General features: G+C 71.3%; 57 protein-coding genes and 4 pseudogenes (2 of these 61 only partly in view). 25 read left to right on the top strand and 36 right to left on the bottom strand.

The features are described from left to right. On the top strand, positions 1–232 hold the 3' end of the coding sequence (locus AB0M93_RS15200) for a DUF222 domain-containing protein (RefSeq protein WP_364273327.1). Its footprint begins 1043 nt before the window's first position; the window shows 232 of its 1275 coding nt (coding positions 1044–1275); the start codon falls outside the window, past its left edge; it ends in the stop codon at positions 230–232. Between the two features lie 7 nt (positions 233–239). Here AB0M93_RS15200 and mnmA read toward each other — a convergent pair whose 3' ends face one another. The 4 genes and pseudogenes from mnmA to AB0M93_RS15180 all read right to left on the bottom strand — a co-directional run. Next, positions 240–1331: a tRNA 2-thiouridine(34) synthase MnmA gene (gene mnmA / locus AB0M93_RS15195; RefSeq protein ID WP_364273324.1), complete on the bottom strand. Its 1092-nt coding sequence runs from the start codon at positions 1329–1331 to the stop codon at positions 240–242. A gap of 4 nt (positions 1332–1335) precedes the next feature. Next, positions 1336–2532, bottom strand: a complete 1197-nt coding sequence (locus AB0M93_RS15190) for a cysteine desulfurase family protein (protein ID WP_364273321.1) — start codon at positions 2530–2532, stop codon at positions 1336–1338. A gap of 64 nt (positions 2533–2596) precedes the next feature. Further along, positions 2597–3964: an MFS transporter gene (locus tag AB0M93_RS15185; RefSeq protein ID WP_364273318.1), complete on the bottom strand. Its 1368-nt coding sequence runs from the start codon at positions 3962–3964 to the stop codon at positions 2597–2599. 44 nt (positions 3965–4008) lie between these two features. Further along, positions 4009–4173: pseudogene (locus AB0M93_RS15180) on the bottom strand (LuxR C-terminal-related transcriptional regulator); the annotation flags it as partial. Positions 4174–4223: 50 nt separating this feature from the next. Between AB0M93_RS15180 and AB0M93_RS15175 the strand changes: the two are divergent. Continuing rightward, positions 4224–5103 (top strand): annotated as a pseudogene (locus AB0M93_RS15175) (IS5 family transposase). Here AB0M93_RS15175 and AB0M93_RS15170 read toward each other — a convergent pair. Then, a pseudogene (locus AB0M93_RS15170) lies at positions 5098–6231 on the bottom strand (helix-turn-helix transcriptional regulator); the annotation flags it as partial. The pseudogenes AB0M93_RS15175 and AB0M93_RS15170 overlap by 6 nt on opposite strands. 154 nt (positions 6232–6385) lie before the next feature. On the opposite strand from AB0M93_RS15170, the gene AB0M93_RS15165 reads away from it, so the two are divergent. Continuing rightward, a complete protein-coding gene (locus AB0M93_RS15165) occupies positions 6386–7288 on the top strand; it encodes an NADP-dependent oxidoreductase (protein ID WP_364273315.1) in 903 nt (300 codons plus the stop codon). Positions 7289–7393: 105 nt separating this feature from the next. On the opposite strand, the gene AB0M93_RS15160 is transcribed toward AB0M93_RS15165, so the two are convergent. From AB0M93_RS15160 to AB0M93_RS15145, 4 genes are all read right to left on the bottom strand, one after another. Beyond that, a complete protein-coding gene (locus tag AB0M93_RS15160; protein WP_364273313.1) occupies positions 7394–8278 on the bottom strand; it encodes a lysophospholipid acyltransferase family protein in 885 nt (294 codons plus the stop codon). Beyond that, complete coding sequence (locus AB0M93_RS15155) at positions 8275–9057, bottom strand: GNAT family N-acyltransferase (RefSeq protein ID WP_364273311.1); 783 nt, start codon at positions 9055–9057, stop codon at positions 8275–8277. The genes AB0M93_RS15160 and AB0M93_RS15155 overlap by 4 nt, the downstream gene beginning before the upstream one ends. A gap of 158 nt (positions 9058–9215) precedes the next feature. Then, positions 9216–10175, bottom strand: coding sequence for an electron transfer flavoprotein subunit alpha/FixB family protein (locus AB0M93_RS15150; RefSeq protein WP_364273309.1), 960 nt, complete (start codon positions 10173–10175; stop codon positions 9216–9218). A gap of 28 nt (positions 10176–10203) precedes the next feature. Then, positions 10204–10989, bottom strand: a complete 786-nt coding sequence (locus AB0M93_RS15145; RefSeq protein ID WP_364273307.1) for an electron transfer flavoprotein subunit beta/FixA family protein — start codon at positions 10987–10989, stop codon at positions 10204–10206. 243 nt (positions 10990–11232) lie between these two features. Between AB0M93_RS15145 and AB0M93_RS15140 the strand changes: the two genes are divergently transcribed. Then, complete coding sequence (locus AB0M93_RS15140; RefSeq protein WP_364273305.1) at positions 11233–12078, top strand: DegV family protein; 846 nt, start codon at positions 11233–11235, stop codon at positions 12076–12078. Here AB0M93_RS15140 and AB0M93_RS15135 read toward each other — a convergent pair. Further along, on the bottom strand, positions 12056–12481 hold the full coding sequence (locus tag AB0M93_RS15135; protein ID WP_364273302.1) for a hypothetical protein: 426 nt from the start codon (positions 12479–12481) through the stop codon (positions 12056–12058). The genes AB0M93_RS15140 and AB0M93_RS15135 overlap by 23 nt on opposite strands. 53 nt (positions 12482–12534) lie before the next feature. On the opposite strand from AB0M93_RS15135, the gene AB0M93_RS15130 reads away from it, so the two are divergent. Genes AB0M93_RS15130 through AB0M93_RS15120 form a run of 3 tightly spaced genes read left to right on the top strand, consistent with a single transcriptional unit; the run spans position 12535 to position 15309 of the window. Further along, positions 12535–13308, top strand: coding sequence for a methyltransferase domain-containing protein (locus AB0M93_RS15130; RefSeq protein ID WP_364273299.1), 774 nt, complete (start codon positions 12535–12537; stop codon positions 13306–13308). Continuing rightward, complete coding sequence (locus AB0M93_RS15125; protein WP_364273296.1) at positions 13305–14810, top strand: glycoside hydrolase family 57 protein; 1506 nt, start codon at positions 13305–13307, stop codon at positions 14808–14810. The genes AB0M93_RS15130 and AB0M93_RS15125 overlap by 4 nt, the downstream gene beginning before the upstream one ends. 10 nt (positions 14811–14820) lie before the next feature. Beyond that, on the top strand, positions 14821–15309 hold the full coding sequence (locus AB0M93_RS15120; RefSeq protein WP_364273293.1) for a glutathione peroxidase: 489 nt from the start codon (positions 14821–14823) through the stop codon (positions 15307–15309). 42 nt (positions 15310–15351) lie between these two features. Here the strand turns inward: AB0M93_RS15120 and AB0M93_RS15115 are convergent, their stop codons facing one another. Then, entirely contained in the window at positions 15352–16581 is a 1230-nt protein-coding gene (locus AB0M93_RS15115) for a YbiU family protein (protein WP_364273291.1), read from the bottom strand. Positions 16582–16666: 85 nt separating this feature from the next. On the opposite strand from AB0M93_RS15115, the gene AB0M93_RS15110 reads away from it, so the two are divergent. Continuing rightward, a complete protein-coding gene (locus tag AB0M93_RS15110) occupies positions 16667–17785 on the top strand; it encodes an ROK family transcriptional regulator (protein WP_364273288.1) in 1119 nt (372 codons plus the stop codon). Between the two features lie 90 nt (positions 17786–17875). Here the strand turns inward: AB0M93_RS15110 and AB0M93_RS15105 are convergent. Continuing rightward, a pseudogene (locus AB0M93_RS15105) lies at positions 17876–18065 on the bottom strand (glycoside hydrolase family 2); the annotation flags it as partial. Between the two features lie 104 nt (positions 18066–18169). On the opposite strand from AB0M93_RS15105, the gene AB0M93_RS15100 reads away from it, so the two are divergent. Continuing rightward, positions 18170–19447, top strand: coding sequence for a glycosyltransferase family 4 protein (locus tag AB0M93_RS15100; protein WP_364273285.1), 1278 nt, complete (start codon positions 18170–18172; stop codon positions 19445–19447). A 12-nt stretch (positions 19448–19459) separates the two neighbouring features. On the opposite strand, the gene AB0M93_RS15095 is transcribed toward AB0M93_RS15100, so the two are convergent. From AB0M93_RS15095 to AB0M93_RS15085, 3 genes are all read right to left on the bottom strand, one after another. Further along, positions 19460–19588, bottom strand: coding sequence for a hypothetical protein (locus AB0M93_RS15095; protein WP_364273283.1), 129 nt, complete (start codon positions 19586–19588; stop codon positions 19460–19462). 118 nt (positions 19589–19706) lie between these two features. Beyond that, positions 19707–20486, bottom strand: coding sequence for a class I SAM-dependent methyltransferase (locus tag AB0M93_RS15090; protein ID WP_364273280.1), 780 nt, complete (start codon positions 20484–20486; stop codon positions 19707–19709). Between the two features lie 56 nt (positions 20487–20542). After that, entirely contained in the window at positions 20543–21001 is a 459-nt protein-coding gene (locus AB0M93_RS15085) for a nuclear transport factor 2 family protein (RefSeq protein WP_364273277.1), read from the bottom strand. Positions 21002–21090: 89 nt separating this feature from the next. Here AB0M93_RS15085 and AB0M93_RS15080 point away from each other — a divergent pair, with 89 nt between their 5' ends. Continuing rightward, positions 21091–21642 (top strand): helix-turn-helix domain-containing protein, encoded by a 552-nt coding sequence (locus tag AB0M93_RS15080; RefSeq protein WP_364273274.1) that lies wholly within the window; start codon positions 21091–21093, stop codon positions 21640–21642. Positions 21643–21752: 110 nt separating this feature from the next. On the opposite strand, the gene aceB is transcribed toward AB0M93_RS15080, so the two are convergent. Both aceB and aceA read right to left on the bottom strand, forming a co-directional pair. Continuing rightward, positions 21753–23360, bottom strand: a complete 1608-nt coding sequence (aceB, locus tag AB0M93_RS15075) for a malate synthase A (RefSeq protein WP_364273271.1) — start codon at positions 23358–23360, stop codon at positions 21753–21755. Between the two features lie 95 nt (positions 23361–23455). After that, positions 23456–24736 (bottom strand): isocitrate lyase, encoded by a 1281-nt coding sequence (gene aceA / locus AB0M93_RS15070; protein ID WP_310974720.1) that lies wholly within the window; start codon positions 24734–24736, stop codon positions 23456–23458. 229 nt (positions 24737–24965) lie between these two features. On the opposite strand from aceA, the gene AB0M93_RS15065 reads away from it, so the two are divergent. Beyond that, on the top strand, positions 24966–26390 hold the full coding sequence (locus AB0M93_RS15065; protein ID WP_364273268.1) for a short-chain fatty acyl-CoA regulator family protein: 1425 nt from the start codon (positions 24966–24968) through the stop codon (positions 26388–26390). On the opposite strand, the gene AB0M93_RS15060 is transcribed toward AB0M93_RS15065, so the two are convergent. Beyond that, positions 26391–27377 carry a hypothetical protein gene (locus AB0M93_RS15060; RefSeq protein ID WP_364273265.1) on the bottom strand — a complete coding sequence of 329 codons (987 nt, stop codon included), beginning with the start codon at positions 27375–27377 and terminating at the stop codon, positions 26391–26393. Beyond that, positions 27374–27862, bottom strand: coding sequence for a SigE family RNA polymerase sigma factor (locus AB0M93_RS15055; RefSeq protein WP_364273262.1), 489 nt, complete (start codon positions 27860–27862; stop codon positions 27374–27376). The genes AB0M93_RS15060 and AB0M93_RS15055 overlap by 4 nt, the downstream gene beginning before the upstream one ends. Before the next feature lie 90 nt (positions 27863–27952). Here AB0M93_RS15055 and ilvA point away from each other — a divergent pair, with 90 nt between their 5' ends. Further along, the gene (gene ilvA / locus AB0M93_RS15050; protein ID WP_364273260.1) at positions 27953–29209 is read left to right on the top strand and encodes a threonine ammonia-lyase IlvA; all 1257 of its coding nucleotides are present in this window, start codon (positions 27953–27955) and stop codon (positions 29207–29209) included. A 20-nt stretch (positions 29210–29229) separates the two neighbouring features. Then, a complete protein-coding gene (locus tag AB0M93_RS15045) occupies positions 29230–29799 on the top strand; it encodes an NADAR family protein (protein WP_364273257.1) in 570 nt (189 codons plus the stop codon). Between the two features lie 7 nt (positions 29800–29806). Here AB0M93_RS15045 and AB0M93_RS15040 read toward each other — a convergent pair whose 3' ends face one another. Further along, on the bottom strand, positions 29807–29998 hold the full coding sequence (locus tag AB0M93_RS15040; protein ID WP_364273254.1) for a hypothetical protein: 192 nt from the start codon (positions 29996–29998) through the stop codon (positions 29807–29809). Positions 29999–30238: 240 nt separating this feature from the next. After that, positions 30239–30994, bottom strand: a complete 756-nt coding sequence (locus AB0M93_RS15035; protein ID WP_003058890.1) for an acyltransferase — start codon at positions 30992–30994, stop codon at positions 30239–30241. A 52-nt stretch (positions 30995–31046) separates the two neighbouring features. On the opposite strand from AB0M93_RS15035, the gene AB0M93_RS15030 reads away from it, so the two are divergent. From AB0M93_RS15030 to AB0M93_RS15020, 3 genes are all read left to right on the top strand, one after another. Then, on the top strand, positions 31047–32009 hold the full coding sequence (locus tag AB0M93_RS15030) for a nucleoside hydrolase (RefSeq protein ID WP_364273251.1): 963 nt from the start codon (positions 31047–31049) through the stop codon (positions 32007–32009). A gap of 62 nt (positions 32010–32071) precedes the next feature. Further along, positions 32072–33160 carry a C40 family peptidase gene (locus AB0M93_RS15025; RefSeq protein WP_364274337.1) on the top strand — a complete coding sequence of 363 codons (1089 nt, stop codon included), beginning with the start codon at positions 32072–32074 and terminating at the stop codon, positions 33158–33160. Between the two features lie 183 nt (positions 33161–33343). Then, positions 33344–34768, top strand: a complete 1425-nt coding sequence (locus tag AB0M93_RS15020) for an FAD-dependent monooxygenase (protein ID WP_364273249.1) — start codon at positions 33344–33346, stop codon at positions 34766–34768. On the opposite strand, the gene AB0M93_RS15015 is transcribed toward AB0M93_RS15020, so the two are convergent. Further along, on the bottom strand, positions 34737–35648 hold the full coding sequence (locus AB0M93_RS15015; protein WP_364273246.1) for an oxidoreductase: 912 nt from the start codon (positions 35646–35648) through the stop codon (positions 34737–34739). The genes AB0M93_RS15020 and AB0M93_RS15015 overlap by 32 nt on opposite strands. A 37-nt stretch (positions 35649–35685) precedes the next feature. Between AB0M93_RS15015 and AB0M93_RS15010 the strand changes: the two genes are divergently transcribed. Continuing rightward, positions 35686–36213 (top strand): hypothetical protein, encoded by a 528-nt coding sequence (locus AB0M93_RS15010; protein WP_364273243.1) that lies wholly within the window; start codon positions 35686–35688, stop codon positions 36211–36213. Between the two features lie 3 nt (positions 36214–36216). Here AB0M93_RS15010 and AB0M93_RS15005 read toward each other — a convergent pair whose 3' ends face one another. Further along, positions 36217–36861, bottom strand: coding sequence for a UvrB/UvrC motif-containing protein (locus tag AB0M93_RS15005; protein ID WP_364273240.1), 645 nt, complete (start codon positions 36859–36861; stop codon positions 36217–36219). A 10-nt stretch (positions 36862–36871) separates the two neighbouring features. Continuing rightward, positions 36872–38032 carry an MFS transporter gene (locus tag AB0M93_RS15000; protein WP_364273237.1) on the bottom strand — a complete coding sequence of 387 codons (1161 nt, stop codon included), beginning with the start codon at positions 38030–38032 and terminating at the stop codon, positions 36872–36874. An 84-nt stretch (positions 38033–38116) separates the two neighbouring features. Here AB0M93_RS15000 and AB0M93_RS14995 point away from each other — a divergent pair, with 84 nt between their 5' ends. Both AB0M93_RS14995 and AB0M93_RS14990 read left to right on the top strand, forming a co-directional pair. Continuing rightward, a complete protein-coding gene (locus AB0M93_RS14995) occupies positions 38117–38689 on the top strand; it encodes a PadR family transcriptional regulator (protein ID WP_364273234.1) in 573 nt (190 codons plus the stop codon). Between the two features lie 10 nt (positions 38690–38699). Then, positions 38700–40148 (top strand): FAD-dependent monooxygenase, encoded by a 1449-nt coding sequence (locus AB0M93_RS14990; protein ID WP_364273231.1) that lies wholly within the window; start codon positions 38700–38702, stop codon positions 40146–40148. 7 nt (positions 40149–40155) lie between these two features. On the opposite strand, the gene AB0M93_RS14985 is transcribed toward AB0M93_RS14990, so the two are convergent. After that, positions 40156–40674: a GNAT family N-acetyltransferase gene (locus AB0M93_RS14985; protein WP_364273229.1), complete on the bottom strand. Its 519-nt coding sequence runs from the start codon at positions 40672–40674 to the stop codon at positions 40156–40158. A gap of 10 nt (positions 40675–40684) precedes the next feature. Beyond that, the gene (locus AB0M93_RS14980) at positions 40685–41572 is read right to left on the bottom strand and encodes a TetR/AcrR family transcriptional regulator C-terminal domain-containing protein (RefSeq protein WP_364273227.1); all 888 of its coding nucleotides are present in this window, start codon (positions 41570–41572) and stop codon (positions 40685–40687) included. Between the two features lie 143 nt (positions 41573–41715). Between AB0M93_RS14980 and AB0M93_RS14975 the strand changes: the two genes are divergently transcribed. After that, positions 41716–42423 (top strand): DUF2306 domain-containing protein, encoded by a 708-nt coding sequence (locus tag AB0M93_RS14975; RefSeq protein WP_364273224.1) that lies wholly within the window; start codon positions 41716–41718, stop codon positions 42421–42423. 93 nt (positions 42424–42516) lie between these two features. Further along, complete coding sequence (locus AB0M93_RS14970; RefSeq protein ID WP_364273221.1) at positions 42517–43482, top strand: chitinase; 966 nt, start codon at positions 42517–42519, stop codon at positions 43480–43482. 1 nt (position 43483) lies between these two features. On the opposite strand, the gene AB0M93_RS14965 is transcribed toward AB0M93_RS14970, so the two are convergent. From AB0M93_RS14965 to AB0M93_RS14935, 7 genes are all read right to left on the bottom strand, one after another. Further along, a complete protein-coding gene (locus AB0M93_RS14965; protein WP_364274334.1) occupies positions 43484–44314 on the bottom strand; it encodes a LysR family transcriptional regulator in 831 nt (276 codons plus the stop codon). A 16-nt stretch (positions 44315–44330) separates the two neighbouring features. Continuing rightward, positions 44331–44708, bottom strand: coding sequence for a DUF427 domain-containing protein (locus AB0M93_RS14960; RefSeq protein ID WP_364273218.1), 378 nt, complete (start codon positions 44706–44708; stop codon positions 44331–44333). 63 nt (positions 44709–44771) lie between these two features. Then, positions 44772–45536 (bottom strand): HAD family acid phosphatase, encoded by a 765-nt coding sequence (locus AB0M93_RS14955; RefSeq protein ID WP_364273215.1) that lies wholly within the window; start codon positions 45534–45536, stop codon positions 44772–44774. A 35-nt stretch (positions 45537–45571) separates the two neighbouring features. Then, positions 45572–46738, bottom strand: coding sequence for a class I SAM-dependent methyltransferase (locus AB0M93_RS14950; RefSeq protein WP_364273212.1), 1167 nt, complete (start codon positions 46736–46738; stop codon positions 45572–45574). Position 46739: 1 nt separating this feature from the next. Beyond that, positions 46740–47705 carry a class I SAM-dependent methyltransferase gene (locus AB0M93_RS14945; protein ID WP_364273210.1) on the bottom strand — a complete coding sequence of 322 codons (966 nt, stop codon included), beginning with the start codon at positions 47703–47705 and terminating at the stop codon, positions 46740–46742. A gap of 4 nt (positions 47706–47709) precedes the next feature. Continuing rightward, positions 47710–48489 (bottom strand): enoyl-CoA hydratase-related protein, encoded by a 780-nt coding sequence (locus AB0M93_RS14940; protein WP_206790589.1) that lies wholly within the window; start codon positions 48487–48489, stop codon positions 47710–47712. 54 nt (positions 48490–48543) lie between these two features. Beyond that, positions 48544–49365, bottom strand: coding sequence for an ABC transporter ATP-binding protein (locus AB0M93_RS14935; RefSeq protein WP_364273207.1), 822 nt, complete (start codon positions 49363–49365; stop codon positions 48544–48546). 326 nt (positions 49366–49691) lie between these two features. On the opposite strand from AB0M93_RS14935, the gene AB0M93_RS14930 reads away from it, so the two are divergent. Together AB0M93_RS14930 and AB0M93_RS14925 are read left to right on the top strand one after the other, a co-directional pair. After that, the gene (locus AB0M93_RS14930) at positions 49692–50237 is read left to right on the top strand and encodes a cysteine dioxygenase family protein (RefSeq protein WP_364273204.1); all 546 of its coding nucleotides are present in this window, start codon (positions 49692–49694) and stop codon (positions 50235–50237) included. After that, complete coding sequence (locus AB0M93_RS14925; protein ID WP_364273201.1) at positions 50234–50629, top strand: rhodanese-like domain-containing protein; 396 nt, start codon at positions 50234–50236, stop codon at positions 50627–50629. Before AB0M93_RS14930 ends, AB0M93_RS14925 begins: the two co-directional genes overlap by 4 nt. A 102-nt stretch (positions 50630–50731) precedes the next feature. Here AB0M93_RS14925 and AB0M93_RS14920 read toward each other — a convergent pair whose 3' ends face one another. Then, positions 50732–51721, bottom strand: a complete 990-nt coding sequence (locus tag AB0M93_RS14920; protein WP_364273198.1) for an LLM class F420-dependent oxidoreductase — start codon at positions 51719–51721, stop codon at positions 50732–50734. A 37-nt stretch (positions 51722–51758) separates the two neighbouring features. Then, positions 51759–52019, bottom strand: coding sequence for a hypothetical protein (locus tag AB0M93_RS14915; RefSeq protein ID WP_364273195.1), 261 nt, complete (start codon positions 52017–52019; stop codon positions 51759–51761). A gap of 126 nt (positions 52020–52145) precedes the next feature. Here AB0M93_RS14915 and AB0M93_RS14910 point away from each other — a divergent pair, with 126 nt between their 5' ends. Both AB0M93_RS14910 and AB0M93_RS14905 read left to right on the top strand, forming a co-directional pair. After that, entirely contained in the window at positions 52146–53006 is an 861-nt protein-coding gene (locus AB0M93_RS14910) for a helix-turn-helix transcriptional regulator (protein WP_364273193.1), read from the top strand. Positions 53007–53025: 19 nt separating this feature from the next. After that, on the top strand, positions 53026–53211 hold the full coding sequence (locus AB0M93_RS14905; RefSeq protein WP_364273190.1) for a DUF397 domain-containing protein: 186 nt from the start codon (positions 53026–53028) through the stop codon (positions 53209–53211). On the opposite strand, the gene glgP is transcribed toward AB0M93_RS14905, so the two are convergent. Beyond that, a protein-coding gene (gene glgP / locus AB0M93_RS14900) for an alpha-glucan family phosphorylase (RefSeq protein ID WP_364273186.1) crosses the window boundary here: on the bottom strand, positions 53208–54422 show its end. Its footprint extends 1314 nt past the window's final position; the window shows 1215 of its 2529 coding nt (coding positions 1315–2529); the start codon falls outside the window, past its right edge; its stop codon occupies positions 53208–53210. The genes AB0M93_RS14905 and glgP overlap by 4 nt on opposite strands.

Raw genomic sequence — 54422 nt, 5'->3', positions numbered from 1 at the left:
TATCGAAGCGACTCGCACAAAGGGCGAAGCCGAAGGAACTGCCGACCAGCCGATCACCTACTGCGCACGTCACCGCAGGCTCAAGGGACAGCCCGGCTGGAACTACGAAGTCACCTCGGACGGCACGGTCAACGTCGCAACTCCCGCTGGACAGGTCCATTCGACCACGCCGCCGTCGGTGCACCCGACCCGCCGACGGGTGCACCGATTTTGGAAGAGGCCAGGAACGTGACCGCTACTCAGCGGGTACCGGAGATCTTCGCGCTGCCGAGGACGATGTCTCCGCCGTCGGGATCGGGACGGTAGAGAACGACGACCTGGCCGGGAGCAACTCCCCGCAGCGGCTCGCGCAAGTGCACTGTCATGGTGTCGGCATCCACGTCGGCAACCGCGTCCACGATGCCTCCGTGAGCCCGCACCTGGATCACGCACTCGGTAGGTTCGGTCAGTGGCCGGCCGCTGGGCCAGATCGCCCGGTCGGCTTCGATCACCTTGACACCGAGCCCCGCCACGGAGCCGACCTTGACGGACCCGGACACCGGTTCGAGCGAAAGGACATACCGAGGGCGGCCATCGGGCGCCGGAGCGTCGATCCCGAGGCCCTTGCGCTGGCCGATCGTGAAGCCGTGCACGCCGGTGTGCTGGCCGAGAACCGCACCCGTCTCGGCGTCCACGAGCTCGCCGGGCCGCTGCCCCAGCCGGTTCTCCAGGAATTTCTTGGTGTCGCCGTCCGGGATGAAGCAAATGTCGTGACTGTCCGGCTTGTTGGCAACGGACAAACCCCGTCGCTCGGCTTCCGCCCGCACGTCCGTCTTCCAAGAATCGCCGAGGGGGAACATGGCGTGGCTGAGCTGTTCCGCGGTCAGCGAGGCGAGAACGTACGACTGGTCCTTGCCACTGTCTGCACTACGGCGCAACTCGGGCACACCGTCTTCCACGGAGAGGCGCGCGTAGTGGCCGGTTGCGACCGCGTCGAACCCGAGTGCCATCGCCTTTTCGAGAAGCGCCTCGAACTTGATTTTCTCGTTGCAGGTGACACACGGATTTGGGGTACGCCCGGCAGCGTATTCGCCGACGAAGGTCTCGACGACCTCTTCGGTGAAGCGTTCGGCAAAATCCCAGATGTAGAAAGGAATTCCGAGGATGTCCGCGGCCCGCCGGGCGTCGTGGGAATCTTCGATCGTGCAGCAACCGCGTGAGCCGGTCCGCAGCGTTCCTGGTTTGGCAGACAGCGCCAGGTGCACACCGACGACATCGTGCCCGGCGTCGACCGCGCGCGCCGCGGCGACCGCCGAATCCACTCCTCCGCTCATCGCGGCCAAAACCCGCATTGCCTTACACCTCTTGCTTCTGAGTCTGCTTGCGCATTCCGGCGAGGCCGGCTTGCCGGGCGCGCATGACGACGCCACCGATCTCCGCGGCGACCGCCTCGACGTCCGCGGCAGTGGTTGTGTGGCCAAGAGAGAAACGAAGCGAACCGCGAGCGGCTGCCGGATCGGCTCCCATGGCGAGCAGTACGTGGCTGGGCTGGGCGACGCCTGCCGTGCATGCCGAGCCCGTCGAACATTCGATGCCCTTGGCGTCCAGCAGCATGAGAAGACTGTCGCCGGCGCACCCCGGGAATGTGAAGTGGGCGTGGCTGGGCAGCCTCGCGCCATCTCCACCGTTGAGGAGGGCGTCCGGGACCTCGCGCTGAACGGCTTCTACGAGCCCATCTCGGAGTTCCTCGACGCGCTTCGCGTATTCGGCTCGAGTCGCGACGCTGGTTCGGACAGCAGCCGCGAATCCCGCAATCGCCGGGACGTCCAGGGTGCCGGAGCGGACATTGCGTTCCTGGCCGCCGCCGTGCAGCAGGGGCACACACGGTACGTCGCGGCCAAGGAGAAGGGCTCCCACTCCGAAAGGACCACCGAGCTTGTGGCCGGTCAGGGTGAGCGCAGCAGCGCCACTGGCCGCGAAGTCGACCGGGACGGCACCGACGGCCTGGACGGCGTCGGTGTGGAAGGGGACTCCAAATTCGGCGCAGACCGCCGCGAGCTCGGCGATCGGGTTGACCGTGCCGACCTCGTTGTTCGCCCACATCACGGTGGCCAGCGCCACCGTTTCCGGGTCCTCGGCGATGGCTGCGCGGAGGACGTCTGGCAAGACCCGCCCTTGGCTGTCCACGTCCAGCAGAACGACCTCAGCGTCGCTGCGGGCTTCGAGCCATTCGACGGTGTCGAGCACCGCGTGGTGCTCCGCTGCGCCGCACAGGATGCGACGGCGCTGCTCATGCTCGTCGTGGCGAGCCCAGTACATGCCCTTGATCGCCAGGTTGTCGCTCTCGGTGCCGCCGCCCGTGAAGATTACCTCGGAAGGGCGAGCGCCCAGGGCTTCCGCGATGGTCTCGCGGGCTTCCTCGACCATGCGCCGGGCCCGGCGGCCCGACGAGTGCAGCGCCGAGGCGTTGCCCACGGTGGACAGCGCCTCGGTCATCGCCGCTATGGCTTCGGGCAACATCGGAGTGGTTGCCGCGTGGTCGAGATAGGTCATCGCTCCTTCAGGGTAGTCCGCTCCAGCGCGTGACGAAGCCCACCCTGGCTCTCGAAGTGGCCTGTCACACCTTTGACGGCCACCGCCCGGTCAAGCGGACGCCCACCAGCGCGAGCACCACCAAGGCCACTGTGAGCAGGGCCATCGCAGGCGACGGGTTGAGCACCGAGCCGACCACGCCGAGCAGGACGCCGCCCAGGCCGATGAGCAGCGCCGAGCCGACCCAGTCCGCCAGCTGCATCGCCGACGTGTTGAATCCCCGCTCACCTTCGGGTGAGTAGCGGAGCAGGAGGACAGAGATGGCGGGCATTGCGATCCCCATGCCGGCGCCGCCGACCGCGCACGCCGCGAACGCCGACCACTCGGGGCACCACGGCTGCGAAACCAGGCCGAAGCCGACGAGGCCGGCCGCGACCAGCCAGAACCCTGTGCGCAGTGATGCCTCCCTCGACCAGGTGAGATAGCGGCCCTGGGCTGCTGATGCCGCGGACCAGCCCAGCGCCGTGATCGTCAGGGGCAGCCCGGCGAGGGCTGGGCTGTAGCCGTGGATCGCGCTCATCGTCAGGGGCAAGTACGCCTCCATTCCCGCATACGCGCCGGCGATCAGGGCGCGGGAGGCGACGACCGTCGGTAGACCGGGGCGAGAGGTCAGCGTCCCGACCGGCAGCAGTGTCCGGAGCGCGTAGGCCAGCGCGATGAGGCCGACCGTGCCGTAGCCCAGCGCGACGAACGACTGGTGCTGGACGGCCCACGTCAACGCCGCGACGCCGAGTGCGGCGATGATCGCCTGGGGCACGCTTGCCCGTCGTCCGCCTGTTGCTGGTGCGTGCGCCGGCAAGCGCCGGACGACCACCGCCAGCATGACGACCCCGATGGCGACCAGCGGGACCAGACCGAGGAACACCCAGCGCCAACCGACGCTGACCGTCACGACTCCGGCCACCGAGGGGCCGATGACCGCCGGCAGGACCCAGGCCGCCGCGTTCGCGGCGTAGATCACCGGGCGTTCGTGGTCGGTGAACGTCAGGGCTATCAGGAGTGAGACCGAAACCAGGAGCAGGCCCGAGCCGAAGCCCTGCAGTGCGCGGCCGAGGAGGAACACCGGCATTCCGGTTGCCGTCCCCGCGACCACGAGGCCGGCGGCGAACAGCAAGGGCCCCGCGAGCAGGGCCGGTGCCGGGCCGCGGCGGTCGCCGATGCGGCCCGACAGCACCGTTGCCACCACGCTGGCGATCAGGAAGATCGTGAACGGCCACGAATAGAGGGACAGCCCGTCGAGGTCGGCGACCAAGGTCGGCATCGCCGTCGCCACGCCCATGTTCTCGAACGCGACCAAGGTGACCACGAGCAGCAGCACGATCGTGGTCAGCCGGTGTTCCGGGCTCCAGAGCACGCTTCGGCGACGGGGAGCGGAGTCGATCGTCGAGGCCATGATCAGCAGCGTGCAACCTCCAGCCCGGTGGAGGTCAAGGCGGTTCAGGCGGACCGGTGCGCCACCGGTTCCAGCGGGAGGTCGCGGGCCAGTGCGGCCGCTTCGCCGCGGGAGCTCACGTTCAGCTTGTCGAGGATGTTGCGGACGTGGAACTTGACCGTGTGCTCGCTCAGCTGCAACTGCTCGGCGATCTGCCGGTTCCGCAGGCCTAGGGCCTGTCCTCAAAGCGGTGGGTGATCTGCTTTGATCTTCGGTCGTGGTGCGTAGGCATGAGCTGACCGATGAGCAGTGGCAGGTCATCCAGCCGTTGCTGCCTGTTTCAGGTGCGAAGGGGCGTCCGCGGGTGGATGACCGGCGGGTGATCAACGGGATGTTGTTCAAGGCCAAAACCGGTGTCACGTGGCGGGACCTGCCGGAGCGGTATGGGCCGTGGAAGACCGTCTACAACCGGTTCTGGCGCTGGTCACGCACCGGCACCCTGTCCGTCCTGGTGGCGAAGGTGCAGGTGCTGGCCGAGGCGATCGACGAACTCGACCGTGAAGTGTCGGTCGATTCCAGCATCGTGCGGGCGCATCAGCACGCCGCCGGCGCCCGCCGCGCACCGGTGTCTCACACAGGGGGTGAGCGGATCCTGCGGCGGGCAGAGCGAGCCAGGTGATCATGCCATCGGCCGGTCCCGCGGCGGACTCACCACCAAGATCCACCTCGCCTGCGACGGCCACGGACGACCGCTATCGGTCATGCTGACCGGCGGCAACGTCAACGACTGCACCCAGTTCACCACGGTCATGGCCGGCGTCGAGTTCCGCCGCCCTGGACCGGGGCGACCAGCGACCCGCCCGAGTCGGGTGCTGGCGGACAAGGGCTATTCCAGCCGCGCGATCCGCTCCTACCTGCGACGACGGCACATCCCGGCGACGATTCCCGAACGCCGGGACCAGCAAGCCAACCGGCTACGCCGCGGCCAGGCCGGTGGCCGCCCACCGGCCTTCGACCGCACCGCCTACAAACGCCGCAACGTCGTCGAACGCTGCTTCAACCGCCTCAAGCAATTCCGCGCCATCGCCACCCGCTTCGACAAGACCGCCACCTCCTACCGGAGCATGATCGACCTGGCCACCCTGCTCCTCTGGCTTTGAGGACAGGCCTTGCGAAATACCCGACAACACCTCCAGTTCGCGCGGGTTGAGCCGGTCGAGCGGGCGCAGCTCCGGCGGTTCGGGCACGCCGAGCGGGAGGACCGCAGTGACCGTCGTGCCCCAGCCCGGCACGGCGTCGACCTCCCAGTGGCCGCCGAGGGCGGTGAGGCGCTCGGTCAGCCGGCGGGGCGGGACCGCGTCCGCCACTTCCGGGCCGTCGTCGCGGACCGTGATCCGCAGCAACGAGCCGTCCACGCGCCAGGACGCCCGCAGGCGCGTGGTCGCCGGGCGGTCCAAGGCGCCGAGCACGAGGCCGCGGGTCAGCGTCCGTGCCGTGTGGGCGATGTCCTGCGGGAGGGACGCGTCGCCGACCGGTGCGGGCAGGTCGACGTCGACTTCCGTGTGCCGCGCCAGGTCGGCCAGCTGGGTCTTGAGGACCTCGAACGCCGCGTCCACCTGCTCCGCGGACAGGACTTCGTCGCGGTCTACGACACCCTTGAGCTCGAGCAGCGCGGCGGCAGCCAGCTCGACCGCGGTGCGGCGGGCGACGACGTCGGAAAGCCGGCCCGAGCGGAGCACCGCCAGGATCGTGACCAGGGTTGCCGCGTGCGTCTGGCCGAGGTCGGTGATCGCCTGGGCGCGCGCGGACGCTGCCGCGAGGCTGCCGGCCAGGACGTCCGGGCCCGGGTCGGCCGCGCGCTGGCCCGCGTCGGTGCTGACGATGTGCCACAGCCGAGCTGCCAACTCCAGCTCCTCGGACGGCGGCTCCGCGGCCTCCGGCACCACCGCGAGGACCGCGCCCTGGCCGACGGCCGGTGTCGCCGCGAGCAGGACGAGACGGCGTTCGACGCCGCCGAGCACGCCGTCGACCACCAGGGCCTTGCCTGGTTCGCTACGGTCGGTCAGGCGCTGCAGCTCGACGGTCGTCACGGCCCGGGTGAGGGCTTCGTCGCCGAGGACCTTGAGCGGGCTGCGGGGACAGTCGCCCGTCTGCATCGCGACCGCGCGGTGCGGAACCAGCTTGCCCAGCTCGGCGGAGAACCGGCTGAGCAGCTGGGGCCGTGGCGCCGACAGCAGCCGCTCGACGACGTCGAGCACGTGTCGCGGATCCGACCAGGAAGCGTCCATGCCGTCCAAGGTAGGCGCGTCCACGATCGGGGGACCTGCTCGTCCGGCTAGTGAACTCTGCTCGTCCGGGCGGTTCGCCGCTTCCGCCGGGCGAGTTGACTTCCCGGGGAGGACATTCGAACCGAAGGTCACGAACCAAGGAGCGAAAACCACCATGCGAGCGATCACCTTCTCCGCTTACGGCGGGCCGGACGTCCTGCAGCTGTCCGAGGTGCCGGTGCCGGAGCCCGGCCCGGGGCAGGTGCGGCTGGCCGTCCGGGCCGCCGGGATCAACCCGATCGACTGGAAGATCCGCACCGGCGCCATGCAGCAGAACTTCCAGGTCGCCTTCCCGCACACCCCCGGCGTCGAGGTGGCCGGTGTCGTCGACGCCGTTGGCGAAGGTGCGGACTTCGCCGTCGGTGACGAGGTGTTCGGCTGGTCCGAGACCGGCGCCTACGCCGAGTACGCGCTGGCGAAGGCCCTCGCGCCGAAGCCGGCGAGCATCTCGTGGGCGGACGCGGCGGCCCTGCCGGTCGCCGGCGAGACGGCGCTTCGCGTCCTCGCGCTGCTCGAGGTCCGCGAAGGCGAAACACTGCTGATCCACGGCGCCAGCGGCACGGTGGGCCGGTTCGCCGCACAGGTGGCCGTGGCGCAGGGGGTGACCGTCATCGGCACCGCCGGCAGCCGGAACCTCGACGACCTGAAGTCGCTCGGCGTCGTCCCGGTGCGCTACGGCGACGGCTGGCTGGAGCGGGTCCGGGAGGCCGCGTCCGGGCCGGTGGACGCCGTGTTCGACGCCGCCGGGCACGGCGTGCTGCCCGGTTCGGTCGAGCTGCGGGGGACGAAGGACCGGATCATCACCATCGCCGACAGCGCGGCGTTCGAGCTGGGCATCCCGTTCTCGAGCGGTGGCGAGCAGTCGCGCGAGGTGCTGACCGGGATCGCCGGCTGGGTGACCGACCGCGGCGTCCGGATCGCGCAGGGCAAGAGCTACCCGCTGGCCGAGGCGGCCGCCGCGCAGGTCGAGAGCGAAGGCGGGCACCCGGGCGGCAAGCTCACGCTGTCCATCGGCTGAACCGGGAACGGGCCCGGCACCGGATCTCGGTGCGGGCCCGTGCACGGCAAGAACGCACGCCTCCCAATCCGGGCCTGCCGCCGGATCGCGGCGGCAGGACCCGGATCACTTCGCGGGAGGCGAAGCCAACGGTGCCGGCGGGCGGCTCGGCGTGCGGCGTTTCCGCTGCGCCGGGATCTGCACCGTGCCCAGCGCGGAATGGACCGCCGCCTCGGCGAGGGCGGCCAGTTCGCGGCGGGTCTCCGCGCGGCCCGGGGCGATCTCCGGGCAGATGTGGACCTCGAGCACCAGGCCGCGCAGGGCCGCGACCCGGCGCAGCGACGCGATCAGCGACTCCGGGCCGATGAACGCCGGGCGGCTGGTCTCGCGGCCGTCGGCGAGGCGGTAGCGCAGCGCGATCGGGCGGACCGGGACGCCGCCGTCGATGGCCGCCTGGAACGTCGCCGTCGTGAAGTGGCCTGAGGCCAGGCCGCACCACGTCGTGCCCTCCGGCGTCACGCTCACCAGCGAGCCCGTCCGGAGCGCGTCGGCCAGTGACGCCATGGTGGCCGGCAGGGTCGTCAGCCGCTCGCGGTCGAGGAAGATGCTGCCGCCGCGGCGGACCAGGCCGCCGAGCACCGGCCAGCTCGCGATCTCCTTCTTGGCCAGCGCGCGCATCGGGCGCAGCGCGTTGATCGCGACGATGTCCAGCCACGAGATGTGGTTGTTGACCACCAGTGCGCCACGGCCGGCCGGCGCGGTCAGGAAGTCCGCGCCGCCCCGGATGTCCAGCCGGACGCCGAACGCCCGGAGCACGCCGAGGAAGATCAGCCGAAGCAGACGCTCGCGGCCAGGGGCGACCAGCAGCAGGGGCGCGGACAGCAACGCCGTGAGGACCACCGCGATCGCCGCCGCGAAACGCAGGACCCGGCGCGGGAGGCCGACCACCGGGTCGTCGGCGGTGAGACAGCCGTCGCCGCACGGCGACGTCGGCATCCAGGCGTGGCTCATGACTGGACCCCGAGGAAGAACTTCAGGTACCGCTCGTCGACGTTCTGCAGGTCCAGCACGACGAAGAAGTCCGCGACACCGAAGTCGGCGTCGAGCGCGGGCGGTCCGTAGGCCTTGGCGCCGAGCCGGACGTAGCCCTTGATCAGTGGCGGCAAAGTGGGCCGCGCCGGGCGCTCGATGCCCGAGGCGTCCCAGGGGATCAACGGCGTGACGCGGGCGGCCTCGTCGGAGTAGTGCTTGGTGCGCAGGATGTCCCACACGCCGGCGGCGAAGGAGCCGTCGCCGGACAGCGGGACCGAGGCGCAGCCGGCGAGGTAGCGGTGGCCGGACAGCAGCATGTAGCGGGCGATCCCGGCCCAGACCAGGCTGACCACGGCGCCGCTGCGGTGGTCCGGGTGCACGCACGACCGGCCGGTTTCGACCAGCGACGGCCGCAGGGCGTCGAGTGCGCTCAGGTCGAATTCGCTGTCGGCGTACAGCTTCCCGGCCTGGACGGCACGCTCCGGCGGCAGCATCCGGTAGCAGCCGACGATGTCGCCCGTGTTGTCGTCGCGGACCACGAGGTGGTCGCAGAACTCGTCGAACTCGTCGACGTCGAGACCGGGCCGCGGGGAGTGGAGGCGCGCACCCATTTCCTCGGCGAAAACCCGGTGCCGCAGTTTCTGTGCGGCGACCACTTCGTCGTTCGCGTGCGCGACGAGAAGCGAGTACCGGGGGGCGTCGGCGGGGAGCTGGGCACCCGCCTTATCGGTGCTGACGAGGAGCTGTGACGTCGTCATGGTCAAGGTGTACCTGCGCGGAGGAAGCCGCGGAGAGTGCGATCCGATGACCGATTAGTGCACGTTCAGTTAATGGCGGGTTCTCAGGCTCTTCTCAGGTCCCGGAAACGCGCGAAGGGCCTTCCGGGAGCTCCCGGAAGGCCCTTCGGACGAGGGGCTCAGCCCTTGCGCTTCTCGACCGCCTCGGTCAGCTGCGGCGCCACGTTGAACAGGTCGCCGACGATGCCGAAGTCGGCGATCTCGAAGATCGGCGCCTCGGCGTCCTTGTTGACGGCGATGATCGTCTTCGACGTCTGCATGCCGGCGCGGTGCTGGATCGCGCCGGAGATGCCGAGCGCGATGTACAGCTGCGGCGACACGGTCTTGCCGGTCTGGCCCACCTGGAACTGCGCCGGGTAGTAGCCGGAGTCGACGGCGGCACGCGAAGCGCCGACAGCCGCGCCGAGCGCGTCGGCCAGCTTCTCGACGACGTCGAACTTCTCCGCCGAGCCGACGCCGCGGCCGCCGGAGACCACGATCGAGGCCTCGGTCAGCTCGGGCCGGTCACCGCCGGTCACCGGCTCGACGCCGGTGATCTTGGTCGCCTTCGCCGCGTCGACGGCGGGGATCTCGACGCTCTCCTCGGCCGCCGCGCCCTCGGCCGGCTCGGCCTCGACCGCACCCGGGCGGATGGAGACGACCGGCGCGCCCTTCGCGGACTTGGACTTGACCGAGAACGCGCCACCGAAGATGGACTGGTCGATGACGCCGTCGCCGTTGACGCCCACGGCGTCGTAGATCAGGCCGGAGCCCAGGCGCACGGCCAGGCGGGCGGCGACCTCCTTGCCCTCACCGCTGGCGGTGACGAGCACGGCCGCCGGGGACGCCTGCTGCGCGAGCGCGGCGAGCACGTCCACCTTGGGCGTGACCAGGTAGTTCGCGGCGTCGTCGCCTTCCGCGACATACACCTTGGCGGCGCCGTGCGACGCCAGCGCCTGCTTCGCCTTGGCGGCGGTCCCGGTCGGGCCGACGACGACGGCCGACGGCTCACCGAGCGCGCGGGCGGCGGTCAGCAGCTCGAGCGTGACCTTCTTGACCTCACCGTCGACGTGGTCGACGAGGACGAGTACTTCAGCCATGTTCTTGTTCCTCCTCGAAGAGCCGTTGTCAGATGAGCTTCTGGCCGACCAGGTACTCGGCGACCTTGGTGCCGCCGTCGCCCTCGTCTTCGACCTTCTCGCCGGCGGTGCGCGGCGGCTTCGGCGCGGATTCGGTCACGGTGGACCACGCGTTGGCGAGACCGACCTCGCCCGCGTCGACGCCCAGGTCGGCGATGGTGAACGTCTCGACCGGCTTCTTCTTCGCGGCCATGATGCCCTTGAACGACGGGTAGCGCGGCTCGTTGATCTTCTCGCCGACGCTCACGATCGCGGGCAGGCTCGCCTCGAGGTGGGTCAGGCCGTCCTCGGTCTCGCGGGTGGCCTTGATCGTCGAACCGTCGACGGTAAGCTCACGCACGTAGGTGACCTGCGGCAGGCCCAGCAGCTCGGCGAGGATCGCCGGGATGGCGCCGCCGCGGCCGTCGGAGGACTCGTTGCCGGCGATGACCAGGTCGAAGCCCTCGACCTTGCCGATGGCGGCGGCGAGGACCTTCGCGGTGGCGATCGCGTCCGAGCCGTGCAGCGCCGCGTCGGAGACGTGGATGGCCTTGTCGGCGCCCATGGACAGCGCCTTGCGGATGGCGTCGGTCGCGCGGTCCGGGCCCACCGAGATCACGGTGACCTCGCCCTCGCCGGCTTCCTTGATCTTCAGCGCTTCTTCGACGGCCTTCTCGTTGATCTCGTCGAGCACGGCGTCGGCGGATTCGCGGTCAAGGGTGTGGTCGGACCCGTTGAGCTTCCGCTCCGAGTAGGTGTCCGGTACCTGCTTGACCAGGACGACGATGTTGGTCATGGGTCTGCTTCGACCTCCCGGTTCGTGGCCCGCGGTCGACCACGGGACAGTGCTCTACTGGCCGGTAGATTAGGGCCAATCGGCGCGCAGGACCCGTCGAGGTGACGCCATTCACCTGGATGCGCAATTTACCGGGACGATCGTCCCAGTAGTCTACCGGTTACCCCACCCGAAAGGCCGTTCGTCCGATCGGACCAACCACGGCCTACTCCCGGTGGGTGTGAGGCATTAATCTCCGGCACCATGCCCGCGCGCATCGCCGTCATCACCGACTCGAGTTCCTGCCTGCCCGACATCGTCGCCTCCCGGTGGGCGATCGGGGTCGTCCAGATCCAGCTGGACCTGGGTGGTCACCTCGACGACGAAAACCGCTACGACCGCGGCGAGGTGATCGACGCGATGAGAGCCGGGCAGACGATCACCACCGCGCCCCCGGATCCGGGGGCGTTCTTCTGGACCTACCAGGAAGCGGCCGCGGCGGGCGCGACCGCCATCGTCAGCATCCACATCTCCGGCCGCATGTCCGACACCGTCCGCGCGGCGCGGGAGGCCGCCCAGCAGGTCCGCATCCCGGTGCACGTCCTCGACAGCCGGACCACCGGGATGAGCCTGGGCTTCGCGGCGGTGTCTGCGGCCCGGACGGCCGCGGCGGGCGCGGACGCCACCCGTGTCATCGAAGCCGCCGAACGCCGCTGCCTCACCAGCACCGAGTTCATCTACGTCGACACGCTGGAGTACCTCCGCCGCGGCGGGCGGATCGGCGCCGCGCAGGCCATGCTCGGGAACGCGTTCTCGATCAAGCCGCTGCTCACGGTCAAGGACGGCGAGGTCGCGCCGCTGGCGCGGGTGCCCGGCACGCGGCGTGCGCTGGCGAAGATGGTCGACCTCGCGGTGAAGAAGTCCGGCGGGTTCCGCGCCGACATCGCCGTGACCCGGTTCGGCGCCAGTGATCACGAACTCGAGATCGGCAGGCAGATCGAACGCCGGGTGCCCGCGATGGCCGAGAGCATGGTCGTCGAGGCGAGCACGGTCATCGGCGCGCACCTCGGCCCGGGCGCGCTCGGCATCACGGTGTCGCCGGTCGGCTGACGCGCCGCCCCGGGATCGCCAGCACCACGAGCGGAACCACGACGCCCGAGCCTGTCGTCGCGATGATCAGCACCTGGTCGATCTGCGCGAAGTGCGACACGTGGCCGAGGTGGTAGAGGAAGTGCGGCAGGCCGAACAGCAGCCCGGCCACTCCGGCGAGCCGCGCCACGGTTGTGGTGCCGATCACGGCGGCGCCGAGCAGCAGGGCGGCGAGCGTCAGGTTGAGGCCGCCGAAGTCGCGCAGGAGGTGCTCGTTGAAGGGCCCGTCCATGGCGACCCAGCCGGTGCGAAAGCCGGGAAAGTCCTGGTAGAAGCCGGTGGGCGAGACCAGCGGCCAAGTTCCGGCCACAGCTTCGACCAGGCCGAAGAAAGCGAGCAGTACGCGGGTGATGGTTCGTTGCATGACGGCGGAACGAGACGGCGGTGCCGGACGTGACACCCGCTAGGGTCGCGGAGGTGACCACCCCAGCCACCCGGGCCGAGGCGCTGCACCTGACCGGCGAGCGAACTGTCCCCGGCATCGCCGTGGAGAACTACTGGTTCCGCCGCCACGAAGCCGCGTACGCCGCCCTGCTCCCCTACTGCGCGGACGCGACGGTGCTCGAAGCCGGCTGCGGCGAGGGCTACGGTGCCGGGCTCATCGCCACCACGGCCCGCCGGGTGCTCGCCCTCGACTACGACGTGCCGACCACCGAGCACGTCGCCCGCCGCTACCCGGAGGTCGCCGTCGCGCGGGCGAACCTGGCGTACCTGCCGGTGCGGGACGCCGTCGTCGACGTCGTGGCGAACTTCCAGGTCATCGAGCACCTGTGGGATCAATCCGGGTTTCTCGCCGAGTGCCGCCGGGTGCTGAAGCCGGGTGGCAGGCTTTTGGTTACCACTCCTAACCGGCTGACGTTCACCCCGGACAGTGACACGCCGCTGAACCCGTTCCACACCCGCGAGCTGGCGCCGTCCGAGCTGGCCGGGTTGCTCACCGACGCCGGGTTCACCGTCGAATCGCTGCACGGGCTGCACCACGGCGAGGCCGTGCGCGCGCTCGACGCGCGGTACGGCGGTTCGATCATCGACGCCCAGCTCGACGTGGTCATGGGCAAGCTGCCGGGACAGGCGGTGTGGCCGGAGGCACTGCTCGCCGACGTCGCCGCGATCGAGGCCACCGGGTTCGACATCCACGGCGACGACCTCGACGCGAGCCTCGACCTGATCGCCGTGGCGGTGCGCCGGTGAGCGAAGGCACTTTTTGTCTCGTCGTGCACAGCCACCTGCCGTGGCTGCCGCACCACGGCACCTGGCCGGTCGGCGAGGAATGGCTCTACCAGGCGTGGGCGCACTCCTACCTGCCGATGGTCGAGCTGCTGGAACGCTTCGCCGACGAAGGCCGCCAAGACGTCCTGACGCTCGGCGTGACGCCGGTGCTCGCCGCGCAGCTCGACGATCCGTACAGCATCCGCGCGTTCCACGACTGGCTCGGCCACTGGCAGCTGCGCGCCCAGCATGCGTCGACGCTGTGGCGCGGCGACCCGTTGCTGCGCGAGCTCGCCGCGGCCGAACACCGGACCGCGGTCCGCGCGGCCGGAGAACTCGGCACGCGCTGGCGGCACGGCTTCTCGCCGATCCTTCGGTCACTGGTCGACAACTCGACGATCGAGCTGCTCGGCGGGCCGCTGGCGCACCCGTTCCAGCCGCTGCTCGACCCGCGGGTGCGGGCGTTCTCGCTGAACGCCGGCCTCGCCGACACGGCGCTGCGGCTCGGGACGCGGCCCGAGGGGATCTGGGCGCCGGAGTGCGGCTACGCCCCCGGTATGGAAAAGGACTACGCGGCCGCGGGCGTGCGGCGGTTCATGGTCGACGGGCCGTCGCTGCGCGGCGAGACCTGGGCGGCGCGCCCGATCGGCGACAGCGACGTGGTCGCTTTCGGACGAGACCTCGAAGTCACCTACCGCGTCTGGTCGCCGAAGGCCGGGTATCCCGGCCACGCCGCCTACCGCGACTTCCACACCTGGCAGCACGAGGTCGGGCTCAAGGCGGCTCGCGTGACCGGCAAGACCGTCGAGCCGCAGGACAAGGCGCCGTACGACCCGGCGCTCGCGGCGGACGTGCTGGGGACGCACGTCAAGGACTTCGTCGACACGGTCGTGACGCGGCTGCGTTCGCTGAAGCGGCAGCACGGTCGTGAGGCGCTCGTGGTCGCCGCGTACGACACGGAACTGTTCGGGCACTGGTGGCACGAGGGACCGGCGTGGCTCGAGGGCGTGTTGCGGGCACTGCCCGAGGCCGGCGTTCGCGTGACGACGCTGAAGGGCGCCCTGGAAGCCGGGCACGTCGGCGAGCCGATCGACCTGCCGTCGTCGTCGTGGGGATCGGGCAAGGACTGGCGCGTCTGGGACGGCGAGCAGGTCAAGGACATGGTCGCCGCCAACGCGGCGTTGCAGGACCGGCTGCTCGACCTGGTCCGGGGGCTGGACCGGACGGCGCGGGACACCGTCGCCGACCAGGCCGTGGCCGAGGCGATGCTGGCGCTGGAAAGCGACTGGGCGTTCATGGTCACGAAGGATTCGGCCGCGGACTACGCCCGTCGTCGCGCGGCCGTCCACACCGAGCGCTTCGACGCTCTGGCCGATTTGCTGCGACGCGGCGACCGCGCGCGGGCCGGGGAACTCGCCGCCGCCTACCGCGCCGACGACGGACCGTTCGGGCACCTCGACGCCCGGGCGCTGAAGCACGACTGAAGGGACCTTCATGGGGATCCACGAAATTCCGGTCAAGACGCTCGACGGGCAGGACAGCTCGCTGGGCTCGCTCGCCGGCAAGGCGCTGCTCGTGGTCAACGTCGCGTCGAAATGCGGCCTGACTCCGCAGTACTCCGGCCTCGAGCGGCTCCAGGAGCGCTTCGGCGGCCAGGGCTTTTCCGTGGTCGGTTTTCCGTGCAACCAGTTCGCCGGTCAGGAGCCGGGCAGCGCGGAGGAGATCCAGACGTTCTGCTCGACGACCTACGGCGTGACCTTCCCGCTGTTCGAGAAGATCGACGTCAACGGCGAGGGCCGGCACCCGTTGTACTCGGAACTGACCAAGACGGCCGACGCCGACGGCGCGGCGGGCGACGTCCAGTGGAACTTCGAGAAGTTCCTGGTCAGCGCCGACGGCGAAGTCCTCGCGCGGTTCCGGCCGCGGACCGAGCCCGAGGACGAGGCGGTCGTCAAGGCCATCGAGGCCGCGCTCCCGGCGTGAGGCAGCGGTGCTGCGCCGGGCTCTTCGCCCGGCGCTGCGCCGTCACAGGCCGAGCTGCTCGCGCCCGACGGCGTTGAGGTCGTCGAGGGTGGCGCGGCCGGCCCAGTTCACTTCGTAGTCTTCGGGCGCGAAGTCGCCCGGGCTCTTGCCGGCCAGGAACGCGCGACCGCACTTCGCGGCGTACGCGGCGTTCTTCGGGCAGTGCGGGCTGGCCGGGATGTACATGACGTTGCCCCAGCGGTCCGGGTTGGTGCCGTCGGCGACCGCGTGGATGACGTCGCCGTGCCACCACACCGTGTCACCCGGCTCGACGTCGGGGATCGAGGTCAGGGCCGGCAGCAGGTCGTCGTGGTACTTGTCGTTCACCGGCAACGCCTGGCCGTTGGCCGCGCCGCAGAGGTCGTCGTCGGGGATGTCGTCCTGGAGCGCGCGAAGCAGGACGTACGCGATCGCCGACGGGATCGGCACCACGTGCAGCACGCCGTCGCCCTGGCGCATTTCCGACAACGCCGTCCAGCCCTGGAAGGTCCGGAAGGCCGAGCACATCACCGTCGACGGGTATTCGTCGACTTCCGTGCGATAGGCGCCGTCCCACGGGTCGTACGCCTGCCAGTCGCCGGTGAAGACGTGGCGGAAGACCTGCTGGTAAGCCGGCAGCAGCCAGCGTTCGACCGAGCCGGAGTCGGTGTGGGCGGAGAGGCCGAGCGACGCCGAACCGGGGGCGCGGCGGCGGATGCGGTCCGGGTACGCCGTGTCGCGGTCGGGGTCGAACCAGACGCGGCCCTCGGATTCGTGCCGCCAGAAGGAGTTGAGGAATCGGCGGACGGCGACCATGTGTTCGTGCTGGCGAGCCTGGATCTGCGGCTTCGACCAGTAGACGGGGTAGATCTGCGGCTGGCCCGACGCGAGGCCGGCGAAGACGTCGTCGACCGGGCCCTGGTAGGTGCCGGCAAAGTCGTTGTCCGCGAGGTACGCGGCGAGTTCGGTGTCCCACGCTTCGGCGGTTTCGCGCGCGAAGGTGCCTTTGACGACGGCGCAACCACGGCGCCGGATGGCGTCGGACGTGCGTTGCAGGACCGCGCCTTCGGCGATGTCGCGGTAACGGACGACGGGGAAGGCGTCCGGGTCGGCGGCGACGGCGTCGACCTCTCGCCGCATCCGGTCGCGGATTCCGGCGAACACGCCGGCGACGTCGCCGATCCGGGCGCGCAGCTCCTGCTTGGTCCGGGAGACGGCCTCGGACATGTTCGCGGGCAGTTCGGTGGTGGTCATCGGCGTCCTCCGTTTTGGTTAGGACTCCTTACTAGAATGTCCCGGCTACGGTAACTCCTGTCCGTTCCCTGGCACAAGAGGTGCGATGTCCGACCCCGACCGGCCGCTTCCGCGCCTGGCGATGCTGCGGGCCATGACCGACCGCGCGGTCCTCGACCGGGTCTTCGCCGAAAGCCGGACGACCCGCGCCGAGCTGGCCACGACCACCGGGATTTCGAAGCCGACGATCTCCGAGTCCGTCCGGCGGCTCGAGACGGCGGGCGCGCTGCGGGCGACCGGCACCGACCAGACCGGCCGCCGCGGCCGGATCGCCACCTTCTACGAGCTGGCCGCCGACGCCGGCCGCGTTGTCGCCGCCGAGGTCAACCAGCAGGGCATCCGCACCGTGACGACCGACCTGACCGGAGCCGTCCTGGCCACCACGCGGCACGCGCCCGGCGAACGGCCGATGACCGCCGCGGTCCGGGCAGCCGTCACCGCCGCGAGTACTGCCGGGCCGGGGCCGGTGCGGGCGACCGCGCTCTCCGTCGCCAATCCCGTCGACCCCGTCTCGCACGAGGTCATCGCTCTGCCGGGGTCACCGTTCCCAGAGGGCACGCTGCGGGCCGGGGAGATCGGGCCGGACGTCCTGCTCGACAACGACGTCAATTTTTCGGCGCTCGCCGAACGGCGGGAAGGCGCTGCGCGGGAGGCGAAGAGCTTCGCGTACGTCTACGTCGGCGCGGGGCTCGGCGTCAGCCTCTACTTCGGCGACCACCTGGTCCGGGGCGCGCACGGGCTCGCCGGCGAGATCGGCTACCTCGACAGTTCGGGGACGACGCTCGCCCGCGCGCTGGCCAGGCAGGGTTTCGGCCGCGCCGGCGCGCCTTCGCTCGACGTCGACGCGATGCTGGCCACGCTCGACGCCGCCGTGGGCGGCGACATCGTGGCCGTCGGACGGCTGAAAGTCCTGGGCTCCACGCTCGGGCAGGCGGTGGCCGCGATCTGCACGATCGTCGACCCGGACCTGATCGTGCTGGGCGGGCCGGCGGGCAGCCGGCCGGAACTCGTGGCCGAAATCCGGCAGACAGTTGAGGCGGCGGCGCCCGGGCCGGTGCGGGTGGCGGCCAGCGAGGTGACGGACTCGGCAGCTCTGCGCGGCGCGCTGTTGTCGGCCCTCGACCACGGCCGCGACGGCCTGGTCAGGGCGGTCGCCGAAAGCTGACCACGCGCCGGCCTGTCGGCGACAGTCGCCGAAAACGACGGAGGACGCGTCGCCGAAAGCTGACCAGGCACCGGACCGTCGGCGGCGGTTGCCGGAAGGCGCCCGGCGTGGTTCGGCCGGCGACGACGGCCGGCCCGCGTACTCCCAGACGCCGTTGAGGCTCAGCCAGCGCGGACGGGTCAGCTGGGGCCGCGGGTACTCGGGCAGCGCGTTGTCCGGGGCGACGTCGCGCTCCACGGCGTGGACAGAGCGGGTCGAGCCGGCGCCAGTCAGAAGTCATCCCGGCCCATGGCGACAGAGGCCCACCAGTGATCGAGGTCACATGTGGACGGTCCGCCACCACGGGCGCGCCGGCGGTTTCCGACTCGCGAGTAACCTCTGCCCATGCGTGTGCTGATGCTGTCCTGGGAGTACCCGCCCGTGGCCATCGGGGGCCTGGCCCGGCACGTCCACGCGCTCGCCACCCACCTCGCCCGCCAGGGCCACGACGTCGTGGTGCTCTGCCGGCACGCCGCGGGCACCGACGCCGGGACGCACCCGCGCACCGACCGTGTCGTGGAGGGCGTGCGGGTCATCCGGGTCGCCGAGGACCCGATGCACGTGACGTTCGAACGCGACCTCGTCGCCTGGACGCTGGCCATGGGGCACGCCATGATCCGCGCCGCGCAGGACCTGCTGCGCAGCTGGCAGCCCGACGTCGTCCACGCGCACGACTGGCTCGTCGCCCACCCCGCCATCGCGATCGCCGAGGCCGCGCGGGTGCCACTGGTCGGCACCATCCACGCGACCGAGGCCGGGCGGCACTCCGGCTGGCTGTCGCACCCGCTGAACCAGCAGGTCCACTCGGTCGAGTGGTGGCTGGCGAACCGCGCCGACGCGCTGATCACCTGCTCGCAGGCGATGCGGCGGGAAGTCGCGCACCTCTTCGAGGTCGAGGCGGCCGACGTCACCGTCATCCACAACGGCATCGAAGAACGCGGCTGGCAGGTGCCGGCCGGCGAGATCGCGCGCGCCCGGGAGGTCTACAGCCCGGCCGGGGCGCCGCTGTTGCTCTACTTCGGACGGCTCGAATGGGAGAAGGGCGTGCAGGACCTGCTCGCCGCCCTCCCCCGCATCCGGCGCCGCCACCCCGGCACGCGCGTGGTCGTCGCCGGAAAAGGACGGCACTTCGACGAGCTCGTCGAGCAGTCGCGGAAGCTGCGGGTGCGGCGCGCGGTCGACTTCGTCGGGCACCTGTCCGACCGCGACCTGCGCGCGGCGCTGGCCGCGGCCGACGCCGTGGTGCTGCCCAGCCGGTACGAGCCGTTCGGCATCGTCGCGCTGGAGGCCGCGGCCGCGAAGGCGCCGCTGGTCGCGTCGACGGCCGGCGGGCTCGGCGAGGTCGTCGTGCACGGCGAGACCGGGCTGGCGTTCAGCCCCGGCGACGTCGCCGCCTTGGCCGAGGCGGTGACGACGGTGCTCTCCGACGCGGACGCCGCGGCCAAGCGGGCGCGGGCCGCGCAGTCGCGGCTGGCCGCGGACTTCGACTGGGGCCGGATCGCCGAGGCGACCGCCGAGGTCTACCGGCGGGCGAAGCCGGGCGAGCCGGTCGAGCTGCCCCGGCCCAAGATCGCCACCGGCAACGCCTTCGAGCCGGTGCCGGCCGAAATCCCGGAACTGTAGGGGATCACCCGCTCAGAACCGGCAGTGCCGCATGCAGTCCGGCCGCGCCGCGGAGGGCGTGGCCGTGGCCGTTTCGACGACGAACGCGAGCGAAAGCACGACGAGCAGGGTGGCGACGGCGGCTTTCAACCGGCTGGTCATGGGGACTCCTCGGGGACGGCGGCGCGATCGGCGCCTCGTAGCGAGCATCCGCGCCGCGTCCCCGGGAAACAATAAGCGGAACTACAGGGGCCGGTACTCATTCGCCTTCCGTGATGGTTCACCGCGTTCCGGTCAGCAGCCGGACCCGGACCCGTTCCCGCAGCGGCCCGTGCGGGACCACTGCCGCCCGGACCCGCTCGGTGAACGCCGCCCTCGCGTCCGGGGCGGGCAGCTGCTCCGGGCTCATCGCCGAAAAGACGCCACCGGTGATTTCCTCGACGCTCAGCGGCGCGGAGTACTCGACGACCGCCGATCCCACGGCGTACCCGGCGGCCGCCAGGGCCGCCGCGTACCGCTCCTGGCTCGCGTCGTCCGTGCCGCAGGTCCGGTGCACCGGCGTGCCGAGGTAGGCCGACACGACCTCCCGCAGCGCCGCCGACCACGCCGTGTCCTGCAGCCACAGCGGTTCGCCGTTGGTCACCACCGCGATGCCGCCGCCGGGCCGCAGCAGCGGGCGGGCCGCCGCGAAGAGCCGCTCGTGGTCCATCCAGTGCAACGCCTGCGCCACCGTCACCGCGGCCAGCCGGCCCGCTCCGAGCAGCGGCGTCAGCGCGGTGACGTCGGAATCCGCGCCCAGCAGCCAGGTGACGTTCGGCGCCGCCGTCGCCTGCCGGGCCTGCGCGAGCATCGCCGGCTCCGGGTCCATGCCGAGGACCGCGCCGGCCCGGGGCGCGAGGACGCGGGTGAGCTGGCCGGTGCCGCAGCCGAGGTCGAGGACGACGTCGTCGGGGGTCAGCTCGAACTTCGCGGCCAGCGCGTCCGCCACCTCGGGCGGGTAACCGCGGCGGAACCGCTGGTAGTACTCGCTCACTTCCCCGCCGAACGCCGAAGTCGTCATGACCGCAGCATGCCCACGGCCCGGGACGGCCGGGCGCGGTTCCGCCGAGAGCGGATTCAGAAGACCGGCAGCAGGACGCCGTGTTCCGACTGCGGCCGCGGGCCGAAGATGCGGCGGTCGGCTTCCGCGATCGGGACGTCGTTGATGCTCGCTTCGCGCCGGCGCATCAGTCCCTCGTCGCTGAACTCCCACAGCTCGTTGCCGTAACTGCGGAACCACTGTCCTCCGCTGGTGCGCGACTCGTACTGGAACCGGACGCCGATGCGGTTGCCGCGGAAGCCCCACAGTTCCTTGCGCAGGGCGTAGTCCAGTTCGCGCGTCCACTTTTCGGTCAGGAACTCGACGATCTGCGCGCGCCCGACGACGTACCGGTCGCGGTTGCGCCACACCGAATCCTCCGTGTACGCCAGCGACACCCGCTCGGGATCGCGGGTGTTCCACGCGTCTTCGGCGGCCTGGACCTTCTGGCGGGCGGTGTCTTCGTCGAACGGCGGAAACGGCGGGCGCGAGGTCATGGCAGGCTCCTTCCCAGCGGAGAACGTGCGTTCTCCGCGGCTGCCGCTAGACTAGAGAACGTTCATTCTCAGCGCCAGGGGCAGGTGACATGGATTCCACGGAGGCGACCGTGCGGTTGCTGGAGGCCGCCGAAGACCTCTTCTACGCCCACGGCGTGCAGGCGGTCGGGATGGACGCCGTCCGCGAGCGCTCCGGCGTCTCGCTCAAGCGGCTCTACCAGTGCTTTCCGGCGAAGAACGACCTCGTCGAGGCGTATCTGCTTCGCCGCGACGAACGCTGGCGCGGCTCGTTGCGCGATTTCGTCCACGCCCGCGGCGACGACCCGCTGGCCGTCTTCGCCTGGCTGAAGGACTGGTTCGCCGAGCCGGGTTTCCGCGGCTGCGCGTTCATCAACTCCTTCGGCGAGTTCGGCGAACCCGCGCCGGGCATCGCCGCTGCCATCCGCAAGCACAAGGACGAGGTGCGGGCCTACCTCCGTGGCCTGGTGCCCGCCGAGGGCGTCGCCGACCAGTTGTTCGCCCTCGTCGAAGGCGCGACCGTGCTCGCCGCGATCACCGGCGACTCCGGCGAAGCGGATACGGCCCGTGAAGCCGCGAAGGTGCTGTTGGCCGCTCAGACGGAGAGTGTGACGCAAAAATGAACCGGTCCGGTGACGGGGAGCCGCCGTCACCGGACCGGTCCGGACCCACACCATCCCAATCGGTGTGGAATCCGGCCTCCCCTCGTCAGGTAGGGGAGACCGGGGCCCTGCTACCGGGCGTCCGTGAGGTACCGCGCGTAGGCACCCGTGGTGAGGAAGCTCGGCAGCTTCTCCCCCAGCGCGGTTTCGGTGAAGATCTCGCGGGCGTCGTCGAGGCGGTTGCCCTCGCCCAGGTCGGCGCGCACCGACGCGAGTTCGTCGTCCAGGAACTCGACCGCCAGCTCGCGGGTCAGTGCCGTGCCGTCCTCGAGCTTCGTGCCGTTGCGGATCCACTGCCAGATCTGGCAACGCGCGATTTCCGCGGTGGCCGCGTCCTCCATCAGGTTGTGGATCGCCGCCGCGCCGGTGCCGCGCAGCCACGCGTCGACGTACCGCAGCGCCACGTTGATGTTCGCGCGCACGCCCGCCTCGGTGACTTCGCCGCCGGCGCTGGCCACGTCCAGCAGGTCCTCGGCCGTGACGTCGACGTCCTCACGCAGCTTGCCGAGCTGGTTGGGCCAGCCGCCGAGCACGCCGTCGAAGACCTCGCGGCAGACCGGGACCAGGCCGGGGTGCGCGACCCACGAGCCGTCGAAACCGTCGCCGGCCTCGCGTTCCTTGTCCGCGCGGACCTTCTCGATCGCCGTCGCGTTGATCTCGGGATCGCGACTCGGGATGAACGCCGCCATGCCGCCGATGGCGTGCGCGCGGCGCCGGTGGCAGGTGCGCACGAGCAGCTCGGTGTAGGCCCGCATGAACGGCACCGTCATGGTGACCTGCGCGCGGTCCGGCAGCACGAAGTCGGCGCCGTGCGCGGCGAAGTTCTTGATCATGCTGAAGATGTAGTCCCAGCGGCCGGCGTTCAACCCCGCGGCGTGCTCGCGCAGCTCGTAGAGGATTTCGTCCATCTCGAACGCCGCGGTGATCGTCTCGATCAGCACGGTGGCGCGGATCGTGCCGCGCGGGATGCCGAGTTCGCGCTGCGCCAGCAGGAAGACGTCGTTCCAGAGCCGCGCTTCGAGGTGGTTCTCCAGCTTCGGCAGGTAGAAGTACGGCCCGATGCCGCGCGCGACGAGCTGGCGCGCGTTGTGGAAGAAGTACAGGCCGAAATCGACCAGGCTCGCCGACACCGGACGGCCGTCGATGCGGATGTGCTTCTCCACCAGGTGCCAGCCGCGGGGGCGCGCGACGATCGTCGCCGGGTCGTCGCCGATCGTGTAGCGCTTGCCGGCCTCGGTCGTGAAGTCGATGTTGCGGCGGATCGCGTCGTAGAGGTTGATCTGGCCGTCGATGACGTTGTGCCACGTCGGCGACGTCGCGTCTTCGAAGTCCGCCAGCCAGACCTTCGCGCCGGAGTTCAGCGCGTTGACCGTCATCTTGCGGTCGGTCGGGCCGGTGATCTCGACGCGGCGGTCCTCCAGGCCCGGCGCGGCCGGGGCGACGTGCCACGACTCGTCGTCGCGGACCCGGCGGGTCTCCGGCAGGAAGCCGAGCGGCTTCTCGCCGGACTGCAGTTCCTCGCGCCGCACGCGGCGGGCGTCGAGCAGCTCGCGCCGGCGGCCGGCGAACGTGTTGTCCAGCTTGGCCAGGAAGTCGAGTGCCGCCGGGGTCAGGATCTCCGCGAACCGGCCCTCGACCGGTCCGGTGACCTCGATGCGGTAGTTCAGCCGATCAACCATGGGGTGCCTCCGCGAGCTGTGGGCAGGGAAGAAAGAAGGGGAGGGACGCGGCCTGACGACGGTGGGGGTTTCCGTCGTCAGGCCGCGGCCGGGGATCAGTGGAACTGGGCTTCTTCGGTGGAGCCCTTGAGCGCGGTGGTCGAGCTCTCCGGGTTCAGCGCGGTCGCGACCTGGTCGAAGTAACCGGTGCCGACCTCGCGCTGGTGCTTGGTCGCGGTGTAGCCACGGCTCTCCGAAGCGAACTCGCGCTCCTGCAGGTCGACGTAGGCGGTCATGCCTTCGCGGGCGTAGCCGTGCGCCAGGTCGAACATCGAGTAGTTCAGCGCGTGGAAGCCGGCCAGCGTGATGAACTGGAACTTGTAGCCCATGTGGCCGAGCTCGCGCTGGAACTTCGCGATCGTGGCGTCGTCCAGGTGCTTCTTCCAGTTGAACGACGGCGAGCAGTTGTAGGCCAGCATCTGGTCCGGGAACTTCGCCTTGATCGCCTCGGCGTACTTGCGCGCCACCTCGAGGTCCGGCTCCGAGGTCTCCATCCAGAGCAGGTCGGCGTACTGGGCGTAGGCCAGGCCGCGCTCGATGCACGGCTCGATGCCGTTGCGGACCTCGTAGAAGCCCTCGGCGGTGCGGCCGCCGGTGAGGAACTGCTGGTCGCGCTCGTCGACGTCGCTGGTCAGCAGCGTCGCGGCCTGGGCGTCGGTGCGGGCGACGATCAGCGACGGCACGTTCAGCACGTCCGCGGCGAGGCGGGCGGCGTTCAGCGTGCGCTCGTGCTGCTTGGTCGGGATCAGCACCTTGCCGCCGAGGTGACCGCACTTCTTCTCGGACGCGAGCTGGTCTTCCCAGTGCACACCCGCGGCGCCGGCCGCGATCATGCCCTTCATCAGCTCGAACGCGTTGAGCGGGCCACCGAAGCCGGCCTCGGCGTCGGCCACGATCGGGGCGTACCAGTCGATGTCGGTGTTGCCCTCGGCCCAGCTGATCTGGTCGGCGCGGCCCAGCGCGTTGTTGATGCGGCGGACCACGGCCGGCACCGAGTTGGCCGGGTAGAGGCTCTGGTCGGGGTAGGTCTGGCTCGCCAGGTTGGCGTCGGCCGCGACCTGCCAGCCGGACAGGTAGATCGCCTGCAGGCCGGCGCGGACCTGCTGGACGGCCTGGTTGCCGGTGAGCGCGCCGAGCGCGTGGATGTAGTCCTCGGTGTGCAGCAGGTCCCACAGCTTCTCCGCGCCGCGGCGGGCCAGGGTGTGCTCCTCGACCACGCTGCCGCGCAGCTTGACGACGTCCTCAGCCGAGTAGGAGCGCTGCACGCCCGCCCAGCGCGGGTCGTTCGCCCACTGCGCCGCCAGCTCCGCGGCCGCCTGCTTGGCCTGTTCCGTCATCGGACTCTCCCGGTGTTGCGAAGTTTGCGATTGCTCGCCTTGCTTGCTGTGACCCTGACACGCCAGCGAAAACTCGGTCCAGTTATCCAATTTGCCAATTTGTGCGAAGGGTCCGTACGCTCTTTGCAAAGGTTGCGAATCGGCCGGTTCGCAAGTGATCGAAAATCCGCGTTCTTGACCGTTCACGTAACCGTTCAGGACGGGAAACCTTCCGGAAAGGAGGGCACGAATGGAGAAGACTTTCGCCGGCGCGCGGCTGCGGCACCTCCGCGAAAGCCGCTCGATGAGCCAGGCGGACCTCGCTCGTGTGCTGGAGATCTCACCCAGCTACCTCAACCAGATCGAGCACAACTCGCGCCCGCTGACCGTGCCGGTGCTGCTGCGGATCACGCAGGCGTTCGGCGTCGACACGGAGTTCTTCGCCAACAACGACACGTCCCGGCTGGTCGCCGACGTCAAGGAAGCCCTGCTCGACGAGGCCCTGGGCATCGACGTGACCACGAGCGAGCTCAACGAGCTGGCCACCAACCTGCCGGCGATCGCGCAGGCGCTGGTCAAGCTGCACCGCAGCTACCGCAACGCCGTCGAGAACACCGCCGCGCTGACCATGGAAAACGGCCTGGGCCTGCACGGCAGCGCCGCCGCCGCGCTGCCGCACGAGGAGGTCCGCGACTTCTTCTACGAGCGCGAGAACTACGTCGCGGAACTGGACGAACGCGCCGAGAAGATGGCCGCGGAGGTCCCGCTGCAGCGCGGGCAGGTGCTCGGCGCACTGAAGGAACGCCTGTCCCAGCGCTACGGCGTCGAGGTGACCAGCGAGGGCATCGACGAAGCCGCCGGCCAGCAGCACCGCTACGAGCCGGTGACGCGGGTGCTGCGGCTGGCACCCAGCCTGCGGGTCGGGCAGCAGGCGTTCCGGATGGCTTCGCAGATCGCCCTGCTCGAGTACGACGATCTGATCACCGAGCTGGCCGACTCGTGGGCGTTCTCCGGCCCGGCCGCGCGGTCACTGGCCCGTGTCGGCCTGGCGAACTACTTCGCCGGGGCGCTGATCCTCCCCTATGGACCGTTCCTGGCCGCCGCCGAACGGTTCCGCTACGACATCGAGCGGCTCTGCGACCACTACGGCGTCGGCTTCGAGACGGTCTGCCACCGGCTCTCGACGCTGCAACGGCCGAAGCAGCGCGGGGTGCCGTTCTCCTTCGTGCGGGTGGACCGGGCCGGGAACATGTCCAAGCGGCAGTCCGCGGCCGGGTTCCACTTCTCCCGCGTCGGCGGGGCGTGTCCCCTGTGGAACATCTACGAGGCGTTCACCCAGCCGGGCAAGATTCTCACCCAGATCGCCACCCTGCCCGACGGCAAGAGCTACTTCTGGGTCGCGCGCACGGTGTCACGCAACATCGGCGGCTACGGCAGCCCGGGCAAGACGTTCACCGTGGGCCTCGGCTGCGAACTGCGCCACGCCGGGCGCCTGATCTATTCGACCGGCCTGGACCTGGACGAACCGGCCGCTGCCACGCCGATCGGGATGGGCTGCAAAGTCTGCGAACGCCCGGCGTGCTCGCAGCGCGCGTTCCCGACGATCGGCAAGCAGCTCACCGTGGACGAGAACACCAGCACCTTCGTCCCCTACCCGGCGGTGCCGAAGGGCTGATCAGCCGATCACGTGCGGCGTCCACTTCGCCTCGTCCGGGCCGAGCAGGGTGATCCGGTTCAGCAGCTCCTTCGAGGTGATGCCCGCGGCCTGCGGCTTGTCGATCGCGACGCACGCCCGCAGCCCGTTCTCCGACGTGCACACGGGCTTGCCCAGGCCATCCGCGCGGCCACCCGGCGGGGAGACGGTGATCGTCGCCAGTGCGCCGTTCGACGAGTACTGGAGCACCGCGCGCCACGGGACGCCGTCGGTGTCCGGGCGGCGCCACAGGTTGACGTCGGCGACGCGGAACGTCTCCGGCAGGCCGGTGATGTGCAGCGGCAGGGGCACCGCGCGGTTCGCGAACGTCACCTCCGCGGCGACGTGCAGCAAAGCCTGCTGCAGGTCGGGAAGGGCCAGGTAATAGGCGTTCAGCTCGGCCCAGCGGCCGTCCGCGGTCGGCCAGCGCAGGTAACTGTCGCCCCGGTTGAGCGGATCCGCGGGATCAGTGGTGATCCAGTAGCCGTCGCGGTCGCCGACCCGGACCGGGACGCGCACCGCGCGCCCGCCCATGTCGTGCCTGCGGTCCAGCGGCGGTTCCCGGTCGTACACCGCGAGCCAGATCATCGGGGCGAGGTCGCCGCGGCCGATGGCCAGCGCGTAGTCACCGTGGCCGCCGGCACCGTACTCGACGCCCTTGATCGGCTCCGGCAGCCAGCCGAAGCTCGCCTTGGCCACCAGCGGGTCGTCGGTGGGCGCGGGTGCGACGGGCGCGGGCTTGGGCAAGACGGCCGGCGGAGCGATCGGGGGCGTCGGCGGCCGGAACGCCGACACCGCCGTCAACCCGCCCGCCGTCACCACCGCGGCACAGCCGACGACCAGGGCAGCCGTCCGCAGGCGGCGACGGCGTCCCCCGAGCCGCCGGGCGCGCTCGACGTCGATCGACGGCGGCGGAGCGGGCGTGTCGGCCAGGTCCTTCAGCATCGTGCTCAGCTCGTGGTCGGTCATGCTCGTCCCTCCCGGATCGGTTCGCCCAGCAGCTCGCGCAGCGCGTCCACGGCCCTCGCAGTCTGGCTCTTGACGGTGCCTTCGGAACAACCCAGCGCCCGCGCGGTGTCCGCGACCGGGAGGTCGCAGAAGTACCGCAGGACGACGGTCGCGCGCTGGCGGGCGGGCAGCCGGTCCAGCGCCGCCCGCAGGTCCAGGGCCAGTTCCACGTCCGCGCGGGGCACGGGCACGTCGCCGGCGCCGCCCAGGTCCACCCGGCGCCACCACGACGTCCGCTGCTCGGCCAGGAACGTGTTGACCAGCGTGCGCCGCACGTAGCCGTCCACGTTGTCGGCCCGGGCGGCCCGTGACCAGTTCGCGTAGAGCCGGGTGATCGCGGACTGGACCAGGTCGTCGGCCCGGTGCCAGTCGCCGCAGAGCAAGTAGGCGACCTTGCGCAGCCAAGCCGCCCGCGCGGTCACGTACTCCGTGAATCCGGCGTCCATCGGCGCCCCCCCCATCCTGTTCGACACCCCTCTGATGCGCCCGGAGGCCCGGGAGGTTGCCCGGGACGCGCGAGTCGTAGATTCAGCGGGGTGCACGACATCGACACGGTGACCGCGGCCACGATCGACCAGGCCGCCGAGCGGCTGGCCGGGGTGGTGACCCGGACGCCGCTGGAACCGAGCGCCCGGCTGTCCGCCCGGGTCGACGCGCAGGTCTGGGTGAAGCGCGAAGATCTGCAGACGGTCCGGTCGTACAAGATCCGCGGGGCCTACAACTTCATCGTCCAGCTCGACGAGCCCACCCGCGCCCTCGGCGTCGTCTGCGCCAGCGCGGGCAACCACGCCCAGGGCGTCGCGTACGCCTGCCGCCGGCTCGGCGCGAACGGCCGCGTGTACGTCCCGGGCACCACGCCGCGGCAGAAGCGCGAACGCATCGCGACGCTCGGCGGCGCGCACATCGAGGTCATCGTCGTCGGCGAAACGTACGAAGACGCCTTCGCCGCGGCCAACGAGGACGCCCAGCGCACCGGCGCGACCCTGGTCCCCGCGTTCGACGACGTCCGCACCGTCGCCGGCCAGGGCACGGTCGCGCGGGAGGTGATCGAGCAGCTCGGGTTCGTGCCCGACGTCGTGGTCGTGCCGGTCGGCGGCGGGGGCTTGCTCGCCGGGGTCGGCAGCTGGCTGCGCGAACGGCACCCCGACGTGCGGATCGTCGGCGTCGAACCCGCGGGCGCGGCCTGCATGGCGGCGGCCATCGACGCCGGCCGGCCGGTGCGGCTGCCGGCGCTCGACTCGTTCGTCGACGGCGCCGCCGTCCGCGAAGCCGGCGCGGTCACCTACCCGCTGATCCGTGAGAGCGGCGCCGAGCTGACCGCGGTCGCCGAGGGCGCGGTGTGCACCGAGATGCTGGCGATGTACCAGTCCGACGGCATCATCGCCGAGCCCGCGGGCGCGCTCGCCGCGGCGGCGCTCGGGTCGGTGGTCCAGGTGACGCCCGGGCAGACGGTCGTGGTCCTGGTCTCCGGCGGCAACAACGACGTCAGCCGCTACAGCGAGATCCTCGAACGCTCGCTGATGCACGAAGGGCTGAAGCACTACTTCCTCGTCGGGTTCCCGCAGGAGCCGGGCGCGCTGCGGCGGTTCCTCGAGCAGGTGCTCGGGCCCGAGGACGACATCACCCGCTTCGAGTACGTCAAGCGCACCAACCGCGAGCTCGGCCCGGCGCTGGTCGGCATCGAGATCGCCCGGTCGGCCGACCTGCCCGGCCTGCTGGCCCGGATGGACGCGAGCCCGCTGCAGGTGGAACGGATCGAGCCGGGCAGCCCCCTGTTCCACTTCCTGCTTTGAGCGCGTGGTCCACTAGTCGGATGGTGAAGGTCGACGGTGTCCGCAGTGTCGAGGCGTTGCGCGAAAAGGTCCACGAGGGTGCGGAGCCCGAATACCTGCTGTTCTACGGGCACACGCCCTCGAAGTCCGGGCGGGTGACGGCGAGCTGCCTGAGCCAGTGGTGGGTCGACCCGTTCGAGGCCGACGGCGTCGTCTACCCGACCGCCGAGCACTACATGATGGCCGGCAAGGCCGACCTGTTCGGCGACCACGAGAAGGCCGAGCTGATCCGGGCCACGCCCGACCCGAAGGCGGCGAAGGTGCTCGGCCGCGAGGTCGCGGGGTTCGACGCCGAGACCTGGGAGCGGCACCGGTTCGACATCGTCGTCGACGGCAACCTCGCCAAGTTCCGCGCCCACCGCGACCTGCGCCGGTTCCTGCTCGGGACCGAGGACAAGGTGCTCGTCGAAGCGTCCAAGAAGGACCTCGTCTGGGGCACCGGCATCGCCCGCGAAGAGAAGAACGCGACCAAGCCCGACTACTGGCGCGGGCTGAACCTGCTCGGCTTCGCGCTGATGGAGGTCCGCGACCAGCTGCGGGCCCGCATCTGAGGACGGATCAGCCGCCCGGGCATTCGTTGCCGCCGCCGCTGTGCTCGACGCAGTGGCGCGGCTCCGGCGGGGGCGGCGGGCGGTGGCGGACGTCGTCCGCCCAGTTCAGCGCCGCGACGACGGCGGCCAGGGCGAGGCAGATCCCGAAGAACCACGTCCACCCGCGGCGCCGCGTGGCCGCCGAAACGACCACGCCCACGAGCGGCAGCCCGGCACCGAGCCAGGCCGCCCAGGTCAGATAGGCGTCGCCCCCGGTGTGTGCTCGTGCCGAACACCGGCACGCTCCCCAGCAGGCCCAGCAGCACCAGGAACGGGACGGCGATCAGCCACCCCACCGCGACCAGCGCGACCAGCGCGAGCACGACGGACACGACGACCTCGCGGTTCTCCCCCACGCGACCCACTATGTCGCGGAAACGACCACGCGGCCTGAGTAGTCCTACTGCTCCCCGAGCGTTTTCTGCAGGGCCTTGTTCGCCTTGCGGGCCATGTCCGCCACGGCCTCGCGCCGCGCCGCGTCGGCCGCGTAGTCGTCTTCGCGGTTGCGGACCACGCGGGCCGGCGCGCCGACCGCGATCGAGTAGTCCGGGATGTCACCACGGACGACCGCATGCGCGCCGAGCACGCTGCCGCGGCCGATGCGGGTGCCCTTCAGCACGCTGACCTTGGTGCCGAGCCAGGTGTCCGGGCCGATCCGGACCGGGGACTTCACGATGCCCTGGTCCTTGATCGGCACGTGGATGTCCGAAATGACGTGATCGAAGTCACAGATGTACACCCAGTCGGCGACCAGCGTGGCCGCGCCGAGCTCGATGTCGAGGTAGCAGTTGATCACGTTCTGGCGGCCGAACACGGACTTGTCGCCGATCCGCAGCGAGCCCTCGTGGCAGCGGATGGCGTTGCCGTCGCCGATGTGGACCCAGCGGCCGATCTCCAGCCGCCCGTAGCCCGGCCGGCAGTGGATCTCGACGTCCTTCCCGAGGAAGAGCATCCCCCGCAGGATGATGTGCGGGTTGGCGAGCCGGAACTTGAGCAGCCGGTAGTACCGGACCAGGTACCAGGGCGTGTACGCGCGGTTGCGCAGCACCCAGCGCAGCGAGTCGGCGGTCAGGAACTTCGCCTGCCGCGGGTCCTGCCGGGCGCGGCGCCAGGCCCGCACCCGCGACAGCGCGGGCGCACCCCACATCGACGTCATGCCCGTGACCGTAACCTGTGTGCGGGACGGGTTCGCAGGCAAGGGGAGCTGGATGGGCACGAAGCTGATCATCGACACCGACCCGGGCGTCGACGACGCGCTGGCGATCGCGCTGGCGGCGCTGTCCCCGGACGTCGACCTGCTCGGGGTGACGTCGGTTTTCGGCAACGTCCCCCTCGACCGCACGACGGCGAACGCGCGGCGGCTGCTGGAGCTCTTCGGCCGCGCCGACGTGCCCGTGGCCGCCGGGGCCGCGCGGCCGCTGGTCCACTCCAAGCCGCGTGACGCGAAAGAGGTCCACGGCGGCGACGGCCTGTCGGGCCACTCCTACACGCTGCCCGAGGCGACCCGGCCCCTGGACGAGCGCGATGCCGTCCGGCTGATGGTCGACCTGCTGGAAGCGTCGGACGAACCGGTGACCATCGCCCCGATCGGGCCGCTGACGAACATCGCCGCGCTGCTCGCGGCGCACCCGGGCGCGGCGGCGAAGATCGCGCGGCTGGTGATCATGGGCGGCGGCGTGACGTTCGGCAACAGCACGACCGCCGCCGAGTTCAACATCTGGAGCGACCCCGAGGCGGCCCGGCGGGTGCTGGTCGAGGAGGACCTCCCGGTCGTGCTGGTGCCGCTGGACCTGACGCACCGCTGCGCCGTCGACGGCGAATGGCTGGCCAAGCTCGCGGCGTCGGGGCCGGTCGGCGCCACCCTCGAAGGACTGACGTCGACCTACCGGCAGCACTACACGCGCGTGTTCGGCGAGGACCGGATGGTCATGCACGACGCCGTCGCGGTCGCCGAGGCGATTTCACCGGGCATCCTGCGCACCGAGACCTACCGCGTCGACGTCGAGTGCGGCCTCGGCCCGGCGCGCGGCCAGACCCTGGTCGACCGGCGGCGGCTCGGCGAGGACGACCCGCAGTTCACCCCCGGCCGTCCGATCGAGGTCGCGCTGGACACCGACCTCGACGGCCTGCGCGGCTTCGTGCTCGACCGGCTGACCGGGGCCGCGCGGTGAGCGACGAGCCCGACGTCGTCCCGGACGACACGCCGACGTCCGAGCCCCGCCGCCGGAAGCCCGTGGTCGTGGTCGCGGCGGTGGTCGTCGTCGCGGCCGCGCTGGTGGCCGGCATCCTGCTCGCGCCGAAGCAGCAGGAGACCACGAACACCGCCGCGACGGTCGCGCCGGCGCCGTCGGTGACCGCCAAGCCGCCGACGACCACGCCGCCCCAGACGTCCGCGCCGCCGAAGGTGCCCGAGGCCAGCGAGTTCGACGCCTGGGCGTCGAAGACCAGCCAGTGGCTCGACATCCCGCTGCGGGCGATGGTCGGCTACGCGAAGGCGACGACGAAACTCGGCAAGGACGTCCCCGGGTGCCACCTGTCGTGGGTGACGCTGGCCGCGGTCGGAAAGGTGACCACCGACCACGGCCGGGCCCAGGGCAGGCAGCTCGGCACCACCGGCGTCCTGGACAAACCGCTCGGCACGATCGAGGTGCGCGACTTCTACAACAAGGTCGTCTCGACGGCGAACGCCGCCGGGCCGATGCAGCTGTCCCCGGCGATCTGGGGCAAGTACCAGGCGAGCTACGCGGGCGGGAAGCCCGACGTGCAGAACATCGACGACGCGGCCCTGACCACCGGCCGTGCGTTGTGCGCCGACGGCCACGACCTCTCGCAGGGCCAGGCGTGGTGGAACGCGGTCGGCACGCTGCAGCCGGCGCCGCTGTTCCTGCACCGCACGCTGGCCACGGTCAACGTCTACGGCACGGTCGGCCAGGGCTCGGCGCCGCCGAACCCGGCGGTGCTGAGCGCGGTGAACTTCGCCATCGACAAGATCGGCCTCCCCTACATCTGGGGCGGCAACGGCACCGGCGGCAACGACCCGGGCTTCGACTGCTCGGGCCTGACCACGGCGGCGTACGGCAGCGCGGGCATCAAGCTGATGCGCACGGCGGACACGCAGTTCCGCAGCGTCCCGCACGTGACCGACCCCCAGCTGGGCGACCTGATCTTCTACGGCGAACCGGCGACGAAGATCCACCACGTCGGGCTCTACATCGGCAACCAGCAGATGATCGACGCACCGCAGACCGGCCAGGCGGTCCAGGTCCATTCGTACCGCCGGGACGGCGACGACTACGCGGGAGCGGGCCGCCCGACGGCCTGAAACCGGCTGGACGCGGGGCCACGCGGCCTTGTAGCGTGCAGCCGTCCGTGACCGGCCCGAGGAGGTGAGACCCATGAACGCTGTATCGACGTGGGTGCTCCCCGTTCCCGTCACGGCCGGCGATTGACGTAGGTGTCGCCGGGAGCGCCGCGAACCACCAGGCACTCCCGAAAGGCACCACCCATGGACTCTCCGCCCTTCGACGTCGTCATCGCCGGCTGCGGGCCGACCGGTGCCGTGCTGGCCGCCGAGCTGCGGCTGCACGACGTGCGCGTCCTCGTTCTGGAACGGGAAACCGCGCCCGCGGCCTTCGTCCGGATCGTCGCCCTGCACATGCGCAGCCTCGAGCTGATGGCCATGCGCGGACTGCTCGATCGTCTCCTCGAACACGGACGACGGCGGCCGGCCGCCGGTTTCTTCGCCGGAATCGTCAAACCCGTGCCCGAGGGCCTCGACTCCGCCCACCCGTACCTGCTGGGCATCCCGCAGCCGGTGCTCGTCCGCCTCCTCGAAGAGCACGCGATCCAGCTCGGTGCGCAGGTCCGGCACGGTGCCACCGTCGCCGGGTTCGAGCAGGACGCCGACGGCGTGACCGTCGAGCTGGCCGGCGGCGAACACGTGCGTGCGCGCTACCTCGTCGGCTGTGACGGCGCGCGCAGCTCGGTGCGCAAGCTGCTCGGCGTCGGTTTCCCCGGCGAGCCCTCGCGGGCCGACACGCTGATGGGCGAGATGGAAGTGGGAGTCCCGCCGTCGGAGCTCGCCGGCGTCGGCGCGCCCCACCGGCGGTTCTGGCTCAGGCCCGTCGGCGAAGAGGTCTACAGCGTCGTCGTGCCCGCCGCCGGCGTCGCCGACCGCACGCAACCGCCCACTTTGGACGATTTCAAGCAGCAGCTGCGGGCCGTCGCCGGCACCGACTTCGGCGTGCACTCGCCGCGCTGGCTGTCCCGCTTCGGGGACGCCACCCGGCTGGCCGAGCGGTACCGCGTGGGCCGCGTGCTGCTGGCCGGCGACGCCGCGCACATCCACCCGCCGACCGGCGGCCAGGGGCTCAACCTCGGCGTTCAGGACGCTTTCAACCTCGGCTGGAAACTGGCCGGCCGGATCCGCGGCTGGGCGCCGGAACCGCTGCTGGACACCTATGAGGCCGAGCGTCGCCCGGTGGCCGCGGAGGTGCTGGACAACACCCGCGCGCAGATGGAGCTGTCGTCGGCCGAGCCGGGCCCGCAGGCCGTGCGCCGGCTGCTCGCCGAGCTGATGGACTTCAACGAGGTGAACCGCCACCTGATCGAGAAGATCGCCGCGACCGGCATCCGCTACGACTTCGGCGACGGTCCCGACCTGCTCGGCCGCCGCCTGCGCGACATCGACGTGCGGGGCGGCCGCCTCTACGACCGGCTGCACCGGGGCCGCGGCCTGCTGCTGGACCGCACCGGACGGCTGACCGCCGCGGGCCGGCCCGACCGGGTCGACCACCTCGCCGATCCCACGGCGGCGCTCGACGTCCCGGCCGTCCTGCTGCGCCCCGACGGCCACGTCGCCTGGGTCGGCGACGACCAGCGGGACTTGGACGACCACCTCACCCGCTGGTTCGGCTCACCTTCCCGGTGAAGTGCACGGCGTCGAGGCGGGCCACCTCGTCCGGGGTGAGCCGGAGGGTGCCCGCCGCGACGTTGTCCTCGAGGTGGCCGACCGATCCGGTGCCCGGGATGACGAGCACGTGCGGTCCGCGCTGCAACGCCCAGGCCAGCCGCACCCGCACCGGGCTCGCCTCGTGCGCGCGGGCGATGGCGAGCACTTCCTCGTGCTCGTCCTCGCCCGCGCCGGCCTCGCGCCCGGCGCCGGCGATCGCGAAGAACGGCACGAACGCGACGCCCTGCTCGCCGCAGGTGTCGAGGAAGGCGTCCTGTTCCGGGCGGTAACCGAGGCCGTACGCGTTCTGCACGCACACCACCGGCGCGATCGCCTGCGCCTGGGCGAGGTGCGCGGGACGCGCGTTGGAGATGCCGAGGTGCCGGATCAACCCGGCTTCGCGCAACCCGGCCAGCACGCCGAAGTGCTCGGCGATCGAGTCGAGCCCGGACACGCGCAGGTTGACCACGTCGAGGTGGTCGCGGCCGAGCCGGCGCAGGTTCTCCTCGACCTGCCCGCGCAGCTGCTCCGGGCGGGCCAGGGGCAGCCATTCGCCGGCCGGATCACGGGCCGGGCCCACCTTGGTGGCGATGACCAGGTCGTCCGGGTAGGGCGCCAGCGCGCGGTTGATCAGCTCGTTGGCCGACCGCAGCCGCGAGAAGTAGAACGCCGCGGTGTCGATGTGGTCGACACCCAGCTCGACGGCCCGGCGCAGCACGGCGATCGCCTGCTCGCGATCGCGCGGGACGGCGTCGGGAGCGAACGCCTGGCCGTACTGCGGCAACCGCATCGCGCCGAAGCCGATGCGGTGGACCGTGCGGTCGCCGAGCGTCCAGGTACCGGGGTAGCCGGAGATCATAACCGGAGTCTGGCACGGGATCCGGAATACTCCGGCCATGGACTCGGGGACCACCACGCAGCTGATCACCGTGGGCGCCACGCTCGGCGGGGTCGTGCTCACGTTGCTGACCAACACGTTCGTCGAGGGCCGCAAGCTGAAGGCGACCCAGCGCGCCGAAGCGCAGAAGCGGGCGGCGGACCACGCCAACTGGCTGCGCGACGAGCGCGTCAAGGCGTACGCGGGCCTGTCGACGGCGAGCGAAGAGGCGTTCCAGCTGGTCCGGTCGGAGTTCATCAAGCTGCCCGAGGACCGCAAGGCGATCGAGACACGCTGGCGCGAGCGGCGCGCGGAGCTGCGCAAGGCGCACAACCAGGTGGCGTTGTTCGGCACCGAAGAGCCGCGGCAGCGCGGGAAGGAGCTGTGGAAGGCGGCCCGCAACGGGGCGAACGCCGTCTTCGCCGAGCTGGACGCCGGAGCCTCGAAAGTGCGCCGGGAGAGCCTCGACGAGCTCCTGACCGGCATCAGCGACGCCGGGGACCGGTTCCTGGAGGCGTGCCGCGCCGACGTCCAGGGCACGCACTGAGCCTCATCCGCGGAGACGGCGGACCGTGGCGCGGAGGGACTCGATCTCTTCCACCATGGCCACGAGCTCGGCTTCGGCCGCCCATTCCGTCAGGAGTTCGGCGCGACGGTGCATCGCCGCCTTCTCACGGGTCCTCAAGGCGGTCGCCTGTTCGTAGTGGCCCGCGTCGACGGCCGCCTCCTTCAGTTCCCGGTAGCGGGCGATCAGCTTGTTCAGTTTCCGGATGTCCGGCGGGAACAGCGGCTCGGGTTCCACGCCCCACTTCTCGAACTCGGTCCGGACCTCCTCCGGCGAGACCGGCAACACGTCCGCCTCGGCGAGCGCCAGCAGGAGCGCCGGGGTGCAGTCCCGCTCCTCGCGGACGCGGTCGACCAGGGCTTGGGCCTCCGGTGTCAGCTCCGCGCGGGCTCGTTCCTCCAGCGCGCGCATGAAGGACTCGGGAGTGAAAGGTTCCGTGTCGGGGCGGCTGGGCGGCCGGAACCGCTCCACCAGCGCGGCCGGATCCGCGCCCAGTTCCGAGAGCACCCGGAAGGCAACGCTCTGGCCCGCCAGCAGCAGGCCGAAGGCCAGGTGTGCGAGCGTGATCGGGCCCTCCGCCCGGTACGCGCGGTGCAGCACCTGGTCGATCGAGACGGCTTTTTCCCCCATGGCAACGACTTTAAGCCGAACCGGCCCGCGCCGGGGTGGATTCCCGCAGGGACCGGGCGAGGAAGACGATCCCGAAGGTGACCACGACCGCCGACGACAGCGCCCAGTGCAGGCCGACGCGGGTCGCGAGCGCGCCGACCAGCACCGGTTCGACCAGGAACCCGAGGTACCCGCAGGCCGCGACGGCGGCGACCGCCCGGCCGGGTGCGTCCGCCTGCTTCCGGCTCGCCACGCTCCACGCGATCGGCACGATCCCGGCCACGCCGAGCCCGACGACCGCGAAGCCGAGCACCCCGGCGACCGGCCACGGCACGGCCAGCACCACGGCGAAACCCAGCACCGCGACCGTGGCCGCCGCGCGGACGAACCGGACCGCGCCCGTCCGCGCCACGATGCGGTCGGCGACCAGGCGGACCGCGATCATCGTTCCGGAGAAAGCGAAGTAGCCGAGTGAGGCGAGGGCGGGCGTCGCGCCGGTGACGTCGGCGAGGTACACCGCGCTCCAGCTGTTGACCGCGCCTTCGGCGACGAACCCGCAGAACGCGAGCACGCCCAGCGGCACCAGCACCCGGCTCGGCCACGCGAACGCCGCTTCGCCCTGGCCGCGATCGGCGCCGGTGAGGAAGCGGGTGCGCGCGGCCCACAGCGCCAGCGTGAGCAGCACCGCGCCGGCCGCCGGGAAGTGCACGGACACGGGAACGTGCGTCGCCTCCATCAGCGCGTCGACGCCCGAGCCCGCGAGGCCGCCGATGTTCCAGAAGGCGTGGAAACCCGCGAAGATCGGGCGTCCGTAGCCTTCCTCGACGCGGGCCGCGTGCGCGTTCATCGCGACGTCGAGCAGGCTGTTGCCGACCCCGAGCACGACGAGCGCGGCGAAGAACACCGGCGCCGACCACGCGAGCGCGACCAGCGGCAACCCCGCGCACAGCACGACCGCGCCGAGCACGACGGCCGCCCGGCTGCCGATCCGGGTGAGCAGCGCGCCCGCGCCCAGCAGCGCGAGCACCGATCCGGCGGCGAGGCCGAACAACCCGGTCGCCAGCTCGCCCGTGCTGAGCCCGAGCCGCTCCTGCACCGCGGGCACCCGCGCCAGCCAGGTCGCGAACGCGGCGCCGCACACCGCGAACACGACGGAAACCCCCAAGCGAGCGCGTTTCAGGTCCTCGGTCACCCCGCCACCCTACGGATCATGGCCGCTGTTCCCGCCCACTTGACCGACGCCGTATAGTCGGATCCGACTAATAGGGAGCGACTAGTGCCACGCAAGATCCGCAACACCCTGGCTCTGGCCCTGCTCGGCCTGCTGCTGGAACGCCCGATGCACCCGTACGAAATGGCGTCCACGCTGCGCGAGCGCTACAAGGGCTCGACGTTCAAGATCAATCCGGGCTCGCTCTACGACACCGTGGAGGCCCTGGCGAAACACCGGTGGATCGAGCCCGTCGAGACCGTCCGCGAAGGCAACCGGCCGGAGCGGACCGTCTACGCGCACACCGAACTCGGCCGCCAGGAGTTCGTCGCCTGGCTCGACGAGCTGGTCCGCGAACCGGTCGCGGAGTACCCGAAGTTCGTCGCGGCGGTGAGCTACCTCGGCGCGCTCGGCCCGGACCGCGCCGCCGATGCGCTGGAGGAACGCGCCCGCCACCTCGCCGAACGCATCGACGGCGCGGAGACGGCGCTGGCCGAGACCGTCGGCAAGGGCGCGCCGCGGCTGTTCATGATCGAGGTCGAGTTCGTCCGGCACGCGTGGCAGGCGGAGCTCGACTGGGCGCGCCGCACGGCCGCCGAAATCCGGTCCGGCTCCCTGCCCTGGCCCGACCACTTCTGAGGGGAACACTGTGCCCGATCTCGAAACCGACGTCCTCGTCGCCGGCGCCGGCCCCGCCGGCTTGCTGCTCGCCGCGGAACTCGCGCTGGCCGGCGTCCGCACCACGATCGTCGAACGCCTGCCGGAACGGCCGCCGTACTGCCGCGGCTTCAACCTCAACTCGCGCGCGCTGGACCTGCTGGCCCGGCGCGGCCTGGCCGAAGGCCTGGTGGCGGAGGGGCACCGGGTGCCGCACGCGCCGGTCACCGGCCTGCCCGGCCCGCTGCTGCTCGACGGCGCGGCGACCGGCCACCCGTTCTCGCTGGGCATCCCGCAGACGCGCGTCGAGGAGGTCCTGGAGGCGCGGGCCCGCGAACTGGGCGTCGAAATCCTGCGCGGCCACGACCTGCGCTCGTTCACCCAGTCCGCGGACGACGTCACCACCGTGGTCCACAATGGACAGTTCGGCCGGACGGTCCGGTCCCGGTTCCTCGCAGGCTGCGACGGCGGCCGGAGCACGGTGCGCAAGCAGGCGGGAATCGGTTTCCCGGGGGTCGACGCGCGCTGGTACGCGCTGCTCGGCGACGTCGAATGCGAGCTGCCGTACGGGCCCGCCGCCGGACCGGACGGGCGGAGCCTGTTCGTGATCCCGCGGCCGGGGTACGTCCGGATCGTGGTCCGGGAGGACGACCCGCCGTCGGACAAGGACACGCCGGTGACGCTGGAGCGGCTGCAGGCGCAGGTGGACGCGGTGCTGGGCCGGCACGTCGAGCTGCGCGCACCCCGCTGGCTGAGCCGGTTCGGCGACGCGGCGCGGCTGGCCTCGCGGTATCGCGAAGGCCGGGTGCTGCTGGCGGGCGACGCGGCCCACATCCACCCGCCGGCGGGGGCGATCGGGGTGAACGTGGCCCTCGACGACGCGTTCAACCTGGGCTGGAAACTGGCGGCCACGGTCCGCGGAACGGCTCCGGAAGGTCTTCTGGACACCTACCACGCCGAGCGCCACGCGGCGGGCGAGCGGATCCTGGCGAACACGCGCGCCCAGGTGGCACTGGAGGAAGCAGCGGCAGAACCTTGGGCGGACCTGCTGCGGCGCGTCGCGGCGCACCCGGCGGGAAACCGCGCGCTGGCGGAGATCATCACCGGGCTGGACGCGTGTTACGAGCCGGGCGGGCACCCGTGGCTGGGGCGCCTGGCGCCGGACGTCCCGCTGCTGGTGTCGGGAGTGGAGACGCCGTTGCCGGCCCTGTTGCATTCCGGGCGGCCGGTGCTGCTGGACCTGACGCCGTCGGGGTCGTTCGCATCGTGGTCGGCCGGGGTGCCGGTGGTCGCGGCGACGAGTCCGTCCACTTCGGACGTCGACGCGGTGCTGCTGCGACCGGACGGGCACGTCGCCTGGGTGGGTACGTCCGGCTCGGGTGACGCGGGCTTGGCGGAGGCCGTGCACCGGTGGGTCGGGGAAGTTCCGGCGTCCGTCTGAGCGGGGTTCAGCGCGGGCGGTCCAGCACCGCCCGCTGCTCCACCCTGCCGTCCAGCACGAAACGGCTGTGCGGCGTGAACCCCAGTTTCTCCACCACCCTCCCCGACGGCTTGTTCGCCGGTTCGTACACCGCCAGGAGCCGGTCCGCCCAGCCTGACTCGAATGCCCGGTCGCGGACCGCGGACGTCGCTTCCGTTGCGTAGCCCCGGCCCCAGCCCGACGGCGCTATCCACCAGCCCATCTCCACCGCCGGCGAGCCGAGGCCCGACTCGGTCGCGCTGCGGCGGACCAGGGAGACCACTCCGTCGAACGATCCCGGCGCCGCCGAGACCGCGAACCAGCCGAAGCCGTGCTCCGCCCAGTGCGCCAGCGTTGCGCGGTGCTTGGCCAGCGTGTACTCGCGGCTCCACGGCTCGCCCGTGCCCACGTAGCGGACCGTCTCGGGGAGCTGGGCCAGCGCGAACAGGTCGTCGAAGAAATCCTCGGACCAGGCGTGCAGCGTGAGCCGTTCCGTGATGATCTGCATCGCGGCCAGTCTAGTGTTCGCCCAGCAGCACGGCGATTCCGTCGAGCTGGCGGCGCAGCCCGAACTCGAACGCCTCGTCGAGGCCGACGTCGGCGAGGCCGGTCATCACCTCGGTGAGCTCGGGGTAGCGGCCCGACCCGAGGAGCCGCGCCAGCAGCGCCATGTCCGCCGCCAGGCGCTGGTCGCCCGTGATGCCCGTGTCCTGCTCGGCCTGGACCTCGAACGCGTTGGTCACCGCCAGCCCGCCGACCCAGCCGTTGAGCGTCATGACCACCTGCAGCTTGACCCGCCGCTTCAGGCCCGTGCCGGCCAGCGCGCGCAGCGACCAGTCCACCAGCCGCAGGCCGGCCGCCAGCACCGGCGGGCGGACCAGCGAGTTGAGCAGGATCGGCGCCAGCCACGGGTGCCGCCGGTACGCCCCCCACTGCGCGCGGGCGGCCAGTTCGAGGCGGGGCCGCCACTGCGCCGGGCCGGGTTCCGGCAGCTCCGCCTCGCCGAGCGCCACGTCGGCCATCAGCCGGAGCAATTCCTCCTTGTCCGGGACGTGCCGGTACAGCGCCATCGGGCCGACGCCCAGCTCGGCGGCGAGCCGTCGCATCGACAGCGCGGCGATGCCGTCGGCGTCGGCCAGCGCGATGGCCGCGCGCACCAAGCCGTCCCGGCCCAGCGGCGGCTTCGCCGGCGTCCGGTCGGCGACGACCGTGCCGCTGCCCGGCACCGCGCGCACCCAGCCCTGCTCCCCCAGCGCGGCCAGCGCCTTCGCCGCGGTCGCCATCGCGACACCCCACTCGCGGACCAGCGCGCGCGTCGACGGCACGCGGTCGCCGGGCCGCAGCTCGCCCGCGGTGATCCGGCGACGCAGGTCCGCCGCGATCCGCAGGTAGGGCGCCTCCGCCACGAACTCCCCGATCCGTACTAGAACAGTTGCCGATCAGTGGTAGAACAGTTTCAGGGTACTCCCCCATTACTGCACGGGATTGTTGTCGTTCAGTTGCCGTCCTCAATACGGTTCCAATACACCGTACGAAACAAGGGGGCACCATGACGACGACCGAACAGCCAGTACCCGCGGTCCGGCCCGCGGCACCGTGGTGGCGACGCCCGTGGGTCTTCCCGCTGGGCCTGCTCGTCACCGCCTTCCTGGTGTTCTCGCTCCCGCCCTACCTCGGGCTCGACCCGGCGAAGTCGCGGATCCCGGCCCCCACCGGCTGGTACTACCCCATGCTGGTCACCCACATCGGCTTCGCGACCGTCGCCATGGTGACCTGCGCGCTGCAGATCTGGCCGTGGCTGCGGCAGAAACACCCGGCGGTGCACCGCCGCACCGGACGCGTGTACGTCTTCGCCGGGGCGATCCCGGCGTCGATCGCCGGGTTCACCATCGCGCTCGCCGCGCCCTTCGGACCGGTCGGGGCCGTGTCGAACGTCCTGCTGGCGGTGCTCTGGTTCGGCTGCACCGTGCAGGGCTACCGGACGGCGCGGGCGCGCCGGTTCGGCGAGCACCGCCGCTGGATGGTGCGCAGCTTCGCGCTGTGCATGTCGATCATCAGCAACCGGATCTGGGGCGTGGTCTGGGCGATCGTGCTGACCCCGCAGCTCGACACGACGTTCGGCGGCAGCGAAGCGGCGCTGGGTCAGGCGATCGCCGGCATCACGACGTGGACCGGCTGGGTGCTGCCGCTGCTGGTCGCCGAGTGGTGGCTCGGCCGCCGCCCCGGCCGCCGCCGCAACGCACCGTCACGGGGGTAGCCCGATCGGCCGATGGTCTACACCAAGACAAAAGGTCTATACCAATGGGGACCGCAGTTCCCCGCCGCCGCGCTCGTCGTCGTGGAGGTTCCCATGCGTCTCCGTTCCCTGCTGGCCGTGCTGGCCGGCGCCACCCTGCTGAGCACCGGGTTCGCCGCCCCCGCCGGTGCCGCGGCCGGCTCCCCGATCCCGGTCGGGCCCTACGTCGACATGGGCGCGTGGCCGACGCCCAGCCTGTCGGCGATGTCGGCCGCGAGCGGCGTCAAGGGGTTCACGCTCGCGTTCGTCAACTCCTACGGCTGCAAGGCCAGCTGGTTCGGCGCCTACGACCCGCGCACGGCGTGGCAGAAGGAGGAGATCGCCAAGATCCGCAACGCGGGCGGCGACGTCAAGATCTCCTTCGGCGGCGCGTCCGGCATCGAGCTGGCGCAGGCGTGCAGCACGTCCGCGCAGGTGGCGGCCGAGTACGACGCCGTGGTCAAGGCGTACGGCCTCAAGTACGCCGACTTCGACATCGAGGGCGCGGCCGTCGCGGACCCGGCGTCGATCGCGCGTCGCTCCCAGGCGCTGAAGACACTGCAGGACGGCAATCCCGGGCTGAAGATCTCCCTGACCCTGCCGGTGCTGCCGGACGGCCTCACCGCGGACGGGCTCAACGTCGTCAAGGCGGCCAAGAACGCCGGGGTGAACCTGGACCTGGTCAACATCATGGCGATGGACTACTACCAGGGCGCGGGCGACCAGGGCGCGAAGGCGATTTCGGCGGCCAAGGCCACTCAAGCGCAACTGAAGTCCCTGTACGGCCTGAGCGACGCGGCGGCGTGGAAGAAGGTCGGCGTCACCCCGATGATCGGCGTCAACGACTCGCAAAATGAGATCTTCTACCAGAAGGACGCAAAGGCACTGGTGGCGTTCGCGAAGACGGTCCACCTGGGGATGCTGTCGTTCTGGGAGCAGGGCCGCGACGCGAACGCGTGCACCGGGGCGCTGTACAAGTGCACCAACGTGCCGCAGTCGAAGTACGAGTTCGCGAAGATCTTCGCCGGCTACACCGGCTGAGTCACCAGCGGGCGGCGTCCGTGAGCAGTGCGTCCCGCACTGCCGCGGGCCCCGCCCGGCACGGCTCGGCCCGGCTGACCACGAACAGCGTGTTGATCGGTGGCTCCTCCGGCTCCAGCAACGCGATCAGTGCCCCCGACGCCAGCTCGGCCGCGCACAGGTAGCGCGGCAGCACGGTGACGCCGCAGCCCGCCAGGACGCACGTCAGGACCCCGCGCAGGTCCGGGACCACCACCGCCGGGCCCGCCGGTGGGCGGGCGCCCAGGACCGTGCGCCAGTAGCGGCGGATGATCGGCAGGTCCTCCGCGTACGCCACCAGCGGCGCCGTCCGGGGGTCGCCCGCGAAGCCGCGGGGGCCGACCAGCACGAACTCCTCGTCCGTGAGGGGTGTCGCCGTGAAGGCCCGGCCGCGGGGGCGGATGGTCGAGACGACCAGGTCGAACCGGCGCTGGGCCAGGCCGGCGAGGAGGTCGTCGGCCAGGCCGAACGTCACCCGCAGCTCCAGCCCGCGCGCGACCAGACCGGCCAGCGCGGGCAGGACCCGCAGCGTCGTCAGCTCGGCGGGCCCGGCCAGGTGCACCGGAACGGCGAACGGGCCGGGCTGCCCGGCGACGACGTCCGTCAGCGCGTCGAGGTGCGGGGCGACCCGGGCCGCCAGCTCGTCGGCCACCGACGTCGGTGTCACGCCACGGGCGCGACGGACGAACAGTTGTTGCCCCAGTTGCTCCTCCAGCGCCCTGACCTGCGCGGTCACCGTCGGCTGGGACACGCCCAGCGACGGCGCCGCGCCCGTCAGCGAACCCGCGCGGTGGACCGCCAGGAACGTGCGCAGCAGGTCGAGGTCCAGCTCAGTCCTCGACCAGGTCGATCGAATCCACCACGTTCGGGTAGAACGCGACGTGGTCCTTGATCGGCGCCACCGCGTCGTACGGCTGCTCGTACGTCCAGACGGCGTTCTCGCCCTGCACGTCGCCCGCCTTCAGCGAGTAGTAGCTCGCCTCGCCCTTGTACGGGCAGTACGTTCCGTGGTCGGTCCGCTCCAGCACGCTCGCGTCGACGTCCGCCAGCGGGATGTACTGGACCGCCGGGTACGTGGATTCCTGCAGGGTGAGCGCGTTGCGGCTGTCCGCGACGACGCGCCCGCCCGCCTTGACCACCACACGCGCCTTCGTCGGCTCGACGGTGATCGGGTGGTCCGGGCCCGGCTGCAGAACCTGCTTCGCCATGTCAGCTCCCTAAGAGTCCTGTGTACAGGGAGCAGCACCCCGGACGCGGCGGTTATTCCGGGTTCACGGCAGGTAGTACATCGGGTTGGGCAGCTTGACCGGGTGCAGCGCGTAGCCGCCTTCGAGGTCGCTGAACTGGTCACCGAGGTTCAGCACGATCTTCGCGCCGGTCGCCTCGATGTGCGCCCGCGTGCCCGACTTGTACTGGACGGTGGTGCAGGTCAGCCCGCACGGCAGGTAATCGGGCGCGGCGGTCTTCGGCTTGAAGAACGACCCCGCCGGGGCCGGGAAACCCTCGTTGGCCAGGTTCTTGAGCGACTGCGGGCCCTGGAACTCGTTGCGGCCGGTCAGGAAGTAGACCTTGACGCCGCGCTGCGCCGCCCAGTTCGCCAGTTCCAGGACCGGCTTGTTGGCGACGAACGTGCCGTTGTCGATCGCCTGCTGCTGCTTGCCGGGGTCGAAGCCGAAGTCGTTGTCGGCCTCCCAGCCGTAGGTCACCTCGGACGTGTCGTCGACGTCCAGCACGATCGCCGGGTTCTTCACCCGGCCCAGCTGCTGCTGCAGGAAGTGCTTCGCGTCCGAGACGACCCGGTTGGTGTCCTTCACGAACCGGCTCGTGTCGGAGTAGTGGTGCTTGCCCGCGGCGTCGACGTAGTCGCCGTAGTACGCCTTCACGTCGAGCTTGACCTGGCCGATGTTGGCCGGCTCCTTCGCGCGGGCGGCCGTCGATTCGTCCGAGCCGGCCAGCGCGGTGGCTCCGGAGGCGACAGTGGCGCCGATGGCCGCGGCGGCGGCGAGCTTGACGAGACCTGACCATTTTCCGGACACAGCGACCTCCACGGAAACTTGACGACCCGGGGAACTTACGTCACCCGTTCCGCCCGGCAGACGAAAGCCACCGGCGCGCGGCCGATCCGCGTCAGAACCACCGAAGCTTCCGCTTCGCCGCGCGGCTTCAGCCGACGGCGTAACGCGTCCGGGTCGACGTCGAGTCCCCGGACCAGGATCTCCAGGCGTCCGACGTCATGCCGCTTGAGGACGGCCTTCAGCGCCTTCTCGCTGTACGGACCGTGTTCCAGGACGCGGAAGGCCCGCACGCCGGGCGGTGGAGTGTCCCCGGTCAGGTACGCGATGCGCTCGTCCAGCTGCCACAACCCGTGCCGCGCCGCGTAGTGCCGGACCAGTCCCGCGCGTACGACGGCGCCATCCGGGTCGACGATCCATTCCCCCGGCTCCCGCGTGGGCAGCTCGTCCGGCTCGGCGTCGGTGACCGTCCACTGTGTTCCGTCCGAGCGCAGCACGCTCGCCCGCCGGGTGACGCCGCTGCCGAGGCCGCGCCAGAGGCAGGACTCGCGGACCTGGCCGTCCAGGGACACCAGCTCGACCTCCTCGGCCCACGGCGTGAGCGCGAAGTCGAGACCGGGCGCGCACTTGATGGCCAGCGGACGTCCGGGGTACGCCTCGACCAGGCCGTCCAGCGGCGGGGCGAAGTCGGCGGGTTTCCACGCCCGGCGGCCGGCGGAGTCGCGCCGCGCCGGGTCGGCGACGACGACACCGGACCGGCTGACCGGGCGCAGCGCGTCGGCGCGCACGAGCCCGAACGCAACCCCCGCGGTGGTTCCGTTGTGGCGGGCCATCTCCAGCCGCACCGGGTCCAGGTCGGACCCCAGCGCGCGCCGCGCCACCCGGGCGATCTCGACGAGGTCGGCCCCGACCGAGCACGTGACGTCGTGGACGTCGAGCCCGGCCAGCCGCGCCGCCCGGTGCCGCGCGACCGGCGTCGCACTCGCCTGCTGGAGCGCGTCCGAGGTGAACAGCCAGCCGTCGGAATCCACTTTGGACCCGGCTTTGCGGCGCAGCAGCACCGTTTCCAGCACCGCGCTCGCGTGCTCCTCGCCGGCCAGGCGGCGCACGGCGGCGACGGACGCGATGTGGTCGGTCAGCGGCAGCGCCGCGACCTCGGCGAGCGCCGCCACACCCGCGCCGGAACGCAGGTAGGCGACGTCACCGAGACTGAACGGATAACCCAACTCAGGACGGCCGCTTGGTCCCGGTGATCATCACGTTGTAGAACAGCTCCCGCGGCAGGATCTTCGCCAGCACCTTCTTGTCCACGGCGGACAGCCGCAGCCACAGGTGGTAGGCGAACAGCCGCCAGCGCACGGTGAGCTTCTCCTGCGGCACCGCGGCCTCGAACGTCCGGATCGGCCAGCCGGCCAGGGCCGCGGCGAACTCCTCGGTGACCGCGCGGACGTCCTGGGCGCCGGCCCCGCGGGCCATCGACTCCAGCTCCGACGGGTCGAAGGTGTGGATGTCGACCACGGCCTCCAGCGCGGCGGCGCGCGAGGACTCGTCCAGTTCGGACTGCGGACGCCGCCAGCCGCTCAGCACCGGCAGCTTCGTCACCCGGGTGGTCAGGAACCAGGTGAACTGGCCGAGCTTGCGGGCGTAGAAGTCGCCGATCTTGGTCGGCTCGCCGGCGAAGACGAACCGGCCGCCCGGCTTGAGCACGCGCAGGACCTCGCGGAACGCCGCCTGGACGTCCGGGATGTGGTGCAGCACCGCGTGCCCGACGACCAGGTCGAACGTGTTGTCCTCGTACGGGATGCGCTCGGCGTCGGCCACGCGGCCGTCGACGTCGAGGCCGAGCTTCTCGGCGTTGCGCAGCGCTACCTGGACCATGCCGGGCGAGAGGTCGGTGACCGAGCCCTTCTTGGCGACGCCGCCCTGCATCAGGTTCAGCAGGAAGAAGCCGGTGCCGCTGCCCAGCTCCATCGCGTGCTGGTAGGGCTGGCCGTCCTCGCCCGCGACGGCGTTGAACACGTCGGTGGCGTAGGAGATGCAGCGCTCGTCGTACGAGATCGACCACTTCTCGTCGTAGGTGCCGGCTTCCCAGTCGTGGTAGAGCACGTTCGCCAGCTTGGGGTCGGCGTAGGCGGCCTGGACCTCTTCGGCGGTGGCGTGCGGGTTCGGCGCCGGGTCGTTCACGTCGGTCAAGGCGTCATTTCCCTTCGAAAGTGGCCTTGCCGGGCCCGTTTTCGATGAACGACTTCATGCCGTTCTGCTGGTCTTCGGTCGCCCACAGCGCGGCGAACAGATGCGATTCGAGCTTGAGGGCGTTCGGGAGGTCCATGTCGAGACCGCCGTCGATGGCCGCCTTCGCCGCGCGCAGCGCCACGGCCGGGCCGTTCGCGAACTGCGCCGCCCACTTGTGGGCCGCCGCGTAGACGTCGTCGGGCGCGACGACCTGGTCGACGATCCCCAGCTGCAGGGCCTCTTCGGCCTTGACGAACCGTCCGGTGTAGACGATGTCCTTGGTCTTGCTCGGCCCGATCAGCCGGGCCAGGCGCTGGGTGCCGCCCGCGCCGGGGATGACGCCGAGCTGGATCTCCGGCTGGCCGACCTTGACGTTGTCGCCGGCGACGCGCCAGTCCGCGGTCAGCGCCAGTTCGAGGCCGCCGCCGAGGGCGTACCCGGTGATGGCCGCGACGACCGGCTTCGGGATGTTCGCGATGGCCGCGAGGGTGCCGGTGAGGTTCGCGCCGAACTTGGCGATCTCGGGGTACGTGCGGGTGGCCATCTCCTTGATGTCCGCGCCGCCCGCGAAGGTCTTTTCGCCGCCGTAGAGGATGACCGCGCGGACGTCGTCACGCTCGGTGGCTTCCTTCGCCAGTTCGGCGAGTTCGGCGGTGACCTGGGCGTTCAGGGCGTTGACCGGCGGCCGGTCGAGCCGGATCGTGCCGACCCCGTCCTTGACCTCGAGGGTTACGAACTCTCCCACGTCACTCCTCCTCGTTGACGGACTGCCAGCAGGCTACCGGTCGGTAAGGCCACCCTAGCGGCGACGGGCGAAGAAGCGATCCCCGGAGCGCTCCAGCACGAGGTCCTGATCGAACGTCTTCGACAGGTTTTCGCTGGTGATGACGTCGTCGACCAGGCCGGAGACCACCGCGTGGCCGTCGCGAAGGAGCAACGCGTGGGTGAACCCCGGCGGGATCTCCTCGACGTGGTGGGTGACCAGGACGATGGCCGGCGCGTCCGGGTCCATCGCCAGGTCGGACAGCCGTGCGACCAGGTCTTCGCGACCACCCAGGTCGAGACCGGCGGCCGGCTCGTCGAGCAGCAGCATCTCCGGGTCGGTCATCAGCGACCGGGCGATCAGCGCGCGCTTGCGCTCGCCCTCCGACAGCGTCCCGAAGGTGCGCTCGGCCAGGTTGCCGATGCCCATCGCGTCGAGCAGCTCGGTCGCGCGGGCGGTGTCGAGGGTGTCGTATTCCTCACGCCAGCGGCCGAGCACCGCGTAGCCGGCGCTGACCACGACGTCCTTGACCAGCTCGTCGCCCGGGACGCGCTGGGCGATCGCGGCCGAGGTGAAGCCGATGCGGGGACGCAGGTCGAAGATGTTGACCCGGCCGATCCGCTCGCCGAGCAGGTCGACCTCGCCGGTGGTCGGGTGCAGTTCGGCCGCGGCGAGGCGCAGCAGGGTGGTCTTGCCTGCGCCGTTCGCGCCGAGCACCACCCAGCGCTCGTCCAGTTCGACGGTCCAGTCGAGGCCGGCGAGGAGGTCGTTGGTCCCCCGGCGGACGCCGACACCGGCCATCCGGACCACGAGGTCGTCAAGTTCGCTGGGCTGGATCGGCTCGCTCACGAGGCCCATTCTGTCTGCCGTCTCGCGCGCGTGCGCACCCGCCCGGGCGAGACGGCGAACCGCCAGGTCGGGAAGTGTCCACGACGTGGAACGCCGCACCGTGGGAGAGCAGCCCGGCGCGTCGTTGTGGCAGGATCGCGGGCATGTCAGCCGACGCGCCTGCCACCGGGATCACCCGGGGTTCGTTCTGGCGCCGTCGCGCGATCGACCTGCTCCTCGTCGCTTCGGCCGGGTGTACGCGGGCGCGGCTCCGCTGATCCCTCGCGTCCACGGGCGCGTGCGGTGCCGTGCTGCCCCGGCGTCCCGATCCCTGTGCGTTGCGAGGAGCACCCGCGTTGACCACTTCCCTGGTTCGTCCGTCCGTCGAAATCCACCCGCAGCTGACCGACCCGCTGCTGCCCGAGCTGCTGCACCCGTCGCGGCTGCTCTGGACGCCGCGTGAGCTGGCCGAGCTGACCGCCACCGTCACCACCGAGCTGACCGCGGGCCTGCGCGCCGTCCTGCGCTTCGACGAGGACCGCCGCTGGTGGGCGCGCCTGGCGCTGACCGACGGCGTCGAGCTGTGGCTGCTGTCGTGGCTGCCCGGCCAGCACACCAAGCCGCACGACCACGGCGGCGCGTCCGGCTCGTTCACCGTCCTGCAGGGTGAACTCGGCGAGGAGTACCGCTACCCGGGCGGCCCGATCCGGCGCCGCACGCACACCGCCGGCGAGGGCATCGGCTTCGGCGCCGGCCGCGCTCACCAGGTCACCGGCGTCGGCGACCGGCCCGCGGCCAGCGTCCACGCGTATTCGCCGCCGCTGGTGGCGACGCGCGAGTACGCCACGCTCGCCGACGTTCCGGCGGAAATTCCCCCGCTGCCCGCTATCGTCCGGTCATGAGCGCTGTCGATTCGCTGCTGTCTTCCGCACGGTCCGGGTTGGACCGGGTGACGCCCGTCCGGGCCCGCGAGCTGCAGGAGGCGGGGGCGCTGCTGGTCGACATCCGGCCGCTGGCGAACCGCTCCGCCGAGGGCGAGATCCCGGGTGCGGTGATCGTCGAGCGGATCCACCTGGAGTGGCGGCTGGCGCCGGACAGCGAATGGCGGCTGCCGTCGGTGACACCCGAGACGACGGTGATCGTGGTGTGCAACGAGGGCTATTCGTCGAGCCTGGCGGCCGCCGACCTGCAGCGGCTGGGCCTGCGCAACGCGACCGACCTAGACGGCGGGTTCCGCGCGTGGGCTTCCGCCGGCCTGCCCGTGCAGGCCGGCGGAAGCCCCGCGGTGCCTTAGCAGCCCCCGTTTCCACGCTACCGGGGAGGGCCGACAGTTTCCTGATCCGGCCCGGAGGCAGAGGACCGTTGCTCCACAGCCGTCCGGCCGGATCGGGAACGGTCAGCCGGCCAGCGCCGGGGCGACGTGCTTGGTGAACAGGTCGATGCCGGAGCGGTCGTAGGCGGCTTCCGGGAAGTTCACGATCGCGTACGACAGGCCCCGCTTGCCCAGCGCGGCGAGGTGTTCGGCGACCTGCTCCGGAGTACCGACCGTCGGGCCGCTCGCGAACGTGGAGACGGCCCGCTCGGCGGCCTCCGCCGGGACGTACTTCTCGTAGTGGGCCTTCAGCCAGGCCACCTTCTCCTGGACGTCCTTGTCGGTCTCGCCGAGGACGGCGCTGACGTTGCCCGAGCGGACGATCGCGTCGAAGTCGGTGCCGACGTCCTTGCAGTGCGCCGCCAGGATCTCCGACTTGCGGGTGAACATCTCCGGCTCGGGGAAGAAGTTCGTGTACTTCGCGTACTTCGCCGCGATCCGGAGCGTCTTCTTCTCGCCGCCGCCGGCGATCCACAGGGGGATGCCACCCTCCTGCAGCGGCAGCGGACGGAGGATCGCCCCGTCCGTCTGGTAGTACTTGCCGTCCAATGTGGACTTACCGGTGGTCCAGAGGTCGCGCATGATCTGCACGCCCTCGTCGAGCTGGCCGAGCCGCTCACCGGCCGACGGGAAGCCGTAGCCGTACGCCCGCCACTCGTGCTCGTACCAGCCGGCACCGATCCCCATCTCGACGCGGCCGCCGGAGATGATGTCGGCGGTGGCGGCGACCTTCGCCAGGTAGGCGGGGTTGCGGTAGCCCATGCAGGTGCACATCTGCCCGAGCCGGATGGTCTCCGTCGCGGCGGCGAACGCCGAGATCAGCGACCACGCCTCGTGCGTGGCCTCCCCGCTCGGGACCGGCACGGTGTGGAAGTGGTCGTAGACCCAGATCGATTCGAAGGGGCCCGCCTCCGCGTGTTTCGCGAGGCCGAGCATGGTCTTCCAGTGGTCCGCGGGGTCGATGCCGGCCAGGTCGAGCCGCCAGCCCTGCGGGACGAACATTCCGAAGCGCATGCCCCCAACTTAGCGTCGCCCAGGGCTGCGTGCGCCGCTATATTCGGTAGTCCGCCGCCCGGCCGGCACGCTCCGCCTGCAGGTCGGACTCGGCCTGCCCGATCGCCGCGTCGAGCGCGGTGCGGAAATCGGCGATTTCCGCGCGGTTCAGCATGAACACGTCACCGCGCGGCCCGAAGATGCCGATTTCGCCCCGGTTGACCTCGACCGAGCACACGGCCAGGTCACACCAGGCGTCCGTGCACCGCACCAGCCATTCCCGCCGCGGTTCGGTGCTCCTGATCAGCGGCTCGCTCACAAGCCATCCCCTTTCGAGTGATCCCGGAGCGCGCAACCCCACGTCTCCGCCAACGGTTGCTAGTCTGAATTCACCAGCCAAACTTTGCAACTGCTGTACAGCAATTGACACGAACGGATGATGCGCATGCCGATGACACCGACGGTGCGGCTGAAGTTCCTGTCGATCTACATGCGGGAGGCCCGGCTCCAGGCGGGCGTGGACATGAAGGACGCCGCCAAGCTGCTCGGCCGCGACACGACCCGCGTCACCAAGATGGAGAAGGGCCGCGAGGGCCTGACTCCCGGCGACGCCAAGATGCTCCTCGACCACTACGACGTGCACAGCGAAGAGCAGAAGGCCGCCATCGTCGAGCTGGCGAGGACGCGCAGCCAGCGCGGCCGCTGGTCCGGCCACCGCGCCGCGGTTCCGCTCCAGCAGCGCGCGTACTACGACTTCGAGTGCGACGCGAACCTGATCCAGCACTACGGCGCCGAGATGGTGCCCGGCCTGCTGCAGACCGAGTCGTACATGCGCGCCATGCTCGGCCACGACTTCCGCCGGGACACGATCAACATCGAGGATGTCGTCGCGGCCCGGCTGGAGCGCCAAGAGGTCCTGTTCCGGCAGCGGCCCGCGACCGCCGACTTCATCCTGAGCGAAAGCTGCCTGCGCCGTATGGCCGGCGGCAACGCGGTGATGAACGAGCAGCTGAAGCACCTCGTGGCGATCAGCCGCAAGCCGAACATCCAGCTCCAGATCCTGCCCTTCGACGCACCGGGCGGCGGCAACACGTTCGGCTTCACCATGCTGCGCATCCCCGCTCCCACCGCCTCCGCGCAGCCGCTGGAAATGGTCTACGTGGAGAACCTGCACGATGCCGACTACCTCGACGGTGTCGCCGAGACAGCGGACTACGCCAAGCTGTGGAGCCGCCTTACCGCGAACGCCTCAGGCATCGACAAGTCACGGAGGCTTATCCTGGAGATCGCCCAGAACTACGCGTGACATCGAAGGACGGTCCCCCATGTCCCCTGACTTCACCGCTGCCACGTTCAAGACCTCCAGCTACACCCAGAGCAACGGCACGTGCGTCGAGGTTGCGGTCATCCCCGGATACGCGGCGGTCCGCGACACCAAGGACCGCGCGGGTGGCCACATCGCCGTGCCCGCGGAGAGCTTCGCCGCGTTCCTCGCCGCCGTGCGGAGCTAAGCCAGCACGACCCGCGCCAGCTCCGCCGGGGTCGCCAGCAACCCGTGCTTCGGCAGCACCCGGACCGTGTAGCCGATCGATCCCGGGCGGGGCAGCTTCACCCGGGCCGCGAACGCGCCGATGCCGTCGGCGGTCATCGGGACCGTCACCGTGTCGCGCAGCTCGTCGTCGTCGCCCACCCGGCCGACCACCGCCTGGATGTCCACTTCGGACGGTTCGAGGGCGGCCAGGTCGATTCGGGCGCGGATCGTCACCTCGGTGCCGACCACCAGTGGCTCGGTCGCCTCCACCAGCAGCTCCGAGTCGAAGATGCGCACCCGCGGCCACGACACCTCGAGCTTCGTGCGGTAATCCGCCAGCGACAGGGCGCCCCGGTAGCCGTCGCCCGTGGCCGCCGCCACCGTGCGGGAGGCCGGGAGGTAGCCGTTGTCGACGTACTCGCGGACCATCCGGGACGCCTGGACCCGCGGGCCGAGCGTCTCCAGCGTGTGCCACACCATCGACAGCCAGCCCGTCGGCACGCCGTCGGGCGAACGGGCGTAGAACAGCGGCGCGATCTGCTGGCCCAGCAGCTCGTACAGCGCCGCCGCCTCCAGGTCGTCGCGGCGCAGGGGGTCGGTGACGCCGTCCGCCGTCGGGATCGCCCAGCCGTTGCTGCCGTCGTAGCACTCGTCCCACCAGCCGTCGCGGATCGACAGGTTGAGCCCGCCGTTCAGCGCCGACTTCATGCCCGACGTCCCGCACGCCTCCAGCGGCCGCACCGGGTTGTTCAGCCAGACGTCGCAGCCGCGGTACAGGTACCGGGCCATCGACATGTCGTAGTCCGGCAGGAAGACGATCCGGTGCCGGACGTCCGCGCCGTCGACGAACCGGACGATCTGCTGGATCAGCTGCTTGCCGTTCTCGTCGGCCGGGTGCGACTTGCCCGCGACGACCACCTGGATCGGCCGGTCCTCGTGCAGCAGCAGCGTCCGCAGCCGCTCCGGGTCGCGCAGCATCAGCGTCAGCCGCTTGTACGTCGGGACGCGGCGGGCGAAGCCGACCGTCAGCACGTCCGGGTCGAAGACCGAGTCCACCCAGCCCAGCTCCAGCGGGGACGCGCCGCGCTGCAGCCACGCCGCGCGCACCCGGCGCCGGACCTCGTGCACCAGCTTCTCGCGCAGGTCACGCCGCAGGCCCCACAGCTGGGCGTCGGACACGCCGTCGCGCAG

The organism is Amycolatopsis sp. NPDC051102 (assembly GCF_040682815.1).
In the GTDB taxonomy this organism is placed as follows: Bacteria; Actinomycetota; Actinomycetes; order Mycobacteriales; family Pseudonocardiaceae; genus Amycolatopsis.
Note: the sequence above shows the minus strand (reverse complement) of the source record. Positions and strands in the feature narration are given on the sequence as shown.

Bases quoted from the DNA above. Each gene is read 5' to 3' on its own strand.
- AB0M93_RS15005 (WP_364273240.1), bottom strand. From the start codon at position 36,861: ATGGGGGAAAAAGCCGTCTCGATCGACCAGGTGCTGCACCGCGCGTAC.
- AB0M93_RS15035 (WP_003058890.1), bottom strand. From the start codon at position 30,994: ATGACGTCGATGTGGGGTGCGCCCGCGCTGTCGCGGGTGCGGGCCTGG.
- AB0M93_RS15060 (WP_364273265.1), bottom strand. From the start codon at position 27,377: ATGACCGACCACGAGCTGAGCACGATGCTGAAGGACCTGGCCGACACG.
- AB0M93_RS14975 (WP_364273224.1), top strand. From the start codon at position 41,716: ATGACGACGACCGAACAGCCAGTACCCGCGGTCCGGCCCGCGGCACCG.
- AB0M93_RS15190 (WP_364273321.1), bottom strand. From the start codon at position 2,532: ATGACCTATCTCGACCACGCGGCAACCACTCCGATGTTGCCCGAAGCC.
- AB0M93_RS14910 (WP_364273193.1), top strand. From the start codon at position 52,146: ATGCCGATGACACCGACGGTGCGGCTGAAGTTCCTGTCGATCTACATG.
- AB0M93_RS15120 (WP_364273293.1), top strand. From the start codon at position 14,821: ATGGGGATCCACGAAATTCCGGTCAAGACGCTCGACGGGCAGGACAGC.
- AB0M93_RS14905 (WP_364273190.1), top strand. From the start codon at position 53,026: ATGTCCCCTGACTTCACCGCTGCCACGTTCAAGACCTCCAGCTACACC.
- AB0M93_RS14935 (WP_364273207.1), bottom strand. From the start codon at position 49,365: ATGGGCCTCGTGAGCGAGCCGATCCAGCCCAGCGAACTTGACGACCTC.
- AB0M93_RS15185 (WP_364273318.1), bottom strand. From the start codon at position 3,964: ATGGCCTCGACGATCGACTCCGCTCCCCGTCGCCGAAGCGTGCTCTGG.
- AB0M93_RS15055 (WP_364273262.1), bottom strand. From the start codon at position 27,862: ATGGACGCCGGATTCACGGAGTACGTGACCGCGCGGGCGGCTTGGCTG.
- AB0M93_RS15165 (WP_364273315.1), top strand. From the start codon at position 6,386: ATGCGAGCGATCACCTTCTCCGCTTACGGCGGGCCGGACGTCCTGCAG.
- AB0M93_RS15150 (WP_364273309.1), bottom strand. From the start codon at position 10,175: ATGGCTGAAGTACTCGTCCTCGTCGACCACGTCGACGGTGAGGTCAAG.
- AB0M93_RS15085 (WP_364273277.1), bottom strand. From the start codon at position 21,001: ATGACCTCGCGCCCGCCGTTTCCGCCGTTCGACGAAGACACCGCCCGC.
- AB0M93_RS15015 (WP_364273246.1), bottom strand. From the start codon at position 35,648: ATGATCTCCGGCTACCCCGGTACCTGGACGCTCGGCGACCGCACGGTC.
- AB0M93_RS15045 (WP_364273257.1), top strand. From the start codon at position 29,230: ATGGTGAAGGTCGACGGTGTCCGCAGTGTCGAGGCGTTGCGCGAAAAG.
- AB0M93_RS15100 (WP_364273285.1), top strand. From the start codon at position 18,170: ATGCGTGTGCTGATGCTGTCCTGGGAGTACCCGCCCGTGGCCATCGGG.
- AB0M93_RS15140 (WP_364273305.1), top strand. From the start codon at position 11,233: ATGCCCGCGCGCATCGCCGTCATCACCGACTCGAGTTCCTGCCTGCCC.
- AB0M93_RS15095 (WP_364273283.1), bottom strand. From the start codon at position 19,588: ATGACCAGCCGGTTGAAAGCCGCCGTCGCCACCCTGCTCGTCGTGCTT.
- AB0M93_RS14970 (WP_364273221.1), top strand. From the start codon at position 42,517: ATGCGTCTCCGTTCCCTGCTGGCCGTGCTGGCCGGCGCCACCCTGCTG.
- AB0M93_RS15020 (WP_364273249.1), top strand. From the start codon at position 33,344: ATGGACTCTCCGCCCTTCGACGTCGTCATCGCCGGCTGCGGGCCGACC.
- AB0M93_RS14925 (WP_364273201.1), top strand. From the start codon at position 50,234: ATGAGCGCTGTCGATTCGCTGCTGTCTTCCGCACGGTCCGGGTTGGAC.
- aceA (WP_310974720.1), bottom strand. From the start codon at position 24,736: ATGACGGAACAGGCCAAGCAGGCGGCCGCGGAGCTGGCGGCGCAGTGG.
- AB0M93_RS14960 (WP_364273218.1), bottom strand. From the start codon at position 44,708: ATGGCGAAGCAGGTTCTGCAGCCGGGCCCGGACCACCCGATCACCGTC.
- AB0M93_RS15145 (WP_364273307.1), bottom strand. From the start codon at position 10,989: ATGACCAACATCGTCGTCCTGGTCAAGCAGGTACCGGACACCTACTCG.
- AB0M93_RS15155 (WP_364273311.1), bottom strand. From the start codon at position 9,057: ATGACGACGTCACAGCTCCTCGTCAGCACCGATAAGGCGGGTGCCCAG.
- AB0M93_RS15010 (WP_364273243.1), top strand. From the start codon at position 35,686: ATGGACTCGGGGACCACCACGCAGCTGATCACCGTGGGCGCCACGCTC.
- AB0M93_RS15080 (WP_364273274.1), top strand. From the start codon at position 21,091: ATGGATTCCACGGAGGCGACCGTGCGGTTGCTGGAGGCCGCCGAAGAC.
- AB0M93_RS15160 (WP_364273313.1), bottom strand. From the start codon at position 8,278: ATGAGCCACGCCTGGATGCCGACGTCGCCGTGCGGCGACGGCTGTCTC.
- AB0M93_RS14920 (WP_364273198.1), bottom strand. From the start codon at position 51,721: ATGCGCTTCGGAATGTTCGTCCCGCAGGGCTGGCGGCTCGACCTGGCC.
- AB0M93_RS14985 (WP_364273229.1), bottom strand. From the start codon at position 40,674: ATGCAGATCATCACGGAACGGCTCACGCTGCACGCCTGGTCCGAGGAT.
- AB0M93_RS15030 (WP_364273251.1), top strand. From the start codon at position 31,047: ATGGGCACGAAGCTGATCATCGACACCGACCCGGGCGTCGACGACGCG.
- AB0M93_RS15090 (WP_364273280.1), bottom strand. From the start codon at position 20,486: ATGACGACTTCGGCGTTCGGCGGGGAAGTGAGCGAGTACTACCAGCGG.
- AB0M93_RS15110 (WP_364273288.1), top strand. From the start codon at position 16,667: ATGTCCGACCCCGACCGGCCGCTTCCGCGCCTGGCGATGCTGCGGGCC.
- mnmA (WP_364273324.1), bottom strand. From the start codon at position 1,331: ATGCGGGTTTTGGCCGCGATGAGCGGAGGAGTGGATTCGGCGGTCGCC.
- AB0M93_RS15115 (WP_364273291.1), bottom strand. From the start codon at position 16,581: ATGACCACCACCGAACTGCCCGCGAACATGTCCGAGGCCGTCTCCCGG.
- AB0M93_RS15135 (WP_364273302.1), bottom strand. From the start codon at position 12,481: ATGCAACGAACCATCACCCGCGTACTGCTCGCTTTCTTCGGCCTGGTC.
- aceB (WP_364273271.1), bottom strand. From the start codon at position 23,360: ATGGTTGATCGGCTGAACTACCGCATCGAGGTCACCGGACCGGTCGAG.
- AB0M93_RS15065 (WP_364273268.1), top strand. From the start codon at position 24,966: ATGGAGAAGACTTTCGCCGGCGCGCGGCTGCGGCACCTCCGCGAAAGC.